Source organism: Sutcliffiella horikoshii (assembly GCF_020524325.1).
GTDB lineage: Bacteria > Bacillota > Bacilli > Bacillales > Bacillaceae_I > Sutcliffiella_A > Sutcliffiella_A horikoshii_D.
This window is the reverse complement of record NZ_JAIVKY010000017.1, coordinates 1-57,158: the sequence shown is the minus strand read 5'-3', so window position 1 is coordinate 57,158 and position 57,158 is coordinate 1. Positions and strand designations below refer to the sequence as shown.

Sequence of the window (57,158 nt, the reverse complement as noted above, 5' to 3'; positions counted from 1 at the left end):
TCACACCCGTTCCCATACCGAACACGGAAGTTAAGCTCTTCAGCGCCGATGGTAGTTGGGGGATCTCCCCCTGTGAGAGTAGGACGTTGCCAGGCAAATTTATGGGAAACCAGTGCTTATTTGATTAGGCGCTGGTTTTTTTGTGTTGTTTTGGTGGATGGAGGTGTGCCGTTTTTGTAGGTTTGTGTCGAATGACGGTTATATCGTCCGACTTAGCGGATAAATCGAAAAGTTCTTGGATAAAACAAAAAAGTTGCGGATAAAACAAAAAGTTGGACTATAAAACGCGGCTCCTAAACCAAAAACCTGTCAGCTCAAACAATCCCACCCCAACAAATCCCCCATCTTTTTTTATTCAAAGACAAACACAGACTAGTAGGCTTTACATACACTAGATGTAGGAGATTGGTAGGCTGGGATTTTACTAAAGTAGTATACAATTTTTAGATCTGGTTAGAATAGTGGATGGAGGTGGAGAAAGAGACATGAAGTCAGCCATTCATTCATCATTTGGGGAAACGTGTATTGTTTGTGAAGAACAGAAAGAAAAGGGAATCCATTTGTACACGTCGTTTATCTGTACGGAGTGTGAGGGTACGATGCTTCAGACTGATGTGAAAGATCCGCAATATAAGTTCTATTTGCAACAATTGAGGAAAATCACCATTCCAAAAATTTATTCGTAGTGTCAATTCCTGTTCACCCAAAAAGAGCCTTTAAATTCAATAGTTTACTTAGATGAAAAGTCCTGAAAATTAGGGCTTTTATTTTTTGTAACCGTCGAAAAGTATTTGAATTAAGGTGTAGTTTACACACCGCTGTTGATTTCCGCAAATGGCTTCGCTTTCCTAGGGGCACTGCTGGAGGAGCCTCCTCGGCTATGCCTGTGGGGTCTCCACCTAGCGCTATCTCCCTCAGGAGACTTCGCCTTTTGCTCCAATCAATAGCTAGAAATCATTGGGTAGATATGATATTCGTGTTTCAGTGGCTTGCTTGATTACCGAGTGACTATAAGTCTAAAGTTCTATCCGTTATAATGGAGGAAGTGAAACGATTAATTAGAGGGTGTAAAAATGTTAGATCAGAATAAGACACCTTTGTTTTCAGGATTAAAGAGCCATTGGGAGGCTTCACCATTTTCTGGACATGTTCCTGGTCATAAGTTTGGTGCTGTTTTTCCTGAGGAAGCAAGGGGTTATTTTAAAGATATATTGAAGTTGGATGCGACGGAGATCTCAGGGTTGGATGATCTGCATGATCCAGGAGGCATAATAGATGAGGCTCAGCGCTTGGCGAGTGACTTGTATGGTTCTGATGAGACATTTTTTCTGGTGAATGGTTCGACAGTAGGTAACTTGGCCATGATCTTAGCAACATGCAAAAGAGGAAGCAAGGTGCTGGTTCAGAGAAATTGTCATAAGTCAGTGTTGAATGGATTGGAGCTTGCAGGAGCAGATCCTGTTTTTTTACCGTGTGAAGTGGATGATAATCTGGGGGTTGCTGTCTCTGTCGACTTACCTTATCTATACAAGGCACTAGAAACGATAGAAGGGATAACGGCTGTTGTGCTAACCAACCCGAATTATTATGGGGTAGCAATAGATTTGGAGGATATCGTACAGGCTGTACATAGTTATAATATTCCTGTTTTAGTGGATGAAGCGCATGGGGCCCACTTTCTGTTGGGGGCACCTTTTCCTAAATCAGCGCTGTCTAGTGGAGCGGATGTGGTCATACATTCTGCGCATAAGACTTTGCCAGCTATGACGATGGGTTCGTGGTTGCATGTACAGGGAGAGAAAGTGAGGAAGGAAAGAGTCTCTCATTACCTTAAGATGTTACAGTCGAGCAGCCCATCCTATCCATTAATGGCATCATTGGATATGGCGAGATATTATCTTGCAAGTTTGTCCCAACAGGAAAAACAAGCGATTGTAGATGATATTAAAAGTATCGAGCATGAGCTGAAGAAGGTAAGGGAGATAGAAGTGGTTACGCCTAGTAACAGTCGTTTACTTGTCGACCCTTTAAAGCTTACACTACGCTCTACAAACGGACTGAGCGGGTTCGAACTTTCCACTCTTTTAGAAAAGGAAGGCCTTTTTGTGGAGCTGGCAGACCCTAAGAATATATTAATTGTTTTGCCACTAGCGGTTAATGAGAAAAAACATGATATGATAGAGAGAATAGTCCGGGCTGTATCCAAAGAAACAGAAAGGGGTTTGGAAAAGGAACAGATTACACTTCCACCTTTTCCAGCTGAGATCAGTGAACTTTCCATTCCTTTCAGTGAACAAGGGGACTATCAAAGCATAAAGTGTCCGATAGAGGAAGCAATTGGTGAAATAGCAGCCGAAGCGATTGTGCCGTATCCTCCTGGAATTCCACTTTTATTTAACGGGGAGAAGATTACAAGCTCCACGGTGGAATACATAAAGGCCCTCCAACATATCGGTGCAAGATTTCAAGCTAGCGAAGCGTTTAAAAGTAATTATATTTATATATATAAGAAGATAAAGGAGTAACAGGATTGTGAAGGGATTATTTATTACATTTGAAGGACCTGAGGGTGCAGGAAAGACGTCTGTCATTCAAAAGTTGGCAGCGGAAATGACGGAACGGAACTATCCCATCTTACTAACAAGGGAACCCGGAGGCATTGCCATAGCCGAGCAGATACGTAATGTTATTTTAGATTGTAACAACACAGAAATGGATGCAAGAACAGAAGCATTGCTGTATGCTGCTGCTCGCCGCCAGCACTTAGTGGAGCGGGTCATACCTGCTTTAAAAGAAAATAAGATTGTCCTGTGTGACCGTTTTATCGATAGTTCTCTTGCCTATCAAGGGTATGCAAGGGGAATTGGAGTGGAAGACGTGCTTAGCATCAATGAGTTTGCAACAGAAAAAATGATGCCATCACTCACGATCTATTTTGATATAGAGCCGGAAGCAGGACTTAAGCGAATCACAGCGAATAATAATCGGGAAATAAATCGTTTAGATCAAGAAAAACTAGACTTCCATTATAAAGTAAAAGAAGGATATAACCTTGTAAAAGAAAAGTATGGAGAAAGAATGACGGTAGTGGATGCGTCAATGGACTTCGAATCTGTATGCAACCAGGTGAGAGAAATTCTAATTTCCTATATTTCCAAACACGGATTCTAATTCCAATCATAAAAATAAATTACCAAATACGAAATAATGAAGTGAAAGATAATTAATGGTAAAATAAAGGAGGCGCTTTATATGAAGATGATCATGGCAGTTATTCAAGATAAAGACAGTAATCGTTTAATGAATGCTTTGGTAGAACATAACTTCCGTGCAACAAAACTTGCGAGTACAGGCGGCTTTTTGAAGTCTGGGAATACAACGTTTATGATTGGTACGGAAGACGTTCGAGTACAGAAGGCATTGGATATCATCAAAGACAATTGCCAGCACCGCCAGCAATTGGTTGCACCTGTTTCCCCTATGGGTGGAAATGCAGATTCCTATGTTCCATACCCGGTAGAGGTGGAAGTAGGCGGCGCAACGGTCTTTGTCTTGCCTGTTGAGCATTTTCATCAATTCTAACGTTAAGCGGCTGAAAGGCTGCTTTTTTCAGATAAGTTCCAGGAAACGATAGGGGAAAGGGACAGTGCAATCATGAAAATTTCAACCGATCTTAGAACAAACATAGATAATGCAAGGATGGATATGAGAAGCGGATCTGCTGCCGCCACTGCCTTTGGGGAGGTCTTGCAAAGACACTCCAGCAAGTTGCATAACCAACAGTTGCAGTTACTGATGAACGATATAGAATTAGTAGGTGACCGCTTGGGGAATTCTCGCTCTTTCCAAGACTTGGCCAAGTATAAAACACTTGTAAAACGTTTTATGGAAGAAGCGGTTGAATTTGGAATGGAACTGAACCAATCCCACCATTGGACAAATGATGGACAATCTAGGCATCTGCAAGTGGTAAAGCAGGTGGACGAAGCACTTCTTGGGCTGACAGAAAAGGTCATGAGCCAAGAGGAATCAAGATTAAACATATTAAGCAGTATTGGTGAGATTAAAGGATTGCTCATCAATTTATATATGTAGGTTAGTGAGTGATAAAGAGTGATTAAAAGTTGGTCGGATCTACAAAACCAGCCTACCGTTGCAAGAATCGTTACAAACAGTTTGGAGCGGAATAGGATAGCCCATGCTTATTTGCTTGATGGAATGAAGGGTACTGGAAAAAAAGAAGTCAGCTATCTATTTGCAAAAAGCTTGTTGTGTAAAGACTTACAAGGAGTCAATCCGTGTCAAAGCTGTTCAAATTGTAAGCGGATAGATTCTAGGAACCATCCCGATGTCCATGTCGTGGAACCGGACGGTAACTCTATTAAGAAGCAACAAATTCAATTCTTGCAAGAGGAATTCACGAAAACCGGTTTAGAGTCTAAGAGAAAGATATATATTATTGAGCATGCAGATAAGATGACGACAAATGCTGCCAATAGTTTATTAAAGTTCTTGGAGGAACCGAATCAAGAAACGTTTGCCTTCTTATTGACGGAAAACGTCAATCAAATGTTAAATACCATCATTTCCAGGTGTCAGCCCCTATCATTTCGCGCATTAACTTCAGAAGGACTGGTAGCAAAGCTTATAGCAGAAGATATTTCACTGCCATTAGCAAAGTCAGCGGCGTCCTTAACGAACAGTTTAGAGGAAGCAGTAGAATTATGTCGAGATGATTGGTTTGCGCTGGCTAGAAACTTAGTGATAAAATTGTATGAAGCAATATTTAATCGTCCTCAGGCATCTTTGCTATTTATACAAGAAAAATGGATGCCCCATTTTTCCGATAGAAAGCAACTGGAGATAGGTTTGGATTTAATGCTATTTATTTATAAAGATATGCTGTATGCTCAGTTATCCAAAGAGGAGCAGCTGGTGTTTGTCGACGAGAAAGAGTTGATTCAAAAGTTGGCACTCCAGACGACTCAACAGAGAGTGACCGAGCAATTGACCTATATATTACAAAGTAAGTCTCGGTTGGCATCGAATGTGAATCCGCACCTTCTCATGGAACAATTAGCGTTAAACTTGCAGGAGGGATATTAGTTTGTATGAAGTAGTGGGAGTTCGTTTTAAAAAAGCAGGGAAAATATACTATTTTGACCCAAATGGGCTTGATATAAAGGATAATGAGTTTGTCATTGTGGAAACAGTAAGAGGAGTGGAGTTCGGAAAGGCTGTCATCGGTCAAAAGAAAGTCGACGAAAACGATGTCGTACTGCCATTGAAAAAAGTACTCCGCATTGCTGATCAGAAAGACCGACTTATTGTAGAAGAGAATAAAAAGGCTGCAAACGAAGCGTTTGATGTTTGTTTCGGTAAAGTAAATGATCATGGACTGGACATGAAGCTAGTCGATGTGGAATACACATTTGATCGAAATAAGATTATCTTTTATTTCACCGCTGATGGACGTGTGGATTTCAGAGAACTTGTAAAAGATCTTGCTTCCATATTCCGTACCAGAATTGAACTTAGACAAATTGGTGTTCGTGATGAAGCCAAACTATTGGGTGGGATCGGTCCTTGTGGACGGATGCTTTGTTGTTCCACATTCTTGGGAGACTTTGAACCGGTATCCATCAAAATGGCGAAGGATCAAAACCTGTCGTTGAATCCTTCCAAGATTTCTGGACTATGTGGTCGCCTAATGTGCTGTCTAAAGTATGAAAATGACGAATACGAGTCCGCCAAAGAACAATTACCAGATTTGGATGAAGTAATTAAAACACCAAATGGGGTAGGCCGAGTGGTCGGATTGAATATACTCGAACGCGTGCTTCAAGTGGAGTTGTCCGGGAAGGACCGAGTGGTCGAATTTTCTCTAGACGAGTTACTTCAAGAGGGAGCCGTTTCAACGCAAGCCACAGATTAAGAGGTGGAAAACTTGGACAAGAAGGAAATATTTGATTCTGTCAGCAATATGGAAGAACAGATCGGACATTTATATAAACAGCTTGGAGACTTAAAAGAACACCTTGCCCTGATTATTGAAGAGAATAACAGTGTGCTGGTGGAAAACAGCCACCTCCGCAAACGTCTTGAGCAAATGACGGCTGTGGAGGAACAGGCTCCCATGCCGGAACATAAACGCAAGAAAAAGCAGCAGGAGCAAAAGCAGACGGATGTGGGCGAGGGTTATGATAATTTAGCCAGGCTCTATCAGGAAGGGTTTCATATTTGTAACCTGAATTTCGGCAGTCCACGCAAAGAAGGGGATTGTATGTTTTGCTTGTCTTTTCTTAATAAGAAGTAGAGAGTCGCTTCTCCGTAACGGGGTGGCGGCTTTTTATTTGTTTGTCGTAGTACGTTTGATTTCCGTTCCAGGCGCTTCGCTTGCCTGCGGGCGGTCCGTGAGCCTCCTCACTTCGTTGCGGGGTCTCACCTGTCCCTTCCTCCCGCGGGCGTCTGCGCGCCTTCCACTCCAATCAATAGAAATCACATCTTACTTATGGGAAAGTAAATCTTTATGGCTCTTATGTTTTTGGATCGGATTGCGTTATAATAGGGAAAGATTATGGTACGAGAGGGTTTTGTTTGATGGTAGAGCTTGTAGGAGATGAGCGTCTGGATTATTTGTTGGCGGAGAATTTGCGGATCATACAGAGTCCCTCTGTGTTTTCCTTTTCATTGGATGCGGTTCTGTTGGCACAATTTGTGTATGTTCCTATTCAAAAAGGAAACATCATGGATCTGTGCACAGGGAATGGCATCATACCGCTTTTATTAAGTAAACGGACAAGAGGCAACATTTCAGGAGTAGAAATACAAGAGCGACTTGCCGGCATGGCCGAGAGAAGCTTTTCTTATAATGGATTAGAGGATCGTCTAAAAGTTATTAACAAGGATCTTAAGGAACTTCCGGCAATGTTAGAGAACAAGAAATTTGATGTGGTGACGTGCAATCCTCCATACTTTCCTTTAACAGAGCAAGAAGAAAAGATAAATAGCAATATTCACTATGCTATCGCAAGGCATGAATTAGAATGCACACTTGAAGATGTGGTGAGGGTCAGCAGCCAAATTACGAAACAAGGCGGAAAAGTTGCTTTTGTCCATCGTCCAGGCAGGCTTTTAGATATTATCTCTCTTATGAGAAAATATCGGATAGAACCAAAGCGTCTTCAATTTGTTCATTCCAAACTAGGAAAACCCGCCAATACACTACTAATAGAAGGAATCAAGGATGGAAATCCCGACTTAAAGATTCTTCCACCACTTTTGGTGTACGGTGAAAACGGCGAATACACCCCAGAAGTAAGGAAAATGCTTTTTGGAGAAGAACAAGTTTAATAATAAAAGAGGGATACATTATGGAATTATGGCAACAAAATAGCTTCAACGAATCATACACTCAAGGAAGATTATATCTCATCCCTACACCCATCGGGAACCTAGAAGACATCACCTATCGTTCCCTAAGGATGCTAAAGGAAGTAGACTACATAGCAGCTGAAGACACACGCAACACCAAAAAACTATGTAACTATTTCGAGATCACCACTCCTCTGATCAGTTATCACGAACACAACAAAGAACAAAGCGGCAGAAAAATAGTCGACCTTTTAAAAGATGGCAAGGACATTGGCCTTGTGAGTGATGCAGGCATGCCGTCCATATCAGATCCTGGTTATGAAATAGTGGTAGAAGCACTCGAAGAAAAGCTGTATGTCGTTCCTTTGCCAGGAGCAAACGCAGCATTAACAGCTTTAATTGCATCTGGATTAGTTTCACAGCCATTTTACTTTTATGGCTTCCTTGATCGTCAAAAGAAGGAAAAGAAAAAGGAACTGGAGCGGCTGAAAAAGTTCACAGATACCTTTATTCTTTATGAATCGCCACATCGTTTGAAAGACACGCTCAACTTGATGCGTGACATTCTTGGCAACCGGTCCATCGTTGTGAGCCGCGAACTTACGAAAAAATTTGAAGAGTTCACACGAGGGAGCATCTCTGAGGTATTGGCTCTTTATGAAGAGCAAGGGATTAAGGGTGAGTGTTGCATTATAATAGAAGGAAGTAGTGAAGAAGTTCAGGATGACACAGAATCCTGGTGGCAGGACCTTTCGGTTTTAGAGCATGTCCAACAGGTGATGGAGGCAGAAGGCTTTTCCTCCAAAGAAGCAATCAAACAAGTCTCCAAAGAGCGTAACTTACCAAAAAGAGAAGTATACCAAGCATTTCATGTTGAGTAGTAATAAGATTTAAAGCCAGTACTTAAGTTATGAGGTGCTGGCTTTTTTGTGGGTAGGTGTTATGAAGACGTTGAGGCATGGATTTTTTCTTTGAAACTGTCTTCATCACGTGTATGAAAACAGTTTGAAGGGGTTTTTTTTATCAGGAGTGTCTTCATCGGCCTTATGAAGACAATTTAGGATCTAATATCTCATCAAAAGTGTCTTCATGGACTTTTGCATAATAAAAAGAGGGTGCCACGGCACCCTCTTTTCTGTGTTATAACATTATTTTGCTTGTAAGTTGTTTTGGATCTCTTGAATAATTTTTTCTGCACCTTCACGGCTTAAGATGATTTTTCCATCTGCAAGCGTAAGGTTGTTGTCAGAAACTTCACCAGTAACTTGGCAAGTCATGTTAGGCTTATATTTTTTCAAGATGATTTTTTCGTCATCCACATAGATCTCCAAAGCGTCTTTTTCTGCAATTCCTAAAGTTCTGCGAAGCTCGATAGGAATAACCACGCGGCCTAACTCGTCAACTTTACGTACAATACCAGTAGATTTCATAAGAAAAATACCCCTCTCCAAATTATAAGTATTATTTAGTATTATTAATCTATCATTTTCGTCATTATTCGACAAATCTAACGTGTTTCCATCATAACAATATTTACAAAATACGTCAAGAATTATGTTTGAAAATATTTGTATTTCTTTTAAAAAATGTATTCCAAAAGCGGAAAAAGAGCTTCGTAATAAGGGTTTACTGGAATCTGTCTGAGGTTGACATTTACAATTACTTACTAATTTTCAATAGAATACTAACTTAATTATAAACATCATTCGACAAATTTCAACTAGTTTATTCGACAAACTTTTCGACAAATGTCGAAATGATAGGAAACACTCAATCAAGTGCAGTGGAAATAAAAGAGGAGATAAAAAGTTTTTGTTCAATCCTTAACAATACTCACCTAAACCATGTATAATAGGTATAAAAATAAGGTTATGATGTTGATATATATAGGAAGTTGAAAACGATCATCGCTCTCGTCCATCGGGCGGGAGTTTTCTACTTTTATATGTTTCGATTATAGGGAGGTAATTTTTGATGGTAGCCGAGAAAAAAACTTTTTACATTACAACACCTATCTATTATCCGAGTGGTAATTTACATATTGGTCATGCATATACGACAGTGGCGGGAGATGCCATGGCCCGTTATAAGCGTCTAAAGGGCTTTGATGTAATGTACTTAACAGGTACAGACGAGCACGGACAAAAGATTCAGCGAAAAGCGGAAGAAAAAGGTGTTACTTCTCAACAATACGTAGACGATATTGTGTCCGGAATTAAAGAGCTTTGGGAAAAGCTTGATATATCTTATGATGATTTCATTCGTACAACGGAGAGCCGCCATAAAGAGGTAGTAGAGAAAATCTTTAAACAGTTACTAGATCAAGGCGATATTTATCTGGATGAATATGAAGGTTGGTACTCTGTTCCGGATGAAACGTATTACAGAGAACATCAACTTGTCGATCCTATTCATGAGAATGGGAAAGTGGTAGGAGGAAAAAGTCCGGACAGTGGCCACCCGGTAGAATTGGTGAGAGAGCAGTCTTACTTCTTCCGCATGGGTAAATATGTGGACCGCCTGCTGCAATATTACGATGAAAACCCAGAGTTCATCCAACCAGAATCCAGAAAAAATGAAATGGTGAACAACTTTATCAAACCTGGCTTGGAGGATTTGGCTGTTTCTAGAACTTCCTTTGACTGGGGAGTAAAAGTTCCTGGAGATTCAAAGCATGTTATCTATGTTTGGATTGATGCATTGTCCAACTATATTACAGCACTAGGTTATGGGACGGATAATGATGAGAAGTATATGAAATATTGGCCTGCAGATGTTCATCTTGTAGGAAAAGAAATCGTTCGCTTTCATACCATTTACTGGCCGATCATGTTGATGGCATTGGACTTGCCACTTCCAAAGAAGGTCTTTGCACATGGATGGCTTCTAATGAAAGATGGAAAGATGTCCAAGTCAAAAGGGAATGTAGTGGACCCTGTTACCTTGATTGACCGTTACGGCCTTGATGCATTGAGATATTATTTGTTAAGAGAAGTTCCATTTGGAGCGGACGGTGTCTTCACACCGGAAGGGTTCGTGGAAAGAGTAAACTTTGACCTAGCCAATGACCTTGGAAACTTATTAAACAGAACGGTTGCCATGATTGATAAGTATTTTGACGGTGAAGTTCCTGTTTATAACGGTAATGTAACAGAATTTGACCAGACGTTAAGTGAGCTTGCAGTGAACACGGTTCAGCAGTATGAAAATGCGATGGAAAACATGGAATTCTCTGTGGCGTTATCTTCTATCTGGCAGCTTGTAAGCAGAACGAACAAATATATAGATGAAACACAACCATGGGTGCTGGCAAAAAATGATGAGACAAAAGAACAACTGGCATCTGCTATGGCACACCTTGCAGAATCATTGCGCTTCATCGGGATCCTTTTAAAACCGTTCTTGACTAGAACACCAGGGAAGATTTTCGCGCAACTTGGAGTAAATGAGTCTCTAACTACCTGGGAAAGTTTATCCGCATTCGGTCAGATTCCTGCAGGAACGAAGACAGTGAAAGCAGACCCTATCTTCCCTCGCCTTGATGTAAAAGAAGAGGTAGAGCACATTAAACAAGTGATGCAACCTTCTGCACCGGCCGAAAAGGTGGAGGGAAAAGTGACAGAAGAAGCGCCGCCAGCATCCGAAGAAATCACGTTTGATGATTTTATGAAAATTGATTTGCGTGTAGCGGAAGTGACTCATTGTGAGCCAGTGAAAAAGGCTGACAAGTTATTAAAGCTTCAGTTAGATCTTGGATATGAAAAGAGACAAGTAGTTTCCGGTATCGCAAAGTTTTATAAGCCGGAGGAGTTAGTTGGAAAGCGAGTTATTTGCGTAACGAACTTGAAGCCTGTTAAACTACGCGGAGAGTTATCAGAAGGAATGATCCTAGCAGGCGAAAAGGATGGCGTTTTGTCCTTAGCTTCTGTAGACGCGTCCTTACCTTTAGGAGCTAAAGTAAAGTAATTAGTTTTTGGATAAAATAATTTTAGAACGAAAGAGGTGTTTCACGTGTAACAACGGGTTGCACCTCTTTATTTCTTTTTTTGAATACTATTTGTTTATATTATTTCAGGAAAAGGATTTAATTCTCAAATCAACCAATATATTACGGGAGTGTTTTTCATGTTATTTGATACACATGTGCATTTAAATGCAGATCAATATGAGGAAGATTTACAAGAAGTGATTGACCGTGCCCAAGCTGAAAAGGTAACGAACATGGTGGTGGTGGGGTTTGACCGGAAAACGATCACCAGGGCAATGGAGCTAGTGGAAAAATACGATTTTCTTTATGCAGCGGTTGGTTGGCATCCGGTTGATGCGATCGATATGACAGAAGAAGACCTGGCTTGGATAGAAGATCTTGCTTCCCATGAAAAAGTAGTGGCTATTGGAGAGATGGGGCTTGACTATCATTGGGATAAATCGCCGAAAGAGGTACAAAAAGAGGTGTTTCGTAAACAAATCCAGCTTGCGAAAAAAGTGAAACTTCCTATTGTCATCCATAACAGGGATGCAACAGCGGATGTGGTGCAAATTTTAAAAGAGGAAGATGCCAAAGAAGTGGGAGGAATCATGCATTGCTTTACGGGCAGCTTGGAAGTGGCGAAAGAATGCATGGAGATGAATTTTTATATTTCCTTTGGCGGGCCTGTCACGTTTAAAAATGCAAAAAAACCAAAAGAAGTGGTAAAAGAGATACCGATGGAAAAACTTCTGATTGAAACAGATTGCCCTTATCTGACGCCCCATCCATATCGTGGAAAAAGAAATGAGCCGGGGTATGTGAGACTCGTTGCAGAACAAATAGCAGAATTGAAAGAATTAACGATAGAGGAAGTAGCAGAAAAAACAACAGCAAATGCTAAGAAATTATTCGGCATAAACTGACAAAGAAACTTGTCAAAAATGGCGGATACTTGTCCAATTCGGGGAAAAACAAATAAGTTCTACCTAACTTCTTCTCTTCATAGGATAATCGTGTCGATAGTTTTCACTTCCCTTTTGTGAGAATTTTCTGCATAATAGACATTACGGTCGAGCCGATGGAAAGGGTTGACAAGTTACATAACTGTCTATATAATCCATTCGAGGAGAAGGAGGCGTTTTTTTACATGTTAAATAGCATGAAAAAACTGTTTTCTGGTAAGTTGAGTAGGACGAAACTGGCCATTACTTTAACTAGTTTCATAGTCTTCTCAACCATACTTGGCTTTGGTGTCTTTCATGGCACAAAGGCTGCTGTAACAGTGAATGTGGACGGTGAAGAAGTCACGGTGCGCACGCACGCAAAAACTGTAGCGGATATTCTAAAAGAGTTGGACATAGAAGTCCATCCAGAGGACAAATTGGAGCCTTCTAAGGATACCGTTGTCAGCGATTCCATGCAGATCGTTTGGGATCCTGCGAAAGAAGTGACACTTGTCATCGATGATAAGGAACACGCAATGTATACGACAGCAGAGACAGTACAAGATTTCTTAGCAGAAAGAGATATAGATATAAAAGAGCACGATAAAGTTAGTCAAGATTTAAATACCCCACTTAAAGACAATCTAGTCATCGCCATTGAAAAGGCATTTGAAGTGACTTTAGATGTCGGTGGAGAAAAACAACAAGTATGGTCTACTTCGACTACGGTCGCTGACTTTTTAGAACAGCACGATATCACAGTAAATGATCTTGACCGAGTGGAGCCTAGTCTAGAAGAATTGGTAGCAAAAGATACTGTAGTTAATATTACTAGAGTTGAAAAAGTCACCGATGTAGTGGAAGAGCCTATTGAATTTGGTGTTGTAACACAAAATGATAGTTCCCTTGATAAGGGGAAAGAGCAAGTGGTTCAGCAAGGTGAGAATGGAACCGTTGCAAATCATTATGAAGTCATATTAGAGAACGGCAAGGAAGTTTCCCGTGAATTGGTGAAAACAGAAACGGTGAAAGAATCTTTAGATCGCATCGTTGCTGTCGGAACAAAAGCTCCGCCACCTCCACAACCGAAACCTCAGCAGGTTGTGTCACGTAGTACAGAAACAAGCTCTAAAGAGTTTTATGTTTCTTCTACAGCCTACACAGCATTTTGTAATGGGTGTAGCGGTGTGACAAGTACGGGCATTAACTTACGAACAAATCCGGGAGCGAAAGTAATTGCAGTAGACCCAAGTGTCATTCCTTTAGGGACAAAAGTCTATGTGGAAGGCTATGGCTATGCTGTTGCTGGAGATACTGGCGGCGCTATCAAAGGCCACAAAATCGATGTTTTCTTCTCTGATAAAGATGCTGCTTATCGTTGGGGAAGGAAAAAAGTGAAAATCAAGATACTTGATTAATGATAGGTGATAGTTAGTTCAAGCAGGGGTTTCTTCATGCCTCTGCTTTTTTCTGTTAAAATAAATATTAGTAATAAAAGACAAAATAAAGTAGAATACATACTATTGTTTGTTTTTACTTTTCATAACATTAGACGTTTATCATAGAAGAAAAGTTTCACTCTTTTGGAGGAAAAAATGAAAATAAAAGAAATTATTGTGGTGGAAGGAAAAGATGATACGGTCGCCATTAAGCGGGCTGTTGATGCTGATACCATTGAAACAGGTGGTTCGGCAATAAATGAGGAGATACTAAATCGTATCAAGCATGCTCAGGACACAAGAGGTGTCATTGTATTCACAGATCCTGACTATCCTGGTGATAAAATACGCCATGCCATCAGACAGGCTGTTCCCGGCTGTAAACATGCATTTTTGCCTAAAGATAAGGCCAGGGGCAAAAACGGCAAAGGGATAGGGGTAGAGCATGCCACAGTGCGTGACATTCAAGAAGCGCTGGAAGGCTTGCATCAAGAGTACGAACAAGAAACAGAAGAGATACCATTTGAAGCCCTTGTCTATTACGGACTTGCTGCAGGTCCACAAGCTAAAAGTAGAAGAGAGCGCCTCGGTGTAGAACTGAACATCGGCTATACAAACGGCAAGCAATTGCAAAAGCGTCTGCAGATGTTCCATATCTCATTAGAAAGATTAAAACAAGCAGTAACGAAAATAGACCAGGAGGAGCAATAAATGCATAAAGATATTGCCACACCGAAAAGAACAAAGGAAATATTAGATAAGTATGGCTTCTCTTTTAAAAAGAGTTTGGGACAAAACTTCCTAATCGACACAAATATCTTAAGGAATATTGTGGAGTATGGAGAAGTGTCAGAAAAGACAGCTGCCATTGAAATTGGTCCGGGAATTGGTGCCCTAACAGAACAAATCGCGAAAAGAGCCGGAAAAGTTTTCGCTTTTGAAATCGACCAAAGACTGTTGCCGATCTTAGAAGACACCCTCTCTCCTTATGAAAATGTTACTGTTATTCATAAAGATATTCTAAAGGCAGATGTAACAGAACTGATTGGTGAAGAGTTAAAGATGTATGAAGAAGTAAGAGTGATCGCCAACCTTCCATACTATGTCACCACCCCTATCATCATGAAGCTGTTACAAGAAGGGTTACCGCTTAAAAGCATTACTGTCATGCTGCAAAAAGAAGTGGCAGAGCGCATGGCTGCAAAACCTGGTACGAAGGAATATGGGTCCCTTTCCATTGCAGTGCAGTATTTTACGCAAGCGGAAACGGTCATGATTGTTCCAAAAACAGTTTTTGTGCCACAACCTAATGTGGACTCCGCGGTCATCCGTCTCGTCGTCCGTGAGGAGCCGCCTGTTCGTGTGAAGGATGAGGAGTTCTTCTTTGAAGTAGTGCGCGCAAGTTTTGGGCAACGAAGAAAAACAATCTTAAATAATTTGCAAAGCAACCTGCCAGATGGGAAGGCAAAGAAACAAGGGATTGAAGCGGCCCTTGCCAACACTTCCATCGATCCAAAAAGGCGCGGGGAGACTCTTTCCATTGAAGAGTTCGGTGTTTTGAGTGATGAATTGTTCCCACTGTTTAAAACGGAAACGGCCTGAATAGGGTCGTTTTTTTATGAAATCCAGTTGCTTTCCGTTCCAGGCGCTTCGCTTGCCTGCGGGCGGTCCGTGAGCCTCCTCGCTTCGCCTGAGGTTCCCACCTGGCCCTTCCTCCCGCGGGCAATCTCCAATCAACTTGGGGTTCGCATTCAGTATTGAATATTCATTATTCGAAAATGGATAAATCATTTTTACAATGGATATAACTCTTTTACAATGGATAAATCATTTTTACGATGGATATAAGTGTCTTTACAATGGATAAAATCAATTTACAATGGATAAACGAAAATTCACCCGATAATAAAGTGACAAAGGCAGCTAATATGAATGGTTTTTGTCCCAAATTAATAAAAAATACACAAAAAAACTGCCACAACATCAAGTATTCCCTCAAGATGTGGCAGCTTTTATAATTCCCTGAAAATGAATTCGGGCTAATGCGCTCGTAAGCTCCATCACACCAAGGAAAGTGCTCACACACATAAAGTACCGTGCATACTCTAGGTTAGATAGACCGTTGGGGTAAATGCCTTCTCCCAGTTGGAGGGAAAAAAAGATGCTGAAAATTGGAGACATTGTTGCACGGAAATCTTATAATTATGACCTATTGTTTCGTGTGATGGATATACATGAGAATGAATTAAAACAGCGAGTTGTTTTATTATATGGGGAAGATGTCAGGCTGATGGCAGATGCCCCTTACGAAGATCTGAAAGTGGTAGATGGAAAAGAGCAGATGACCAGGAAGCAACGGGCGGAATCCAAGGTCAATAGATCTTTGCAACTCCTGCAGCAGGACTACCAGCTGATCCGGGAAAAAAATGAATACGAGGCAACGGGTGGCTATAGTACAGAGCAAAACTATTTTCAAGTGCCGGGAAAGGTCTTGCATTTGGATGGCGATCCTCTGTATTTGAAGAAATGCCTGGAGCTTTACGAAAGAATCGGCGTCCCTGTCAACGGGGTGCATGTGAATGAAAAAGAAATGCCTTTGAAAATAACCGAATTGATGGAAAGGTACCGCCCGGACATCTTGGTCATCACCGGTCATGATGCATACTCCAAGAGTAAGGGGAAAGCAAGCGACCTTAAAGCATATCGCCATTCTTGGCACTTTGTGCAAACAGTGAAAGAAGCCCGCAGGATTCAACCGAACCTCGATCAGTTAGTCATTTTTGCAGGGGCGTGCCAGTCCCACTTCGAATCGCTAATACAGGCAGGCTCAAACTTTGCAAGTTCACCTTCTCGAGTGAATATCCATGCGCTTGATCCAGTTTATATTGTGGGTAGAATATGTTTTACTCCTTTTATGGAACGCGTAAATGTATGGGATTTGTTGAAAAATACATTAACAGGGGATAAGGGACTAGGCGGTATTGAAACAAGAGGAGTTTTACGAACGGGGATGCCTTTTAGACCTTATAAAGAAGATGAAGATGATGACTCTTAACGATTTGAAGTTAAGGGTTTTTTGTCGTAATTTCGCCTGATGAATTTTAACCAGAAACCTCTTCTAATTAAGGATATAAAGGTAATTTAAGATTTTATACATAATTCTTGCCTTATATGCGCATAGTAAATGTAGACATATGAAGATAATTGTAGACAGAAATATATTGACAGGTTGCTTTTACGGTTGTTATAATTTTAAGTTTTATTTGATTTTTTGTTAAAATTATGTTACACTAACTATAGTATAGTGAGGTGGAGTAAAATGGGAAAAACGTTAGTAGATATCAAAAGAACGTTAGATTCTAATTTAGGTAAAAAGTTAACTCTTCGTGCTAACGGTGGTCGTAGAAAGACAATTGAGCGCATAGGGATATTAGCAGAAACTTATCCATCAGTGTTTGTAATAGAACTAGATCAAGACGAAAATGCTTTTGAACGTGTATCCTACAGCTATGCAGATGTCCTCACAGAGACGGTACAACTTACATTTTTTGAAGAAGGCAATATGGCCATAAGTGGGCAGTAGACAAATTTGTTTGCTGCTTTTTATTTTGCCCAAAAACACCTTAGCTGGTGATTGGAGCGAAAGGCTGAGACTCCAGCGGGGGAGTAACGATTGGTTGAGACCCCGCAGGCTTTCCGAGGATCCTTAAGCATCTTCCCGCGGAAAGTGAAGCCTGGCGCAGAAATCAACAGCGGTCGTTAATGCACTTCTCTCTAAAATACATATATAACCGCTTATAAAAAAACAAAAGCCCTCCAATACTAATATTGTCGCGTTCAACGATCAATGAGGAGGGCTTTTATCATGAGCAGAAGACGAAGCATAATGTCTCATCAGCTTAAAGAAGAACTGGCAAAAGAACTTGGTTTCTATAATGTCGTACAAAGCGAAGGCTGGGGCGGAATCAAAGCCAAGGATGCCGGGAACATGGTAAAACGTGCAATAGAATTGGCAGAGCGACAACTTGTCCAAAATAAACAAAAATAGATAAATGAAGAACCGAAGTGAAAGCCACTTCGGTTTTTTGGCAACGCGGAAAAAGCAGATCACTTTTGAAAACATAATATTTCCCAATCATGGAGATATTTCTGACAAGGAATATGGTACAATACATAGATAATTGGAGACGAATAAAGAAGGTGAAGAAAGTGAGACTGTTAGAAAAAGCACCAGCGAAAATAAACTTGTCGCTAGATGTGCTACATAAGCGTCCAGACGGATTCCATGAAGTGAAAATGATTATGACCACGATCGACCTAGCTGACCGTATTGAACTGTCAGAGCGAAAAGATGGTCAAATCACCATTCTATCTCATAATCGGTATGTCCCGGACGACAATCGAAATTTGGCCTACCAAGCAGCAGCCCTGTTAAAAGAACGTTTCAACGTAAAGCAAGGGGTTTCCATCGGAATAACAAAGGTGATTCCTGTTGCTGCAGGATTAGCTGGCGGGAGCAGTGACGCAGCTGCAACACTAAGGGGATTGAACAGGCTTTGGAAACTGGGACTTTCCTTAGATGAATTGGCTGAGATTGGAGCAGAAATCGGTTCTGATGTGTCATTTTGTGTATATGGCGGAACTGCTCTTGCAACAGGAAGAGGAGAAATTGTTCAACATATTCCTGCTCCTCCTCACAGTTGGATTGTACTTGCGAAGCCGACAATTGGCGTATCAACTGCAGAAGTGTACAACAACCTTGATCTTAGTAAGGTCGAGCATCCAGATGTAGAAGGAATGCTTGCTGCCATTCATGAAAATGATTATGAAAAAATGATCGGGCTTGTTGGAAATGTATTGGAAAGTGTTACTTTAAAGCTTTATCCAGAAGTAGCCCATATCAAAGAGCAGATGAAGAAATTCGGAGCGGATGCTGTTTTGATGAGCGGAAGTGGTCCAACTGTCTTCGGAATTGTGCAATATGATTCAAGAATGCATCGCATATGCAATGGACTGAGAGGGTTCTGTGATCAAGTGTTTGCCGTCAGAATCCTTGGCGAGCGGAACAGTCTTGATTAAATCCGGATATTAATGTTATATTTACATTAGAATATTCGGATTTTAGGAGGAAAAAGCATGAAATTACGTCGAAGTGGTCGTCTTGTGGACATGACACATTATTTGCTGCAGCATCCACAAGGGTTGGTTCCGCTTTCCTTCTTTGCTGACCGGTACGGGTCTGCAAAGTCTTCCATCAGTGAAGATCTTGGAATCATCAAACAAACATTCGAACAGCAGGGAATTGGAACGCTTGTAACGGTTCCTGGTGCTGCTGGCGGTGTGAGGTATATACCATATGTAAGTCAAGAAGAGGCATCTGCTTATCTAGAAGAATTGTGTGAAATGATCGCAAAGCCGGAAAGATTACTGCCGGGCGGTTATTTATATATGACTGATATACTTGGAAATCCGAAAGTGTTAAATAAAGTCGGAAAAATGTTCGCAACAGCATTCAGTCATAAAAAAGTGGATGTTGTGATGACGATGGCGACGAAAGGGATTCCACTTGCACATGCAGTGGCAAGCTTTTTGAATGTGCCAGTTGTTATTGTAAGGCGAGACAGTAGGGTGACAGAAGGTTCTACTGTGAGCATTAATTATGTTTCAGGTTCATCCAAACGAATCCAGACGATGGTGCTGGCAAAAAGAAGCTTAGAAACGGGTTCAAATGTCTTGATTATCGATGACTTCATGAAGGCTGGCGGGACGGTCAGCGGAATGGTGAACTTACTGGCTGAGTTTCAAGCTAACGTAGCGGGGATAGGGATCTTAGTAGAGTCTGAAAACATTGAAGAACGCCTGGTCGATGACTATGTATCCTTGGCGAAGTTGGAAAAGGTAAGTGAAAGAGACCGACAGATAGAAGTGCAGCAAGGCAATTATCTTCGGCATGTGAAAGAAAATATTACAATAAACTAAAGGGTGTGTAAGATCATGAAAGTTGTTCATACAGATGCCGCTCCAAAAGCGATAGGTCCATATTCCCAGGGGATCATCGTCAACAATCTTTTTTACAGTTCAGGTCAAATACCGTTATTGCCTAGTGGAGAATTACTTGAAGGGGATGTGAAAGAACAAACTCACCAAGTATTTAAAAACTTGCAAGCAGTTTTAGAAGAAGCTGGTGCTTCCTTAGAAACGGTAGTGAAAGCCACTGTTTTCATTAAAGATATGAATCAATTTGGAGAAATTAACGAAGTGTATGGAGAGTATTTCTCTACACATAAACCTGCAAGATCTTGTGTGGAGGTTGCCCGTTTACCGAAAGATGTACTTGTGGAAATAGAAGTTATCGCTCTAGTAAAATAGAATCTGTTCTTTTTACACCAATTTGCCCAAAATTTTCAAAAAAAATTTGAAAATAAGAAGGAATTCTAGAAAATTTAGAGAATTTATAATACTAAGTTTTTTATTGGGACAAAAGGTGGTGAACAGAATGGAAGTAACTGACGTAAGATTACGCCGCGTAAATACCGATGGTCGCATGAGAGCTATCGCATCTATTACATTAGATCATGAATTCGTTGTTCATGACATCCGTGTAATTGATGGAAACAACGGCTTGTTCGTTGCGATGCCAAGTAAACGTACGCCGGATGGAGAATTCCGCGATATCGCGCACCCGATTAATTCCGGGACGCGTGGGAAAATCCAGGAAGCGGTACTAGCAGAGTACCACCGCTTAGGCGAATTAGAAGTAGAATACGAAGAAGCAGGCGCTTCTTAATCGATAGAAGGTGAAACAGGCTGTTATGCGGCCTGTTTTTTCTTTTGGCCTTTTTTTGACAAATAAATGTACTTTCATGTACTTCCTTGAAATGGTCCCCGTTTTAGGATATATTCGTAATGGATAATTAGGTGAAAATGGAGGCCGTTATGATAAATCGATATGCCGTAATATTAGCAGCTGGACAAGGTACACGGATGAAATCCAAATTATATAAAGTGTTACACCCTGTTTGTGGCAAACCAATGGTTCAACATGTCGTTGATCATGTTTCTGCACTCAACTTCGAGAAAATTGTAACAGTGGTTGGACATGGAGCGGAGACAGTCAAGAGCCATCTTGGATCAAGAAGCGAGTATGCCCTTCAGGCAGAACAGTTGGGAACTGCGCACGCAGTCATGCAAGCCGCACCAATGTTGCAAGATAAAAAAGGCGTAACACTGGTCATTTGTGGAGATACTCCACTTATTACACCGGAAACGATGCAGGAACTGCTTGATCTGCACGAAAACACCGGAGCGAAGGCGACCATTCTGACAGCTTATGCAGAAGATCCTACTGGTTATGGACGCATTATCCGTAACAGCGAAGGACATGTTGGAAAAATTGTGGAGCACAAGGACGCCAGCGAAGATGAGCGTAAAGTGACAGAAATCAATACAGGTACTTACTGCTTCGACAATGAAGCTCTTTTTACAGCGCTTAAAAATGTTTCTAATGACAATGTGCAAGGAGAATATTACCTTCCAGATGTCATTGAAATTCTAAAAGAACAAGGCGATATCGTTTCTGCCTACCAAACATTAGACTTTGATGAAACACTTGGAGTCAATGATAGAGTGGCACTATCTCAGGCTGAAAAAACCATGAAAAAAAGAATTAATAAAAAACATATGATCAATGGAGTAAGCATCATTGATCCAGATAATACGTATATCTCAGCAGATGCAGTGATTGGCAGAGATACTGTTATCAACCCTGGCACCGTCATCTTAGGAGAGACGAAAATTGGGGAAGATTGCATCATCGGACCGAACTCCGAGATTAAAGACTGTCAAATTGGGGACCGTACAACTATCCGCCAATCTGTGGCACATGACAGCGAAATTGGAAACGATGTAAATATCGGACCGTATGCTCACGTGAGACCTGATTCTAAGATTGGAAACGAAGTAAAGCTCGGTAACTTTGTGGAAGTGAAAAAAGCAACATTCGGAAACGGAAGCAAAGCTTCTCATCTTAGCTATATTGGAGATGCGGAAGTTGGAGCGGACGTCAACCTTGGATGCGGCTCTATCACTGTCAACTATGATGGTAAAAAGAAATACTTAACCAAAATTGAAGATGGTGTGTTTGTTGGTTGCAACTCCAACTTGGTGGCACCTGTGACGATCGGCAAAAATGCCTATGTTGCAGCAGGCTCCACCATCACAGAAGATGTGCCAGGAGAAGCACTATCCATCGCACGCGCTCGTCAAGTAAACAAAGAAAACTACGTAGAAAAACTTAACAATAAATAATAAACCTAGCGGAGGGTTCAAGTTATCATGCCAAAGTATGCAGATTCTAATCTAAAGATTTTTACGTTAAATTCCAACACAGCCTTAGCGGAAGAAATTGCTCAACATGTAGGTGTTCCAATCGGAAGATGTTCAGTTGCCCGTTTCAGTGATGGTGAGGTACAAATAAACATTGAGGAAAGCATCCGTGGTTGTGACGTGTATGTGATCCAATCTACAAGTGCTCCTGTAAACGAACATATAATGGAGACGCTTATCATGATTGACGCACTTAAACGTGCTTCTGCAAAAACAATAAACATTGTAATGCCATACTACGGTTATGGAAGACAAGACCGTAAAGCGCGTGCTCGTGAGCCAATCACAGCTAAACTAGTGGCAAACCTTTTAGAAACTGCTGGAGCAGACCGCGTCATTACGCTTGATTTGCATGCACCGCAAATTCAAGGATTCTTTGATATCCTGATTGACCACTTAATGGGTGTTCCTATTTTGGCGGAATACTTCGATAGCAAACAACTAGAAGACCTTGTAATCGTATCTCCTGACCATGGTGGGGTAACAAGAGCAAGAAAGCTAGCAGATCGCCTGAAAGCGCCGATTGCGATCATCGACAAACGCAGACCTCGTCCAAATGTTGCAGAGGTTATGAACATTGTTGGTCATATCGAAGGAAGAACGGCAATCTTAATCGATGACATGATTGATACTGCGGGAACCATAACATTAGCGGCAAATGCCCTGATTGAAAATGGAGCAAAAGAAGTATATGCATGCTGTACACACCCAGTACTATCTGGCCCTGCGATTGAGCGTATTCAAAACTCTAAAATTAAAGAGTTGGTAATCACAAACACCATCTCTTTACCAGAAGAGAAGAAAATAGAAAAAATTACACAACTATCGGTTGCACAGCTTATTGCTGAAGCGATTATTCGTGTGCATGAAGAGAAATCCGTTAGTACTTTGTTTGATTAATCGTAAGAATCATGTTTAACCTTCCGTAAATTGGGGAAATTGAATGAGAGACAAGTATTTTATTTTCCCAGGAAGGTGATAAGAATGTCAGTATTACATGCAAATGAACGTACAGAATTCAAAGGATCTTCAAAAACCAAAATCCGTGAGGAAGGACTAATTCCAGCGGTTGTTTACGGGAATGATACAGAAAATAAATCTATTACTGTCGATAGTAAAGAATTTATTAAAACGATTCGTGAAACAGGACGAAACGGCATCATTTCGCTTGAAATCGGATCAGATAAGCGCAAAGTAATGCTTTACGATTATCAAATTAACCCGTTGAAAAGCTTGGAATTCGTCCACTTGGATTTCCATGTAGTAGATTTTAAATCAGAGATTGACGTAGATGTTACAGTTCACGTTACAGGCGATGCAAAAGGAGTGAAAGATGGAGGAGTCTTACAACAAGTTCTCCATGAAGTATCCATCAAAGCACTTCCAAACGATGTCCCGGAATCTATTGATGTGGATGTCACGGAACTTGACGTGAACGAAAATATCACAATTGGCGATTTAAAATCAGGTAAATATAGCTTCAATCATGAAGATGATGAAGTGGTTGCTTCCATCTTACCTCCACGACAAGAAGAGGAAATCGATCCTGGCGAAGAACAAGAACCAGGCGAGCCTGAGCTTGTAGAAGGTAGAGAAAACAATGAAAGCACAGAGGAGGAGGCGTAACCTTTAAGGTTACGTCTTTTCTCTTGTTACAAATTATATTTGCCCGAAGGCACAAGGAAAAGCGGTAAACTGTCGTATAGCGCCCGTTAACAACCCAGTGGCTTCTTAATTCCAGTAATATAAAGTTGTTTTAATCGACAAGACCCCTTCTCATTTCCTTTTCACCACATGTTCAAGTAAAATGAAAGATAGCGAATAGGTTTGTGGGAGGTATCCATGAAGAAATTTTTGCAATCCTTATTTGGTAAAGAGCAAGACGTTTCAGGAGGAAAAATAATGAAAGTATTTGTGGGGCTTGGAAATCCAGGCCGTCAATATGAAGAAACAAGGCACAATATCGGATTTATGGTAATAGATGAATTAGCAGACAAATGGAACATCCCTTTGACACAATCTAAATTTAAAGGGATCTTTGGCCAAGGCACGATAAACGGCGAAAAAGTACTATTAGTGAAGCCTCTTACATATATGAATTTATCGGGGGAATGTGTTCGCCCGTTATTGGACTTCTATAAGCTGGATGTAGAGGATTTGGTGGTAATCTATGATGACTTGGACTTGCCTGCTGGAAAACTGCGTCTCCGCCAAAAAGGAAGTGCTGGAGGGCATAATGGTATTAAGTCCTTAATACAGCACCTGGGAACCCAAAACTTTAACCGTATCCGAATGGGAATTGATCGCCCGAAAAATGGACCGTCCATCTCGGATTATGTACTTGGGAAGTTCCACACAGAAGAGCGTCCGGCTATTGATGACAGCGTGAAGAAAGCGGCAGAAGCTTGTGAAGAAAACCTGTCAAAAGAATTTCTTCAAGTAATGAACACTTTTAATCAGTAATAGAATGTTAAGGTAGCTTTCCTTAGAGACTCTTGAACCCAACACGCCTTGTATAACAATGTTACCCACTGTTCATACTATTGGTAAAAGGGGCCATTTTTAGGTCTTGTAGAAAAGTGGAGGGAAAAGGATGGCTATCCATTATCATTGCAGGCATTGCGGCTATAAGGTCGGCACCATCGATTCCAAATCGGTATTTTCAGAAGAACTGGGGTTTCATCAACTGTCAGATACAGAACGACATGAAATGATAGCATATCAACAAAATGGTGATGTACATGTTAAAACGATTTGTGAGGATTGCCAGGAAGCGCTTGACCGGAACCCTGACTGGCATGAACAAGAACGGTTCATACAATAGAGCAGATAAATTAGCTTTGGTGAGACACCAAAGCCTTTTTGCGTCTGAGATACTAACTGATAAAAAAGAAGACTATAAAACATTAATCAAAGAGAGGGGAGGGTGTTTGTCATGAAGGGTTTTATTCCATATTTTAGTGAAAATGATGATTTCCAGTCGGTTTTGGTTGGCCTTCAAGAAGGTTTGCAAGAACAGTTGATTTCCGGAATTTCTAATTCGGCGAGGTCGATGTTAATTGCGGCGCTATATGAAGAAAGAAAGGCGCCAATTCTGCTTATCACCCATAATTTATTTCATGCCCAAAAAGTGTATGACGACTTGGCAAGCTTCCTGCCGGAGGATCAACTGTATCTTTACCCTGTAAACGATGTGTTGGCGGCGGAAATCGGAATTGCTAGTCCGGAATTGAAAGCACAGCGCGTAGAGGCCCTTAACCATTGGGCTACTAGAAATAATGGGATTATTATCGCACCCATCGCAGGGTTAAAAAGAATACTCCCATCTAAAGAAAAATGGCAGCAGACATTGTTGACCATTGAAGTAGAAAAAACACTCGAACTCGATAACTTAGCAGAACGTCTAGTCAGGTTCGGATATCAGCGCGTAGGAATGGTGGCAACGCCTGGAGATTTCAGTATCAGAGGAGGAATCATAGACATCTACCCTATCACGGAAGAATATGCTGTCCGCATTGAACTTTTTGATGATGAAGTCGAGTCCATCCGTTATTTTACGGTAGAGGATCAGCGTTCTCAAAAGCATATGGATAGGGTGACGATTGGACCTGCAACGGAGATGCTTCTTACGGATCAAGAGCTTGAAAATGGCAGGGAGGTTCTTGAAAAGGAACTGGCGAAAACGATTAAAAAGGTGAAAAATGATAATGTAAAACAGTTGTTAACAGAAAATATTTCCTATGAACTAGAACAAATACGCAACGGACAAGTGTTTTCAGAGCTATATAAATATCTTTCATTCTTTTACAGTTCACCAGCTAGTTTACTAGATTACATTCCTGAGGGTGGCTTAGTCATCATGGATGAAATCAGCAGAATCCATGAAACGGCGGAAAGCCTTGATAAAGAGGAAGCAGAGTGGCTTGTAGAGCTATTGGCAGAAGGAAAAGCAGTGCATGACCTAAAGTTTTCTCATTCTTTTGCCCAGATTGTACATAGCAAAAAGCAGGCTTTCCTATATTTGTCCCTCTTCTTACGAGCAGTGCCGCATACGCATCCGGAAAACTTAATTAATATGTCTTCTAAGAGTATGCAGCACTTTCACGGGCAGATGCATCTGTTGAAATCGGAAATTGAGCGCTGGAGGAAGGCGAACTATGCCATTGTGGTCCTTGCTTCCAACCAAGAGCGGATGGAGAAGCTAGAGACGGTGTTTGCGGATTATGAGATGGATATAAGAAAGCTTTCCAAAGGATCGGCTTTTGCCCATGGAGAGGTCCAGCTTGTGGAGGGAGATCTGCAGTCAGGTTTTGAATTACCGATGCAAAAGCTTGCGGTCATCACAGAGGAAGAGCTTTTCAAAAAGAAAGCGAAGAAGCCTAAAAACAGACAAAAGCTATCCAACGCGGAACGTATTAAAAATTATACCGAATTAAATGTAGGGGACTATGTTGTCCATATCAATCACGGAATCGGTAAATACTTAGGAATTGAAACACTTGATATTAATGGTCTTCATAAAGATTATATTCATATTAAATATCAAGGCTCTGACAAACTTTATGTGCCTGTTGAGCAAATAGATCAGGTCCAAAAATATGTAGGTTCTGAAGGGAAAGAACCGAAAGTTTATAAGCTTGGTGGGACCGATTGGAAGAAGGTCAAAAATAAAGTGGAGTCGTCTGTCCAAGACATTGCAGATGACCTGATTAAGCTTTATGCAGAAAGAGAAGCGAGTGTCGGTCATGCCTTCTCACCAGATGGAGAAATGCAAAGAGAGTTTGAAGCAACCTTCCCTTATCAGGAGACAGAAGATCAGTTGCGATCCATCCATGAAATCAAATTGGATATGGAAAAAACCCGCCCGATGGACCGATTGCTGTGTGGAGACGTCGGCTATGGAAAAACGGAAGTTGCCATAAGGGCTGCTTTCAAGGCGATTACAGACGGCAAACAAGTAGCCATTTTGGTGCCAACCACCATTTTGGCACAGCAGCATTATGAAACCATCAGGGAAAGATTCCAAGACTACCCTATCAATATTGGCCTGTTAAGCCGTTTCCGATCTAGAAAGCAACAGACGGAAACGATGAAAGGGCTTGGTAATGGAACGGTGGACATTGTCGTTGGGACACACCGTTTATTATCCAAAGACATTAAATACAAAGACCTTGGTCTGTTGATTATTGATGAAGAACAGCGCTTTGGGGTTACCCATAAAGAAAAAATCAAACAGCTTAAAGCCAATATTGATGTGCTTACGTTAACTGCCACGCCGATTCCGCGGACATTACATATGTCGATGCTTGGGGTGCGTGACTTGTCTGTCATTGAGACTCCACCGGAAAACCGTTTTCCTGTTCAAACATATGTGATGGAATATAACGGGAACTTGGTAAAAGAAGCGATTGAAAGAGAGCTGGCCCGAGGCGGTCAAGTTTATTTCCTATATAACAGAGTGGAAGATATCGAGCGAAAAGCGGATGAGATTTCCATGCTTGTTCCAGAAGCGCGTGTGACCTATGCGCATGGGAAAATGACAGAAAACGAACTAGAGTCTGTGATGATTGAATTTCTTGAAGGTGAGGCGGATGTGCTTGTCAGTACAACCATCATCGAAACTGGAGTGGACATTCCAAATGTTAATACATTAATCGTCTTTGATGCAGATAGAATGGGATTGTCCCAGCTTTATCAGCTTAGAGGACGTGTGGGAAGATCTAATCGTGTGGCATATGCCTATTTCACGTATCGAAAAGATAAAGTACTAACAGAAGTAGCGGAAAAACGTCTGCAATCTATTAAAGAATTCACAGAGCTTGGTTCAGGATTTAAGATTGCCATGCGTGACCTTTCCATTCGTGGAGCCGGAAATCTGCTAGGTGCCCAACAGCACGGATTTATCGATTCTGTCGGTTTTGATATGTATTCCCAGATGCTTAAAGAGGCAATCGAGCAGCGCCAAGGTCCAAAAGATGCGAAAAAAGCGCATGAAATCTCCATTGACGTGGAGCTTGATGCGTACATTCCTGAGTCCTACATCCCGGACAGTAAGCAAAAGATTGATATGTACAAGCGTTTCCGCGGCTTAGAGTCAAAAGAGGACCTTGTAGAGCTACAAGATGAAATGAAGGACCGTTTCGGAAACTATCCAAAAGAGGTCGACTATTTATTCCAAGTATCAGAAATGAGAGTCTATGGTCTAAAAGAAAAAGTGGATTCCATTAAACAAACAAAACAAGAGTTGGTCATTCTTCTTTCTGAGGAAGCCAGCGCCATTATCGATGGACAAAAGCTATTCCAATTAGGAAATGAGTTCGGCAGAATGGTGAGCCTTGGAATGGAAGGAAAGCACCTGAAGATTGTCATCCAGACGAAGCGATCTGCAACAGAGGAATGGATACAAGTGGCCATTTCCATGATAAAAGGACTAGAAAAAGTGAAAAAAGAAAGCGTGAATGCTTCCTCATAGGTTTGAGTTTGTGAAGAAACGTCTATATAAATACTGGGGGAATTTACTATCAGAAAAAAACTTTTCCAACATGTATATAACTCCCTGAGTGTAGGATACTAACTTCAACGAATGGTGAATTCTTCAAAAGCAGGACATATTGATCAATTCCACCAATTTAACTCATCTCTTTTTATCATCGGATGAAGGAGGCAACCTAAGAAATGAAAGCAACTGGTATTGTACGTCGTATTGATGACCTCGGTCGCGTTGTAATTCCTAAAGAAATAAGAAGAACCCTGCGTATTCGCGAGGGTGACCCGCTTGAGATTTTCGTCGATCGGGACGGAGAGGTTATCTTAAAGAAATACTCTCCAATTAGTGAGCTTAGCGATTTCGCTAAAGAATATGCCGAAGCTCTCTATGATAGCCTAGGACACCCGGTGTTAATCTGTGATCGCGATACGTTTATTGCTGTCGCTGGGAGTTCTAAAAAGGAATACCTGAACAAAAGCATCAGCGAAGTCGTGGAGAAATCCATGGAGGATCGCAATTCCGTATTAAAAACGGATGAACAGCAGCTGGCAATTGTTGATGGACACGTAGAAGCACTTTCTTCTTATACCATTGGACCTATCGTGGCAAACGGTGATCCAATTGGGGCAGTGGTGATCATGTCCAAAGATAAGTCGCTTGGAGAAGTGGAACAAAAAGCTGTTGAAACAGCTGCGGGCTTCCTTGCGAGACAGATGGAGCAATAATCCTTAGTGGGAGCAACAGACACGTTTGTCTGTTGCTTCTTTTCTTTTGTCTACCTTTTGTAGAAATGAAGGGTTCAGGTACAAGAGCGGGAGTAGTTGGTTGTCGAAATATGAGGATGTTTGTCGTTTGGCATGTATTTACGTGAGTTTGGACAGTAAATGGGGCAGTTTAGATCGTATTTTAAGAATTTGGACAGTATTCTTGTCTAAATGGACAGTAATTCGCTCTTTTTGGATAGTAAGTTATCGGTTTGTTCTTAATTCTCTATTAGAGCGCATCATCATGGACGTAATGCTTTCATCTTTTCTGTTCAACATATGCTATAATTATACAATTGTACGAATACCTTTAAGGCGGGCTTTTTTATGAATGATTTATCACCACACTCCTATCAAAAGGTCTGGAAAGGCGCCATGATCCTTACTATTGCAGGAATAATCATCAAAATCCTCAGTGCAGCATATCGCGTCCCTTTCCAAAATATCGTAGGAGATGTTGGCTTTTATATTTATCAGCAGGTATATCCCTTTTACGGGGTGGCTATCATTTTATCTACATATGGCTTTCCGGTTGTCATTTCTAAAATTATTGCAGAACATCCTGAAAGCACAAGGGAACAGGCGGCAAGCAAAATACGCTGGGTGTCCTTTTGTTTCTTGACGCTTTTGGGTGTGAGTTTTTTCCTGTTGCTGTACCTCGGTGCGCCCCACATAGCAACTTTTATGGGGGATCTGGAACTCTCTGTATTAATTAAAATTGTCGCTTTCTCCTTTTTGCTGTTGCCTTTGGTTTCTGTTTGGAGAGGAAGCTTTCAGGGACTTGGGGAGATGACGCCCACAGCCGTTTCGCAAGTCAGTGAACAGGTAATCAGAGTAGGAACCATCCTTGTGCTGTCTTACTTACTCGTGAACGCTGGGTTTTCCCTTTATGAAGTAGGGGCAGGTGCCATATTCGGTTCTGTCATTGGTGGATTTGCTGCAGTCCTGGTTCTGTTGGCCTTTTACCAAAAAAGGAAAAGAGAACAGAAACATACGGTTGCACCTTCAAACATGGTTCCAACTTCGAAGTCTATTGTAAAGGTTCTGATGCTTCAAGGCTTTACCATTTGTATCAGCTCGCTGTTGCTGATCCTTTTTCAGATGGTGGACGCGTTTACCATTTATGCCGGGCTGTTGGAAGCGGGTGTCGATCAGCAAAGTGCTAAAGAGCTTAAAGGGGTTTATGACAGGGGACAGCCGCTTATCCAGCTTGGAACGGTGGTAGCGACCGCATTTTCACTATCTCTTGTCCCATATATTATTCTCTCCAAGGAGAAGGAAGAAGCAGTGAAAGAAAAAATAAGTCTCTCCATCCGTGTCAGCATTGGAGTGGGAGCAGGGGCCGCTGTAGGTCTTGCTTGGCTTATCAAACCAGTGAATATAATGCTGTTTTCTAATGAAAATGGATACCAAGTTCTATTGGTACTTGGTTTATCGATTCTCTTTTGCAGTCTGGCCTTGACGGCAGCAGCTATCTTGCAGGGCCTTGGCAACCCTTATCTTCCCGCCCTTTTTGTAGGGATCGGGATAGGCTTTAAATATTTGTTAAATATGTTATTGATACCCGCCCATTCCACATTGGGAGCGGCGATCAGTACATTGGTGGCGTTCAGTTTGGTCGCCGTCATGATGGTCCTAGTGCTAAAAAAGAAAACAGGCACCTCTATTTTTGAGAGAATGCCAACCGCTCCTTTGCTTGTTAGTATTGCCTTGATGTCTGCTGTTTTGGCAGTCTATCTGCTTCTAACAGATTCACTGATAGGCGATAGCCGAGTGCTAGCCACTATCCAGAGCATTGTGGGAGTAGTGATTGGCGGACTCACCTACCTATTAATTTTAATAAAGAATCACTTTTTTACAAAAGAAGAACTTATGCTTCTTCCGCTAGGAAAAAAGCTGGTGAAGCTTTTAAAATAATAATAAAGTTGGTGTTCATACATGAATATGATAAAGGTTTTAGGTCTTGGTGCAGGGGACCTCGAACAGCTTCCGATGGGAGTGTATAAGCAATTAATGAAGGCGGACCACCTTTTCCTTCGAACAAAAGAGCATCCTGTCATTGAGGAGCTTGAACGGGAAGGGCTGACCTACGAGTCGTTTGATGCCATCTATGAACAAGAAGGCACATTCGGTACGGTGTATGAAAGAATAGCAGAAAAGCTAATCAATCTTAGTGCAGATAAGGAAATTGTGTATGCTGTTCCTGGCCATCCGCTTGTTGCAGAGAAGACCGTGCAGATTTTGCTCGAAAAAGAACAAGAAGGCAGTATTACACTTGATATAAAAGGGGGACAAAGCTTCCTTGATCCGATGTTTACAGCAGTCGGACTTGATCCAATCGAAGGTTTTCAGTTTCACGATGCAACCTCCATTGTAAAAGAGGCGATTGAACCGACCCAGGCGATGATTTTCTGCCAGGTATATGATGCCTTCATTGCATCAGAAGTGAAGCTCACCTTGATGGAGATGTTGCCTGATGACTATCCCGTGACCATTGTAACGGCAGCTGGATCTTCCATGGAAAAGATTACAGAGGTGCCATTGTACGAACTCGACAGGGTGGCAGAAATCAATAACCTGACAAGTGTCTATGTTCCAGCAGTCAAAGAGGAGGAGCTTCTTTACAAACAATTCTCTTCTTTTAGAAAAACCATTGCGACTTTAAGAGGTCCTGGTGGCTGCCCGTGGGATCAGAAACAGACGCATGAATCCCTGAAAAAATATTTAATTGAAGAAGCATATGAATTGCTAGATGCCATTGATGAGGAAGACACAGATGGAATCATTGAGGAGCTTGGGGATGTTCTTTTACAAGTGATGCTACATGCTCAGATCGGTGAGGATGAAGGGTACTTTAGCATAGAAGATGTGATAGAAGGGATCAACGAGAAGATGATTCGCAGGCATCCACATGTATTTGCCGACACCTCTGTGGAAGATGCAGACGATGTGATCACCAATTGGGAAGCAATTAAAGCCGAGGAAAAAGGAGAAAGGGCCGAGCAGTCCATTCTAGATTCCGTTGCAAAAGGGCTGCCTAATCTTACAAAAGCATTCCAATATCAGAAAAAAGCCGGAAAAGTAGGGTTTGATTGGGATGATGTTGCCCCAATGTGGGATAAAGTAAATGAGGAAATCGAGGAGTTGCAGGAAGAACTAGCAAAGGATTCAAGTTCTGACCTTGTGGCCGCAGAATTCGGAGACGTGCTTTTTGCCCTCGTCAACATTGCAAGATACTATAAAATAGACCCAGAAGAAGCGGTGGCCCTAACCAACCGCAAATTTTACCGCAGGTTTACTTTTATTGAAAAGAAGGTAAAGGAATTAGGGCACTCCTTCGAGAATCTATCATTAGAACAATTAGATGCTATTTGGGAAGAAGCGAAAAAGAACGGGTTATAAATTGATGAAGGTTTTCTGTTTTTATTCAGATATCCCAGCTGGTGGTTGAAGCACATGGCGAAGACTCCGCAGGCTTGCCGAGGAGGCTCCGCAAGTGCCCCGTGGAAAGCGAAGCCAAGTGCGGAAATCACCAGCGGTGTTTAACAGACAGATATTATAGGGGGAGTAACATTATGCGTTTGGATAAATTTTTGAAAGTATCAAGAATCATCAAGCGTCGTACACTTGCTAAAGAAGTAGCAGAGCAGGGGCGTATCTATATCAACGATGTACAAGCGAAAGCCAGCAGCAACGTAAAAGCAGGAGATGAATTGAAAATTCACTTTGGGCAAAAGATCGTCACTGCTTCCATTGATAACATACAAGAGAATGCCAAAAAAGAAGACGCAGCCATGATGTATACGATTGTAAAAGAAGAAAGAGTGGAACAAACAGAAGAGTAACGGACAGGCTTGTTCTAAAAATATATCCCTCTCATATACATGTACTATCTTCAAGTACTAGATAGGTGAGGGATGAATATGAACCAATACTATGATCCGAATCAAGGAAACAAGCAGACTGTCCAAGAGCAAGACATCGTGATGAGAAGCCGCAGAATGTTGGATATCACAGGTGTAAAGCAAGTGGAAAGTTTTGATAACGAAGAGTTTCTTCTCGAAACCGTCATGGGATTTCTCTCTGTCAGGGGTCAAAACCTTCAAATGAAAAACCTTGATGTAGAAAGCGGCGTCGTCTCTATCAAAGGTAAGATCATGGAAATCATTTATTTAGATGATCAACAGGCGGAGAAAGCTAAAGGGTTCTTTAGTAAGTTGTTCAAATGACACTTACCACCCAGCTTTATACAATGCTTGCCATGATAGGGATGGGGGCATGGCTTGGAGCGGCCATTGATACGTATGGACGTTTTCTGAAACGGGAAAAAAGAGCCAAGTGGGTCGTGTTTATTCACGACATCCTCTTTTGGCTCTTGCAAGCCCTTATCGGTTTTTATGTATTATTAAGGGTCAATGAGGGGGAAATTAGATTTTATATCCTCATTGCGCTCGTGTGTGGTTTTGCAGCCTATCAAAGCTTATTCCGGTATTTTTATTTGAGCCTACTAGAATCCATCATACAACTTGTCATCAACTTGTATCGATTCTTGGAAAAAATGGTAAGAATGCTGATAGTGAAGCCCATTCAACTATTAGTACAAGCACTTATCGTATTATTATTAGGTATCTGGAAGTTTCTTTACTCGACAGTGCGCTTTCTGCTTTTGATTATATGGCGGATTGTTAAAATTTGTTCATTACCATTCAAGTGGATTCTTATGCTAGTATGGAAGTTGGTCCCGAATGTTGTAAAAAAATATTTACACATTGTTTTTAAAAAACTTGAAGGGTTTTTCACACTAGTAAAGAATAGGAAACATAGTATAATAAATAGAGTAAAGAACTTTTGGAAAAAGCGCTAGGAGAGGAATGATAAGATGAGCGCGGCAAAAGATGAAAAGGTAGCAAAAATCCATTCCGATTATTCCAAACAAAAACAGGACCAGCAGTTGAAACAACAGAAAAGACGCCGTGGACTTTATCGCCGTTTATCATTATTCTTTTGTTTAGCATTAGTCTTTGGAATACTAATGGGGAAAACACTCTTAGATCAACGAGCTATTCTTCAAGAAAAAGAAGATAGAAAAGAAGTTGTTCAACAAGAGCTGGCAAAACTGAAAAAAGAACAACAGCGTTTAGAAGAGGAAATTGTAAAACTGAACGATGATGATTATATTGCGAAGATCGCACGTAGAGATTATTTCATGTCAGAAGAGGATGAAATCATCTTCAATATGCCTGATGATTCGTCGTCAGATTAGTCGTCATATTGACACCTCAATTTTGCTCTAGGTATAATGGTAGGTAAAGTGATTTATTTTTTATGATTTTAAGGAGGAGCATTTTTTTTATGTCAATCGAAGTAGGCAGCAAGTTACAGGGAAAGGTAACAGGTATAACTAATTTTGGTGCGTTTGTTGAATTGCCAGGAGGAACAACTGGTCTTGTCCACATCAGTGAGGTTGCAGACAACTATGTAAAGGATATCAACGACCATCTTAAAGTTGGTGACGAAGTACAAGTAAAGGTAATCAACGTGGAGAAGGATGGCAAAATTGGCCTATCCATCAAGAAGGCGAGCGACACTTACCGTGAGCCACAACCGCGTTCTGCGGCACCGTCCCAACGTCCGAACAACAATCAACAACGCTCAAATCAACGCCCACCACGAGGAAGAAGAGAAGAATTCAAACCAAAGGAAAACTTCGAACAGAAGATGGCAAGATTCTTGAAAGATAGTGAAGATCGTTTATCTTCCCTGAAGCGCAACACGGAATCAAAACGTGGAGGTCGTGGAGCAAGTAGAAAGTAACTTGCTGCTGAAAATCTCATATATAAAAACGTAACGTTTGAACACGTCCCGGATTTTGTGGGGCGTGTTTTTTTGTTTTGCAGGGGGAAAATTGTAGAACAGTTGATTTCCGTTCCAGGCGCTTCGCTTGCCTGCGGGCGGTCCGGGAGCCTCCTCGGCTTCGCCTGTGGGGTCTCCCCTGTCCCTTCCTCCCGCGGGCGTCTTCGCGCCTTCCACTGCAATCAACTTAGGTTATGCATTTAGCAAGGGGTTTCTTTAAGTTGTTATAATGGATATATCTTTTTTATGATGGATATTTCGGTTTTACAATGGATATAACTTATTTGCAATGGATATATCGGCTTTACAATGGATATATTCCATTTACGATGGATAAACGAAAAATCACTCTAAATTTAGTTAGTTGGAACAGCTATTATGAATGGATCCACCCAAAAATCAAAACAAAGTTACCCAAAACCATTTTTTAAAAGTACGCAAACACAAAAAAGCTGCCACAATTTCAGGTATTCCCTGAAGCTGTGGCAGCTTTTATACTATGACCCATACGGGATTCGAACCCGTGTTACCGCCGTGAAAGGGCGGTGTCTTAACCGCTTGACCAATGGGCCTTATAAAGTTGGTAGCGGCGGAGGGAGTCGAACCCACGACCTCACGGGTATGAACCGTACGCTCTAGCCAGCTGAGCTACACCGCCAAAATTATAAGGATTGAGTGAGATTCAAAAAGTAAATCTCTCACAAGACACAAGAATTATCATACTAACTTATCATGCATATGTCAATACGTTTTAAAAATGTAAGAATTATTAGAACATTATCCTAGCAATTACCTAGAGAATTTACAAAAACTGATGAGGGGCATTAGCAAATGCGATGATTTCATGACAGCTTTTCCCTCTTTTCCTTGTAATCCGTCGAACACTTCTTTGGTTCCTGACGGTTCTTTTGACAAATCTTTTCCTTTTGAGCTTGTATAATGACCCCAATAGATAAAATATGGGAGTGGATATCATGCAGGGACTAGAAAGAGATTTGGGGGAACCGGTTTCCAATCTTCAGTTTGGTAAAATCCGAAAATCATTTATGAAGTCGATCCATACGACGAAAACGAAACTTTCGACCATTCTATTTCACCAAGGATTTCTTTTAGTCTTTATCGGGTTCTTACTCGGACGAGCCCTGATCCTTAATGAAATCACACCGTTTGCGTTACCATTTTTCGCAGCAGTGTATTTTTTGAAAAAGAAACGGGCTGGGCTCACATTGATTGCCTTAATGGTTGGGTCGGCTACCATCTCAGCAATGACCGCCGTGTATGTGCTTGGGGGGATGATATTATTTGTTCTCCTTTTTAAAGGGGCACAAGCATTAAAGATGGAGCCTCTAAAGGCAATGCCGTTCCTGGTCTTCATCTCGGCCTTTTTCTCGAAGACAACGATGATTTATTTTACAACAGGAATTGTGACGTATGATTGGCTGATGATCGGAGTGGAGGCAGGACTTGGATTTATCCTCACACTCATCTTCTTCCAGAGCCTGCCGCTCATCACCATGAGGAAAAAGAGACAGGCGTTTAAAACAGAGGAAATTATATGTCTCATTATTTTGTTCGCTTCGGTTTTGACAGGGACCATTGGTTGGACAGCCTATGATCTATCTGTTGAGCATATATTATCGCGTTATCTTGTATTAATCTTTGCTTTTGTTGCCGGGGCCACTATTGGATCGACGGTAGGGGTGGTGACGGGTCTCATTTTAAGTCTCGCAACTGTATCGAACCTATATCAGATGAGTCTGCTGGCTTTTGCCGGTTTGTTAGGAGGGCTGTTACGGGAAGGAAACAAGCTTGGTGTATCGGTGGGACTGCTTCTAGGCACATTACTAATTGGCATTTATGGGGAGGGGATGACGCTGCTTGTTCCTACCATCATGGAGTCTATGGTTGCTGTTGCGCTCTTTCTGCTCACCCCGCAAAGAGCTATTGCGAACCTAGCTAAATCCATTCCTGGCACAGCCGAACATACAGCAGAGCAACAGCAGTACATGCGTAAGATCCGTGATGTAACTGCGAATAGGGTGGAACAATTTTCACACGTTTTCCAAGCGCTATCCAACAGTTTTTCAAAATTTCAATTTGAACATCCTGATTCTGAAAAAGAAGTGGATCTCTTTTTGAGTAATGTTACAGAGAAGACGTGTCAAAATTGCTTTAAAAAAGAGCAGTGTTGGACACAGAATTTCCAGAAAACCTATGATTATATGACTCACTTAATGGAAGATACAGAAGAAGGAACCATCAGTCTCAATGTCAAACTGCAAAAGGAGTGGGATCGCCATTGCGTCAAAGCAGAGAAAGTAAAAACCGTAATCAAAAACGAGCTGGCCCAGTTCCACGCGAGTGAGAAGCTGAAAAAACAATTAATGGAGAGTAGGAGGTTGGTAGCGGACCAATTGATGGGAGTTTCACAAGTGATGGAGGATTTTGCAAGGGAGATTCAGCGAGAGAGGGAGAATCATTATGTTCAGGAAGATCAGATATTAGATGCCCTCCAAGCATTCGGGATAGAAATTGAACAAGTCGAAATTTACAGCGTCGAGCAGGGGAATGTGGATATTGAAATGACCGTTCCATACTGCGAAGGGCGGGGTGAGTGTGAAAAACTCATCGCTCCGATGCTTTCAGATATATTGCGAGAGAATATTATCGTTAAAAAAGAAGAGTGTAATGCGGATAACAATGGATACTGTCATGTATCATTCGGCTCTGCAAAAGCGTTTGTAGTCGACACAGGCGTGGCGCATGCCGCAAAAGGAGGAGGACTGATATCAGGGGATAGCTATTCCACGATAGAGTTAGGACATGGAAAATACGCCATTGCCATTAGTGACGGGATGGGAAATGGCGAGCGCGCGCACTATGAAAGCAAAGAAACATTAAAGTTGCTTCAAGAGATTCTACAGTCTGGAATCAAAGAAAAAGTAGCAATCAAATCGGTAAACTCGGTCCTATCATTAAGGACGACTGATGAGATTTTTACTACGCTCGATCTAGCAATGATTGACCTTCAAGATGCTTCTGCTAAGTTTTTGAAAGTTGGTTCGACTCCAAGTTTTGTGAAGAGGGGAGATAAAGTAATCAAAATTGAAGCAAGTAATCTACCAATGGGGATTATTCAAGAATTCGATGTGGACGTCGTGAGTTCCCAGTTGAAAGCTGGTGATCTGCTCATTATGATGAGCGACGGAATTTTTGAAGGCCCGAAACATGTAGAAAACTATGATTTATGGATGAAGCGAAAAGTATCCGAAATCAGAACGGACGACCCGCAAGAAATGGCAGATATCATTATGGAGGAGGTCATTCGGACAAGATCTGGTCAGATCCAGGACGATATGACGGTTGTGGTAGCAAAAATAGAAAGGAATATTCCGAAATGGGCAGCCATTCCTGCCTATAACTATTTATCCAAAAACCAAGGAATGAAGGAGGCGCTTTAAATGTTGAAAACTTTATCTAAAATGGTAACGGGTCTTGTGAGAGAAATGGGTGGCCGTCGTGAGATCGTGGAGGTAATGGAGAGTAAAAATGTTGAAGTGGTGTCCGGCAGTCCTAAGAATATGCTGGGGAGACAAGTTCTGAAACTTGTAAGTAGTGCGGAGATCATGCTGGGTAGAACGGCCAACGAGTTAGGTAATGCCGGAACTGTGATGAAAAGAACAATGAACACGCCGGCGGTGATCGCCCGACATGTGAAGGATCAAGAGATTAGTCTTTTATCCAGAATGAAAGCAACAAACGAGGATGGAAAAGAAAAGATTACAGCTACTATGCCGAATAAAGCATCGTCCGGGAAGGAACGAATAGGGCAACTCTCTAAACTGCCAATCTATCTACTAGCAGAGTTCAAGTTTGCCCTATCATTACTGAGTAAAAAGGAAGTGCTTGGGGTGAATACATCTTAGAAGGTAAATTGCGTACAAAAGGTATAAATTAAGTCCGTTTCGTCCATGATGGCTAATGTAAATTATACGCATTAGGAGGGGACGAAACGTGTATAAAGGAACGTTAAAACAAATTTTATTGATTACAGATGGATGCTCAAATTCAGGGGACGACCCAATTGCCATGGCAGCCCTTGCGAAGGAGCAGGGTATTACAGTAAATGTTATTGGGGTGATGGATGAGGATACGATAGATGAAAGAGGAATGCAAGAGATAGAGGGGATCGCAATGTCTGGTGGCGGCGTCAGTCAAATTGTGTATGCCAAGAACTTATCTCAGACAGTCCAGATGGTGACCAGAAAAGCGATGACCCAAACTTTACAGGGGGTTATTAATAAGGAACTTCAACAAATATTGGGTTCAGAAACTTCCATGGAGGACCTTCCGCCTGAGAAACGGGGGGAAGTGATGGAAGTCGTAGATGAACTGGGTGAAACGGTTTCCCTGCAGGTGCTGATTCTTGTTGATACTAGTGCTAGCATGAAATCCAAGCTTCCAACCGTCAAGGAAGCACTGTTGGATTTGGCACTTAGCTTGAATGCAAGAATTGGTGATAACCAGTTTTCAGCCTTTGTTTTCCCGGGAAAACGCCAAGAAGTGGAGAAGATCTTAGATTGGACACCGAAGTTGGAATCGCTGTCCAGTATTTTTCCAAAACTATCGACAGGCGGGATCACGCCAACAGGTCCTGCCATTCAAGAAGCCATTCCTTATTTTAAAGAAACACGTAACCTGAGGAGCTTGATTTCCGATGATGAACAATACTATGAAGAATCCGGTAGGTAACCTGCCTCAAGGGACGACCATTATCGGAAAATGGCATAAAGAGAGATACACCATTGTCAGAACACTCGGGTACGGTGCGACGGGGTATGTATATCTAACTAGGAGTTCAAAGGGATTAGCTGCATTAAAAATAAGTGAAAACAGCATGTCCATCACTTCTGAGGTTAACGTCCTGCGTCATTTTTCGAAGGTCCGAGGGTTCTCCCTGGGGCCTTCTTTGTTAGATGTAGATGATTGGGAGAGACCAAACCTAGGCGGGAAACAGTCTTTTTCTTTTTATGTAATGGAATACCTAGAAGGTGAACCTCTTTTATCATTTGTCCAAAAAAGGGGCATGGAGTGGGCTGGTATATTAACCTTGCAATTGCTCACAGATCTTGAAACCCTTCATCAAGAAGGTTGGGTGTTTGGAGATCTCAAACCAGATAATCTCATTGTAACGGCAACCCCTCCGAAAGTACGTCTTATCGATGTAGGTGGCACAACTCAGCATGGCCGGGCCATTAAAGAGTTCACGGAGTTTTTTGATCGGGGTTATTGGGGACTGGGTTCTAGAAAGGCAGAAGCTACTTACGACCTTTTTGCTGTGGCGATGATCATGATTCATATCTGTTTCCCGAAACAGTTCCAAAAGAACGGAGAGGGAGGGCGCAAGCAACTTGAAGAGCAGATTGATAAAGATGCTTGGCTGAAAAGGTATAAAGTGGTCCTGTTGAGAGCGTTAGCCGGTGAATATTCCTCTGCACACGAAATGAAAACAGGGATGCTCGCGGTCATGAGTAAGCGAAACCCAACCCCTACTCCAAAGGGGACGGCGCAACGACCGGTAAGCAACAAGGCCAAGCAAGGGCCTGCTGCTAGTACGAGTCGAGCGGCTAGAAATACTGGCAGCTCACAAAGTCAGCCTGTTCCAAAGAAAGCAACAAGTAAAGGATGGATGGAAACTGCCGTGCTTTTATCAGTCATACTGTTTGCATATTTCTTCTATTTATATGGTCAGGTAATGTAGGTATAAGCGTTTCGAGGATGGGTTTGGGGGTATAAAGCAGTATGGATGTTTTTGGATAAGCATCTATTTTTGCAGGAGAAGAAGTCAAATGGTAGGATAAAATAGAAATTATACGCGTAGATTAAAGGAATGGGTACACTATTATGTGGGAAACTGTCTCGACATTCATAGGTAAATATGACCTGCTGCCAGCCAACTCGACTGTGGTGGTTGGTGTAAGCGGCGGAGCAGATTCTATGGGTTTGCTTCATTATTTGGATTCTATTAAAGAAACAAAACGCTTGAAGTTAGTAGTGGCCCATGTCGATCATATGTTCCGAGGGGCGGAATCCGAAGAGGATATGAAGTTTGTAAAGCAGCAATGTAAGGAAAGACGTCTTCTCTTTGAAGCAGAACAAATAGATGTGTCTGCCTATCAAAACGAGAAAAAACTCACCGTGCAAGTTGCAGCAAGAGAATGCCGTTATGGTTTTTATGAAAAAGTGATGAAGAAATACGGCGCGGACGTTCTGGCGCTCGGTCATCATGCTGACGATCAGGTGGAAACCATTCTGATGAGACTTGGAAGAGGGTCATCGATGACTGGATATGCGGGCATTCTTCCTAAACGGACTTTTGGTGATGGAGTAATTGTACGGCCATTCCTCACTGTCTCCAAATCTGAGATTATGGAATATTTAACATCGCATGAAGTTCCATTCAGGCATGATCCAAGCAATGACAAGGACGCTTACAGAAGAAACAGACTTCGGCATCATATCTTGCCAATCTTGAAAGAGGAATTTCCCGGACTTCATCAGAGGTTCCAAGCTTTCAGCGAGCAGGTACAAGAAAGTGAACAATACATAGGGGCATTAATGGAAAAGGAATGGATTGACGTTATTAAGCGTAAAGAGAACGATAGGGTGGTATTGGACAGAAAACCTTTGCTTTTCATGGCTAAACCTTTACAAAGGCGTGGGATTCAACTAATATTAAACTATCTCTATAATAATGAAATTCCTCCATCTCTTTCCTCTATACATATTGATAATTTATTATCCTTATTGGAAAGTGAACACCCTTCTGGAAGGCTGCATTTCCCAAATGGCTTACAGGTTATCAAATCCTATAATGAATGCACATTGACATTTAATAAGGATGAATGTGATAAAGCCTACAAGCGTATGCTTGAAGTCCCTGGTAATGTAAAGCTGCCAACCGATTTTATGATCACCAGCGAGATTTGGACACAAGATAAACCACGGGATGTCAAAAAAAATCAAGCGGTGATTGATTTATCGAAGGTCGTCCTTCCACTATATGCGAGAACCCGTAATGACGGGGATCGAATCAAGCTGAAGGGGACAAACGGCTCCAAAAAAATCAAAAGCATTTTTATTGAAGGTAAAATACCTCTGCACAATCGAGATACATGGCCTTTAATCGTCGATGCCAACAATGAGATTTTGTGGATGCCCATGCTTAAACGTTCCACTTTTGAAGCGACAGAGGAAACGATGGGTCCTGTTTTAGTATTAACTTGCAAGACGAGTCAAAAAGTTTGGGAGGCAACAAAGAAATGAACAAAGATATCGAAAAAGTACTCTTTAGTGAAGAAGAACTTCAAGTAAAGGTTAGAGAATTAGGTGCACAATTAACAGAGGACTACAGTGATCGTTTTCCTTTGGCAATCGGCGTGTTAAAAGGCGCAATGCCTTTCATGGGTGACCTTATCAAACGTATGGATACATATTTAGAAATGGATTTCATGGACGTTTCAAGCTACGGAAACTCCACTGTTTCCTCTGGTGAAGTGAAAATCCTAAAAGACTTGGATACTTCAGTAGAAGGAAGAGACATCCTTATTATTGAAGACATCATCGACAGTGGCTTGACGCTAAGCTACCTAGTGGAACTATTCCGCTACCGTAAAGCGAAATCCATCAAGATTGTTACACTTCTTGATAAACCAAGTGGAAGAAAAGCTGATATTACAGCTGACTATGTAGGGTTCATCGTACCAGATGAGTTTGTAGTAGGATATGGCCTAGATTTTGCTGAAAAATATCGTAACCTTCCTTATATCGGAGTATTGAAACCTGAAATTTATTCTAACGTAGAAGAATAAGCTATCCCAATACAGATTCCTTGAATTGGATTAATTTACTATGTTACTATTGGTTTAGTTTGGCTATCGTGGGAGGAGGTAAGGGATGAACAGAATATTTCGTAATACCATCTTTTATTTATTAATATTTTTAGTGGTCATTGGTGTTGTGAGCTTTTTCAATAGCCCTAACACGAGCGAAAAACCGATCACCTATAATACATTCATCCAGAATCTTGAAGAAAATAAGGTGAAGGAATTCACCATCCAACCAACGCGTTCGGTGTATGAAGCACGCGGTAAGTTGGAAGGCGCTAAAGAAGGAGAGACTTTTGTATCAGTATTTCCTAATAGCGCAAGTGCCTTGGAACGTGTAGAATCCATCGCGCAAGAGCAGAAGATTGAAATGACAGTTGACCCTGCGGAAGAAACGAGTGGTTGGGTAACCTTCTTTACTTCAATTATTCCTTTTGTCATTATCTTTATCTTATTCTTCTTCTTACTTAATCAAGCGCAGGGCGGCGGAAGTCGTGTCATGAACTTTGGTAAAAGTAAGGCGAAGCTATATAGCGAAGAGAAGAAAAAGGTTAAATTCAAAGATGTTGCCGGTGCAGATGAGGAAAAACAAGAGCTTGTCGAGGTTGTGGAATTCTTAAAGGATCCACGTAAATTCTCTGAGCTTGGTGCACGTATCCCTAAAGGGGTTCTGCTAGTTGGACCTCCTGGTACAGGTAAAACATTACTTGCAAGAGCAGTTGCTGGAGAAGCTGGTGTTCCGTTCTTCTCTATCAGTGGTTCTGATTTTGTGGAAATGTTCGTTGGGGTCGGTGCATCCCGTGTACGTGACCTTTTTGAAAATGCAAAAAAGAACGCTCCATGTATCATTTTCATCGATGAGATTGATGCAGTAGGTCGCCAACGTGGCGCAGGCCTAGGTGGAGGTCATGATGAGCGTGAACAGACATTAAACCAATTACTTGTTGAAATGGATGGTTTCGGAGCGAACGAAGGTATCATCATCGTTGCAGCAACGAACAGACCGGATATTCTTGACCCTGCATTATTGAGACCTGGTCGTTTTGACCGTCAAATCACGGTAGATCGCCCCGACTTGAAAGGTCGTGAAGCGGTACTGAAAGTCCATGCAAGAAATAAACCTATCGATGACAGCATCAATATGAAGACAATCGCGATGCGTACCCCTGGGTTCTCTGGGGCAGACCTTGAAAACTTGTTGAATGAAGCTGCACTTGTGGCTGCGAGACAAGACAAGAAGCATATTGATATGTTGGATATTGATGAGGCAATCGACAGGGTAATCGCGGGACCTGCCAAAAAGAGCAGGGTAATTTCCCAAAAAGAGCGCAATATCGTTGCATACCATGAAGCAGGCCATACCATTATTGGTGTGGTATTGGATGAAGCTGATACGGTACATAAAGTTACGATCGTACCTCGCGGGCAGGCTGGCGGTTATGCAGTTATGCTTCCAAAAGAAGACCGTTACTTTATGACAAAACCAGAGCTATTGGATAAGATCACAGGTCTATTGGGTGGTCGTGTTGCAGAGGAAATCACATTTGGCGAAGCAAGTACTGGTGCCCATAATGACTTCCAACGTGCAACAGGAATAGCGCGTAAAATGGTTACTGAATACGGAATGAGTGAAAAACTTGGGCCATTGCAATTTGGTCAGGCTTCAGGAGGGCAAGTCTTCCTTGGTCGTGATATCCAAAATGAGCAAAACTACAGTGATGCCATTGCACACCAAATTGACATGGAGATTCAACGTTTCATCAAAGAGTGTTATGAAAGAGCCAAGCAGATTCTTACGGAAAACCGTGATAAGCTAGAGCTTGTAGCACAAACTCTATTAGAAGTTGAAACACTTGATGCAGATCAAATCAGACACCTATATGACAAAGGGAAGCTTCCAGAACTTCCTGTAAAAGCTGACGGTGGCGATGATGTGAAAGTGAACATCAACTCTAAGAAAGATGACATCAAAACTGAATCTACCGACCAAAACAAACCCGAATAAATAAAAGGTGCCTGGAGTAAAATTCAGGCACCTTTTTTATGTGATGTTAAGCGTAAATAGGAATATCCCCTGTTGACTGAAGTGCAGGGATGAGACTGTAGTTTCTAGCTGTTGATTGGAGCAAAAGGCGAAGACTCCTGAGGGGGAGAAGCGACATTGTTGAGACCCCGCAACGAAGTGAGGAGGCTCAAGGTCGCCCCGCGGAAAGCGAAGCCATTTGCGGAAATCAACAGCGGCGTTCAAAGAGGTTCAAGAAGTGAGCAAGCGCACTCACTTTGGATAAGCGAACCCCGGAACGAAAGGAAACAGGAGTTAAGTTTTTTTACCAGAATCTTGTCGAATCATGATTTCCCAAGGAATAATTATTTCTATTGAGTCAGTTAGGTTACCATATAGTATAATGAAACTAATTTTAAAGCATGGTGGGGATATAAATGTTATTTGTATTAGATGTCGGAAATACCAACACCGTAATCGGTGTATATGACGGAGAAGAACTAAAACATCACTGGCGTGTCGAAACAAGCCGCAACAAAACAGAAGATGAATTCGGGATGATCTTCAAATCCCTTCTTGAACATGTAGGCTTAAGCTTTAAAGACTTTGAAGGAATCATCATTTCTTCCGTAGTTCCGCCAATCATGTTCTCCCTTGAAAGAATGTGCCAAAAATACTTTCATCTAAAACCACTGATCGTCGGACCAGGAATCAAAACAGGATTAAACATAAAATATGAAAACCCAAGAGAAGTAGGAGCCGACAGAATCGTCAATGCGGTGGCTGGGATACATCTTTACGGAAGCCCATTAGTAATTGTTGACTTCGGGACTGCAACTACCTATTGCTACATAAACGAGGACAAGCAATATATGGGTGGCGCAATTGCACCTGGAATAAGCATTTCGACAGAAGCGCTTTACTCACGTGCATCCAAGCTTCCAAGAATTGAAATTGCCAGACCAGATGGAGTAATTGGCAAAAACACTGTAAGTGCGATGCAAGCGGGCATTCTTTTTGGCTATGTTGGGCAGGTTGAGGGTATCGTAAATCGTATGAAGAGGCAAAGTGATGTCACACCGAAAGTCATTGCAACTGGTGGTCTTGCTTCCCTTATCGGCAATGAGTCAGATGTCATTGATATTGTGGATCCATTTTTAACGTTAAAAGGATTGCATTTAATTTATATGAAAAATACTAAAGAAGATTGAAACACGAAAGGAGCTAACTAACATGTCAGACTATCTTGTAAAAGCCTTGGCTTTTGAAGGCCAAGTACGTGCATATGGAATTAGAACAACCGAAACAGTAGGAGAGGCTCAACAACGCCATCATACATGGCCAACAGCATCTGCTGCCCTTGGTCGTGCAATGACTGCATCCGTCATGATGGGTGCGATGTTAAAGGGTGAAAATAAACTTACCGTAAAAATAGATGGCGGAGGTCCAATTGGGGTAATCTTAGTCGACAGCAATGCAAAGGGACAAGTTCGAGGCTATGTTACCAACCCTCAAACCCACTTTGATTTGAATCAGCATGGTAAACTTGATGTAGCGCGTGCGGTCGGAACAAACGGAACACTTTCTGTAGTAAAGGACCTTGGGCTAAGAGAGCATTTTTCCGGTCAAACAGAATTGATCTCAGGAGAACTTGGGGAGGACTTCACTTATTATCTTGTTTCTTCCGAGCAGGTGCCTTCTGCAGTCGGGGTGGGTGTACTTGTTAACCCTGATAACACAATTCTTGCAGCAGGAGGTTTCATCATTCAACTCTTACCAGGTACGTCAGAAGAGACGGTCACATTGATTGAAGAGAAAATCAATAATATGACACCTGTTTCTAAGTTGATTGAAAGAGGCTTAACGCCAGAGGAACTTTTGACAGAAATCCTTGGAGAAGGCAATGTTAAGGTTCTCGAAACTATGCCGATAGAGTTCAAATGTACATGTTCAAAAGAGCGCTTTGAACAAGCGATCATTTCTTTGGGGGAAAAAGATATCACAGAAATTATCGAAGAAGACGGTCAAGCAGAAACGCACTGTCACTTCTGTAATGCCAAATATCTTTTCAGTAAAGAGGAATTAGAGGCAATGAGGGAGCAAGTAAAAGGCTAGGGGGCACATATGAACGAAAAGCGGAGATTAAAACAAAAGTGGGTATGGAATATCATCTTTGGCCTCGTGATTATCAATTGCCTCACTCTAGCTTTAGTGGTAAAGCAGGCTTTCTCTTTAAGAGAGGCATCTGATGCAAGTGCATTTGTTAACGGTCAGGCAAATATCGTCGCAACGGTAGGGGATACGGTCATTACGAGAAAAGATATGCTAGAGGAACTAGAAGGTATGTATGGGCAGGAAATGCTCACGAAAATGGTTAATAATGAAGTGGTCAAACAAATAGCCAAGAAATATAAGGTAATGGTTTCGGAACAGTCTGTCGACAGAGAATGGAAAATGATCAAAACGATGTACAGCCGTTCTCCTTTGCATACGAATACCTCTGAAGAGCTGGTGAAGGAACAAATACGTTCTAGTTTATTGCTTGAAGAACTGCTTGTAAAGGATGTCAACATACCAGAAGCTGAATTGCAAAGTTATTATGAAGAAAACAAGCAGCTCTATACGATTGAGGACTCTTTTCATCTCTCGCATATTATCGTCGAGACGAAAGATGAGGCAGATGCTGTTGTAAAAGAATTAGAGGATGGCTCCAATTTCACATCGCTTGCGATGGAAGTTTCAACGGATGAGTTAACGGCAAACCAAGGAGGCGATCTTGGATTCTTAACACATGAATCGCAAGTTTACCCGAATGTCTATTTGACAGAAGCTGCAAACTTAAAAGAGAAAACGTGGAGCGAACCCATTTCTATTGATGAAAAGTATGCCATTATTTACCTGCACGAAAAAATGGATGGCGTCACGTATTCGTTTGAAGAAGTAAAAGACCAGATTCGTCGACACCTTGCGATGGAACATATGGATGGATCAGTAGACGCGTCCATCTTCTGGGATGAGGTTGGTGTGGAGTGGAACCTTCCCTCTGCACAATAGGTCGAACCAAATAAATTGACAATTCAGATTTAATGGTGTTAAATGGGATTAATCCGACCAAAACACTAAGTTTTAAAGACAGGGGGAAAAATAATGGTACGAGTAGCAAATTCTATTGATGAGTTAGTCGGGAAGACTCCCGTCGTAAAGCTGAATCGAATTGTAGAAGAAGACATGGCTGATGTGTATTTGAAGCTTGAATTTATGAATCCGGGCAGCAGTGTCAAAGATCGTATTGCCCTAGCAATGCTGAATGCTGCGATAGAAGAAGGTAAATTAAAAGAAGGCGACACGATCATTGAGCCTACTAGTGGGAATACCGGGATAGGGCTTGCAATGATTGCGGCAGCTAAAGGGCTGAAGGCTATTCTCGTTATGCCTGAGACGATGAGCTTGGAGAGAAGGAACCTCCTGCGTGCATATGGAGCAGAACTAGTACTTACGCCAGGTCCAGAGGGCATGGGCGGAGCGATTCGTAAAGCGGAAGAATTGGCAAAGGAAAAAGGTTTATTCATGCCTCAGCAGTTCAATAATCCGGCAAACCCTGAGATTCACCGTAATACGACAGGAAAAGAGATCGTCGAGCAATTTAGCGACGGGCTGGATGCCTTTGTATCCGGAATTGGAACAGGCGGTACCATTACAGGTGCTGGCGGTGTCTTAAAGGAAGCATTCCCGGGTATTAAGATTGTGGCGGTGGAGCCGGCAGATTCTCCGGTCCTTTCCGGTGGTAAACCAGGACCTCACAAAATTCAGGGAATCGGTGCAGGATTTGTTCCTTCTATCTTGGATACAAACATCTACGACCAAGTTATTACCGTGAAAAACGAAGAAGCGTTTGAATATGCACGACTTGCTGCTAAACGAGAAGGGTTGCTTGGAGGTATCTCTTCCGGAGCTGCTATTTCAGCGGCCTTACAAGTAGCCAAAGAGCTTGGAAAAGGCAAAAAGGTGCTAGCCATTATCCCAAGTAACGGGGAACGCTATTTAAGCACACCATTATATCAATTTGAAGAATAGGTTATCTTAAGGGGAACAGTATGTTGAGCTGTTTCCCTTTTTCTTTTATCGTGCATCAGAGTGTAATTTTCATGTAATATAAAGGTAGTATGCAATTTAGGAGCGTGACAGCAAGAATGCAAAAGGTGCCTGTAGGAATTAAGCTAACGTTAAATGAGAATCAATGGTTTGCAACATATAAAACACTTGCGAAGGACAAGCCGTATCACGTCCTATTAGAGAGTGGACGTGGGGGGAGATATCATATTATCGGGCTCGATCCAATCGCCTCCATTCAAGGGAAAGGACAGGAGCTGCACATCGATTATCTCAACGGGAAAAAAGAAAAGAGGACTGGAAATCCATTATCTCTGTTACAAGAGGTCATTTCTGAGCGTTCTATTCAAAAACTACAAGGTTTTCCTGACTTTACAGGCGGAGCGATCGGCTATCTGACATATGATTGCGTCAGGTACATTGAGCGTTTGCCTCAAATCGCGGAGGATGATTTGGCCTTGCCTGACCTATATTTCTTGTTATTTGATGATGTGTTTGTCTATGACAAGCAAGAGAGTGTGCTCTATTTGATCAGCCATGCTCCACAAGGACAAGAAGAGGCCGCTAAAACAAGACTGGAATTATATAAAAAGCAATGGGAACAGCCGATGGAAGAAGAAGCGATCTATCCTTACACGCCAAAGAGACAACCGGTCGATAAAAGGGAGGTCTCTTTTACAGAAGAGGATTTCATAAAAGCGGTGAAAAAGGTTCAAGCATATATTGCACAAGGCGATGTCTTTCAAGTGAATCTCTCTGTCAGGCAGGGAGAACCACTTATGACCCATCCAATGGAAGTTTATTCGTCCTTGAGAAAGATCAACCCTTCTCCATATATGGGGTATTTGCAATTTCCTGATTTCCAGCTGGTCAGCGGTTCTCCTGAACTTTTGGTCAAGAAAAAAGGTAATGTGGTAAGTACGAGGCCGATAGCGGGTACAAGATCCAGGGGGATGACGGATGAAGAGGACCAAAGGCTTGCACAAGAGCTAATTGATAATGAGAAAGAGCGTGCCGAACATGTCATGCTGGTGGATCTTGAGCGGAACGACCTGGGCCGGGTCTGCGAATACGGTACGGTAGAAGTGAATGAATTCATGGCGATTGAAAAGTATTCCCATGTCATGCATATCGTGTCCAATGTTCAAGGCGTTTTAAAAGAGGAAAAGAATATTTCTGATATTATCGAGGCGACCTTTCCAGGCGGTACGATAACTGGTGCGCCAAAGGTGAGGACGATGGAGATTATAGAAGAACTTGAGCCGGTTAGACGTTCTGTATATACTGGTTCCATAGGGTGGATTGGCTATGATGGGGAAATGGAACTTAATATCTCCATCCGGACGATGATTGCCAAAGACGGCATGGCCTATGTACAGGCTGGCGCTGGAGTGGTCATTGATTCTGTGCCGAAGCGGGAATATAAGGAGTCCTTAAAGAAAGCCGCGGCCCTGTGGAAAGCAAAAGAGCTGAGTGAAGAAGAGGTAAAAAAACGAGCAGAGGTGAGAGTATGATCTTAATGATCGATAATTATGATTCATTTACGTACAATTTGGTGCAATACTTAGGAGAGCTTGGAGAGGAGTTAGTGGTAAAGCGAAATGACGAAATTACCATTGAGGAAATCGAAGCGCTCGACCCTGAATTTTTAATGATATCTCCTGGTCCTTGTTCACCGAATGAGGCAGGAATTAGCTTAGAAGTAATCAAGCATTTTGCCGGCAAAAAGCCTATTTTTGGTGTGTGCCTTGGACATCAATCCATTGCCCAAGTTTTTGGCGGAGACGTGATACAGGCTGAAAGATTGATGCATGGAAAGACGTCTGAAATGCATCATGATGGAAAAACGATTTTCCGAACACTAGCAAACCCTTTTGTTGCGACAAGATACCATTCTTTGATTGTAAAAAAAGAAACACTTCCCGAATGCTTTGAGATAACCGCATGGACAGATCAAGATGAAATCATGGCCATTCGTCATAAGGAGCTGCCAATCGAAGGAGTTCAATTTCACCCGGAATCCATCATGACTTCAGTAGGAAAAGAACTATTGCGCAACTTCATTGCCACCTACTCATCCAAAAAGGTATAACATGATTGTTTATAAGGATGGAAGCTGGCAGGCGATTGAAGAGACAAATGTATCTGTCATGGATCATGGTTTTCTGTACGGAGTGGGGCTTTTTGAAACATTCCGTACGTATAATGGTGTCCCGTACTTGTTTCACGATCACCTGAAGCGTTTAAAGGACGGATTAGAGTCCGTTTATATAGAGTGGAACCATAGAGATGAGCAACTACGGGAATTAGTATCGGAAGCATTGGAGAAAAACGGTTTAAGGGACGGTGTAATCCGGCTGAATGTTACGGCTGGCATCAGTAACTGGGGGCTTCCGACTGAAATGTACCGGGCCCCGTCCTTGTTGTTGTTCACAAGACCCGCACCTGAACACAATCCATCGAGTAAGAATGCGGTAATGTTGAACAGAAGACGCAATACTCCTGAAGGTGATACGAGGTTAAAGTCTCACCATTACTTAAATAATCTCCTAGGTAAAAGGGAATTAGGAGACCGGCCGGATGTAGAGGGAATCTTTCTTACAGAGGAAGGGTTTGTGGCAGAGGGCCTTGTCTCTAATATCTTTTGGATAAAAGGGGACACAATCTATACCCCGAGCATTTCGACGGGGATCTTAAATGGCGTGACGCGAAAGTTCATCCTTCATTTATGCTCCCTAATCAACCTGGAAGTAAAGGAAGGGAAGTTTCTGCAAAAGGAACTTTTTAAAGCCGATGAGGTGTTCATCACTAATTCCACCCAGGAAATAATACAGATTGCTAAACTGGATGACACAGTATTTTCTACGGTGAATTCATCGTGGCTCACTTGTCTGAAGGATTTGTATAAACAGAGTACCGAACAACAATTGATGTCCTATCAACAGGTAAAGAAGGTAGATTGGAAAAATGGGAAATACGAACTTATATCAAACGAAGCTGACATGTGGACGATATAACCTGCCGCTGGGTGAAAAAACCTTAATCATGGGGATCTTAAATGCCACTCCCGATTCTTTTTCCGATGGCGGGAAATACAATGAAGTGGAAAGGGCAGTTCTGCGCGCAAAGGAACTGGTGGAACAAGGTGCGGACATCCTTGATATTGGCGGGGAATCGACCAGGCCCGGCGCCGAGAAAGTGAGCCTTGAGCAGGAACTGGAGCGGGTCATTCCGGTTATACAGGCTATTTCGAAGGAAGTGCAAGTGCCTATTTCCATTGACACCTATAAGGCGGAAGTTGCAAAGCAGGCAGTACAGGCAGGTGCCCACATTATCAATGACGTATGGGGGGCAAAGGGAGACCCTGACATGCCCGCTGTTGCAGCCGAGCTTCAAGTACCGATCATCCTTATGCAAAACAGGAAAGAGCGGGACTACCACCAATTGATTCCGGATATGATCAGTGATTTGTTTGAGAGCATTACATTGGTCAAACGTGCCGGGGTGAAAGATAAAAACATTATCTTGGACCCAGGTATAGGATTTGCCAAAACTTTTGAAGACAATATAGAAGTGATGCAAAAGCTCGACCATTTCCATACACTTGGTTACCCGCTGTTGCTTGGTACATCAAGAAAAAGATTTATCGGCCATGTGTTAGATCTTCCGGCCGAGGAGAGAATGGAAGGGACCGGGGCCACTGTGTGCCTTGGCATACAGAAGGGCTGTCACATTGTCCGTGTCCATGATGTCAAAGAGATTGCACGTATGGCAAAGATGATGGATGCTATGCTTTTAGAGGGAGGGCTTACCAATCGATAAAATTTATGTGAATCAGATGAAATTCTATGGCTATCATGGCGTATTTCCGGAAGAGACGAAACTTGGCCAACGGTTTATGATTGATCTGACGGTAGAGCTTGATTTATCCAAAGCAGGTAAAACAGATGACCTTACCCAGTCGGTGAACTATGCAGATCTATATAATACATGTAAAAAAGTAGTCGAGGGTGAAACGCACAAATTGGTGGAAACTGTTGCGGAAAGAATAGCAGAGGAAATTCTGTCGTCCTTTGAACTGGTTAAAAGTTGTACTATTAAAGCAATCAAGCCGGACCCGCCGATTCCCGGACACTATGAATCTGTCGCTGTAGAAATTACGAGGGGCCGCTCATAATGAATACAGCCTATATTGCCCTGGGGTCCAATCAAGGAAATCGTGCCGGGTACCTTCAAGATGCAGTGGACAAAATCCATCAACATGACAAGATACTATTAGAGAAGGAATCATCCATCTACGAAACAGATCCTGTCGGCTATACAGAACAGGACAAGTTTTTAAATATGGTAATTAAAGTAAAAACCGAGTTGACTCCTATTGATTTATTAAAGGTATTACAGGGATTCGAGCATTTTTTTGGCAGGAAAAGAGAGGTCCGCTGGGGTCCGCGTACTTTAGACCTTGACATTTTATTGTATAACCAAGAAAATATTGAAACAGAAGAGCTTATTATCCCTCATCCGAGAATGTGGGAAAGAGCTTTTGTTTTTGTTCCTTTAATGGAGATTGCGGAAAATAATGATCTGCCAATAGAGATAGATAGAAAAGAACTTCTTGCACAACAAGATAGAGAAGGGGTACATGTATGGAAGCCGAAAAGTGGGGAAGACGTATCCGGGCTTACCGAAAGCTGAAAGGATATACCCAGGAATCATTTGCAAAAAATCTTCATATATCAGTCTCTGTACTAGGAGAGGTTGAACGGGGAAACCGCGTTCCTTCAGAGGAGCTTGTTCAGTCGATTGCCAAGGAACTGAATATCACGGTGAAGGAACTTGAACCACCAGAACTAACCAGGGAGGAGGTCAAAAACTGATGTTGAAAATCGGCGATATCACCATGAAAAACCAAGTGGTCTTAGCGCCAATGGCAGGAGTATGTAATGCCGCGTTCCGCTTGACGGTTAAGGAATTTGGAGCGGGCCTTGTCTGTGCCGAAATGGTGAGTGATAAAGCGATTCTCTATAAAAATGCCAAAACAATGGGCATGCTTTATATTGATGAGCGTGAGAAACCACTAAGCTTGCAAATCTTCGGAGGCGAGAAAGATACGCTTGTGGAAGCGGCGAAATTCGTGGACAAAAACACGACAGCAGACATTATTGATATCAATATGGGATGCCCGGTACCAAAGATCGTCAAGTGTGACGCAGGTGCCAAATGGCTGCTTGATCCAAACAAAATTTATGAGATGGTGGCAGCTGTTGTAGATGCAGTCGACAAGCCGGTCACGGTTAAAATGCGCACAGGATGGGATGAAGATCACATCTTTGCGATTGAAAATGCCCGTGCCGTTGAACGCGCAGGCGGGCAAGCGGTAGCAGTCCATGGCCGTACTAGAGTCCAAATGTATGAGGGACACGCAGACTGGGACATCATTAAGCAGGTAAAAGAATCTGTTAACATTCCTGTCATTGGAAACGGAGACGTTCAAACTCCTCAAGATGCAAAAAGAATGCTTGAGGAAACGGGAGTGGACGGTGTCATGATTGGTCGCGCGGCACTCGGAAACCCATGGATGATTTACAGTACGGTACAATACTTGGAAACAGGAAAGCTTGTCGGGGAACCATCTGTTCGTGAAAAAATGGACGTGTGTAAGCTGCACCTTGACCGTCTTATTGACCTTAAAGGGGAAAATACAGCAGTGCGCGAAATGCGCAAACATGCCGCGTGGTACTTAAAAGGCATCCGTGGCAACGCATTAGTTCGTAACTCTATTAATGAATGCAACACAAGAATGGATCTTGCAAGTCTGCTTGATAACCTTGTAGAAGAGTCTGAGGAAAAAGAAGCACTGGCTTCCCAAGTGATCTAAACGACGCCAGGCCACTGTACCCCAAAAACACGATGGAACTGCCAGTAAGTTGCTACTGGCAGTTTTAGCTTTATTTATAGTTGGAAAGTCTATATGATAGATAAAAGAAAAGCTGCTACATAATGGAGTAGATAAATTACTAGTTGGAGTTGAATAAAATGAGTGAAGAATTAAACTTGAATGACCAGTTAATGGTTAGGAGAGAAAAATTACAAAAACACCGAGATAAAGGATTAGATCCGTTCGGAGCTAGATTTGAGCGCACAAATGATTCCAAAGAACTGATTAACCAATACGGAGAAATCGAAAAAGAACAATTGGACGAGCAGGAAATTGCTGTAACGCTAGCTGGTCGCATCATGACAAAGCGCGGCAAAGGAAAAGCGGGCTTTGCGCATATCCAGGACCTTACCGGCCAAATCCAACTATACATCCGTAAAGATGCAGTAGGAGATGAAGCATACGAAATCTTCAACTCTGCAGATATCGGCGACATTGTCGGAGTAACAGGTTTTGTTTTTAAAACAAAAGTAGGCGAGCTTTCTATTAAAGCGACTTCGTTTGAACTGCTTACAAAAGCATTGCGCCCACTGCCTGAGAAGTATCACGGACTTAAAGATGTGGAACAGCGTTACCGTCAACGCTATCTTGATCTAATAACAAACCCAGAGAGCAGAGAAACGTTCATCGCTCGCTCTAAGATCATCCAAGCGATGCGCCGTTACCTAGACGACCATGGTTACTTAGAAGTTGAAACGCCAATGATGCACTCTATCGCTGGTGGAGCATCAGCACGTCCGTTCATTACCCATCACAACACATTAGATATGACGTTATACATGCGTATTGCGATTGAGCTTCATCTAAAACGCCTGATTGTCGGCGGCTTAGAGAAAGTTTATGAAATCGGCCGTGTATTCCGTAACGAAGGTGTATCTACTCGCCATAACCCTGAATTCACCATGATTGAACTATATGAAGCGTACGCGGACTATAAGGATATCATGAGCCTGACAGAGAACCTTGTTGCGCACATTGCCAAGGAAGTGTTAGGCAGCACGAAGGTTCAGTATGCCGACAGCGAAATTGATCTGACACCTGAGTGGAAGCGACTGCACATGGTAGATGCAGTTAAAGAAGCGACAGGGGTAGACTTCTGGCAACAGATGACAGACGAAGAAGCACGTGCTCATGCAAAAGAACACGGCATTCAAATTACCGAACATATGCAGTTCGGCCATATCTTGAACGAATTCTTCGAGCAAAAAGTAGAAGAGACGCTTATTCAACCTACATTCATTTATGGACACCCAGTGGAAATTTCTCCACTAGCCAAGAAGAATGCAGAAGACCCACGCTTTACAGATCGTTTTGAATTGTTCATTGTAGGCCGTGAGCATGCAAATGCCTTCACAGAGCTTAACGATCCAATCGATCAAAAAGAGCGTTTCGAAGCGCAGCTTAAAGAAAAAGAACAAGGTAATGACGAAGCGCATGAAATGGATCACGACTTCATCGAGGCATTAGAATACGGTATGCCGCCAACAGGTGGACTTGGTATCGGTATCGACCGCCTTGTAATGTTACTGACAAACTCTCCTTCTATTAGAGATGTATTGTTATTCCCGCAAATGAGACACCGCTAATTCCATATAGTAACGCCGCGCTGATTATTGACAGCGTGGCGTTTTTGTTAAGTGTTGGTGATTAGGGGATGCTGTTGAATAGAGCGTGAAACAAGCACTGAATAATGAGACTATTACAACATTATCATTTAACGAAAATAATCGAAAAAACCTATTGCCTTTGTATGCTAGCGATGGTATATTAATATTCGTTGTCACAAACGACATCGTTTCTACCGAAAAAAAGAAATGAAAAAAGTTGTTGACACAAACCAATTGATTTGGTAAGATAATAAAGTCGCCTTGAGAGAGACGACGGAGTAAATGATCTTTGAAAACTAAACAAAACAACAGCGTCATAACGTCGGTTCTTCGGAACACGACAAAATGATTTAAGTAAGACAAGCTAGCAAATTTTGAGCAAAAGCTCAGACTCTTTAT

57 protein-coding genes, 2 tRNA genes and 1 rRNA gene are annotated in these 57,158 nt (G+C 42.0%); 57 read left to right on the top strand and 3 right to left on the bottom strand.

Annotated elements, in window-relative coordinates:
- From rrf to rsmI, 11 genes are all read left to right on the top strand, one after another.
- Nucleotides 1-95 (top strand): 5S ribosomal RNA (rrf, locus tag LC091_RS19745); the annotation flags it as partial.
- Between the two features lie 390 nt (nt 96-485).
- Nucleotides 486-686 (top strand): sigma factor G inhibitor Gin, encoded by a 201-nt coding sequence (locus LC091_RS19740; RefSeq protein ID WP_226683738.1) that lies wholly within the window; start codon nt 486-488, stop codon nt 684-686.
- 387 nt (nt 687-1,073) lie between these two features.
- Entirely contained in the window at nt 1,074-2,525 is a 1,452-nt protein-coding gene (locus LC091_RS19735; protein WP_226683737.1) for an aminotransferase class I/II-fold pyridoxal phosphate-dependent enzyme, read from the top strand.
- 7 nt (nt 2,526-2,532) lie between these two features.
- Nucleotides 2,533-3,171 carry a dTMP kinase gene (gene tmk, locus LC091_RS19730; RefSeq protein ID WP_226683736.1) on the top strand — a complete coding sequence of 213 codons (639 nt, stop codon included), beginning with the start codon at nt 2,533-2,535 and terminating at the stop codon, nt 3,169-3,171.
- 81 nt (nt 3,172-3,252) lie between these two features.
- Complete coding sequence (locus tag LC091_RS19725; RefSeq protein WP_047972434.1) at nt 3,253-3,582, top strand: cyclic-di-AMP receptor; 330 nt, start codon at nt 3,253-3,255, stop codon at nt 3,580-3,582.
- A 72-nt stretch (nt 3,583-3,654) separates the two neighbouring features.
- Nucleotides 3,655-4,095, top strand: a complete 441-nt coding sequence (locus LC091_RS19720) for a YaaR family protein (RefSeq protein WP_226683735.1) — start codon at nt 3,655-3,657, stop codon at nt 4,093-4,095.
- A gap of 18 nt (nt 4,096-4,113) precedes the next feature.
- Nucleotides 4,114-5,106 (top strand): DNA polymerase III subunit delta', encoded by a 993-nt coding sequence (holB, locus tag LC091_RS19715; RefSeq protein ID WP_226683734.1) that lies wholly within the window; start codon nt 4,114-4,116, stop codon nt 5,104-5,106.
- Nucleotide 5,107: 1 nt separating this feature from the next.
- Nucleotides 5,108-5,935: a PSP1 domain-containing protein gene (locus LC091_RS19710; RefSeq protein ID WP_060666692.1), complete on the top strand. Its 828-nt coding sequence runs from the start codon at nt 5,108-5,110 to the stop codon at nt 5,933-5,935.
- Nucleotides 5,936-5,947: 12 nt separating this feature from the next.
- On the top strand, nt 5,948-6,316 hold the full coding sequence (gene yabA, locus LC091_RS19705) for a DNA replication initiation control protein YabA (RefSeq protein WP_226683733.1): 369 nt from the start codon (nt 5,948-5,950) through the stop codon (nt 6,314-6,316).
- Nucleotides 6,317-6,600: 284 nt separating this feature from the next.
- Entirely contained in the window at nt 6,601-7,353 is a 753-nt protein-coding gene (locus tag LC091_RS19700) for a tRNA1(Val) (adenine(37)-N6)-methyltransferase (RefSeq protein ID WP_226683746.1), read from the top strand.
- A gap of 20 nt (nt 7,354-7,373) precedes the next feature.
- A complete protein-coding gene (rsmI, locus tag LC091_RS19695) occupies nt 7,374-8,255 on the top strand; it encodes a 16S rRNA (cytidine(1402)-2'-O)-methyltransferase (protein ID WP_226683732.1) in 882 nt (293 codons plus the stop codon).
- A 267-nt stretch (nt 8,256-8,522) separates the two neighbouring features.
- Here the strand turns inward: rsmI and LC091_RS19690 are convergent, their stop codons facing one another.
- Nucleotides 8,523-8,804, bottom strand: a complete 282-nt coding sequence (locus tag LC091_RS19690; RefSeq protein WP_010191364.1) for an AbrB/MazE/SpoVT family DNA-binding domain-containing protein — start codon at nt 8,802-8,804, stop codon at nt 8,523-8,525.
- A gap of 544 nt (nt 8,805-9,348) precedes the next feature.
- Here LC091_RS19690 and metG point away from each other — a divergent pair.
- The 26 genes from metG to LC091_RS19560 all read left to right on the top strand — a co-directional run bounded on the left by metG (nt 9,349) and on the right by LC091_RS19560 (nt 35,177).
- Nucleotides 9,349-11,340, top strand: coding sequence for a methionine--tRNA ligase (gene metG, locus LC091_RS19685; protein WP_226683731.1), 1,992 nt, complete (start codon nt 9,349-9,351; stop codon nt 11,338-11,340).
- A gap of 159 nt (nt 11,341-11,499) precedes the next feature.
- Nucleotides 11,500-12,267 (top strand): TatD family hydrolase, encoded by a 768-nt coding sequence (locus tag LC091_RS19680; RefSeq protein ID WP_226683730.1) that lies wholly within the window; start codon nt 11,500-11,502, stop codon nt 12,265-12,267.
- A 224-nt stretch (nt 12,268-12,491) separates the two neighbouring features.
- Nucleotides 12,492-13,706 carry a G5 and 3D domain-containing protein gene (locus tag LC091_RS19675; RefSeq protein WP_226683729.1) on the top strand — a complete coding sequence of 405 codons (1,215 nt, stop codon included), beginning with the start codon at nt 12,492-12,494 and terminating at the stop codon, nt 13,704-13,706.
- Between the two features lie 177 nt (nt 13,707-13,883).
- Entirely contained in the window at nt 13,884-14,438 is a 555-nt protein-coding gene (gene rnmV / locus LC091_RS19670; RefSeq protein WP_226683728.1) for a ribonuclease M5, read from the top strand.
- Entirely contained in the window at nt 14,439-15,329 is an 891-nt protein-coding gene (rsmA, locus tag LC091_RS19665; protein ID WP_226683727.1) for a 16S rRNA (adenine(1518)-N(6)/adenine(1519)-N(6))-dimethyltransferase RsmA, read from the top strand.
- Nucleotides 15,330-15,888: 559 nt separating this feature from the next.
- Nucleotides 15,889-16,782, top strand: coding sequence for a sporulation peptidase YabG (yabG, locus tag LC091_RS19660; protein ID WP_226683726.1), 894 nt, complete (start codon nt 15,889-15,891; stop codon nt 16,780-16,782).
- Nucleotides 16,783-17,046: 264 nt separating this feature from the next.
- Nucleotides 17,047-17,310, top strand: coding sequence for a biofilm formation stimulator Veg (gene veg, locus LC091_RS19655; RefSeq protein ID WP_010191377.1), 264 nt, complete (start codon nt 17,047-17,049; stop codon nt 17,308-17,310).
- A 282-nt stretch (nt 17,311-17,592) separates the two neighbouring features.
- Nucleotides 17,593-17,775: a small, acid-soluble spore protein, alpha/beta type gene (locus tag LC091_RS19650; RefSeq protein WP_226683725.1), complete on the top strand. Its 183-nt coding sequence runs from the start codon at nt 17,593-17,595 to the stop codon at nt 17,773-17,775.
- Nucleotides 17,776-17,936: 161 nt separating this feature from the next.
- On the top strand, nt 17,937-18,806 hold the full coding sequence (gene ispE / locus LC091_RS19645) for a 4-(cytidine 5'-diphospho)-2-C-methyl-D-erythritol kinase (RefSeq protein WP_226683745.1): 870 nt from the start codon (nt 17,937-17,939) through the stop codon (nt 18,804-18,806).
- A 57-nt stretch (nt 18,807-18,863) separates the two neighbouring features.
- Nucleotides 18,864-19,706 carry a pur operon repressor gene (gene purR / locus LC091_RS19640; protein ID WP_226683724.1) on the top strand — a complete coding sequence of 281 codons (843 nt, stop codon included), beginning with the start codon at nt 18,864-18,866 and terminating at the stop codon, nt 19,704-19,706.
- A gap of 12 nt (nt 19,707-19,718) precedes the next feature.
- Nucleotides 19,719-20,096, top strand: a complete 378-nt coding sequence (gene ridA, locus LC091_RS19635) for a 2-iminobutanoate/2-iminopropanoate deaminase (RefSeq protein ID WP_226683744.1) — start codon at nt 19,719-19,721, stop codon at nt 20,094-20,096.
- Nucleotides 20,097-20,223: 127 nt separating this feature from the next.
- Nucleotides 20,224-20,514: a septation regulator SpoVG gene (gene spoVG, locus LC091_RS19630; protein WP_010191385.1), complete on the top strand. Its 291-nt coding sequence runs from the start codon at nt 20,224-20,226 to the stop codon at nt 20,512-20,514.
- Nucleotides 20,515-20,663: 149 nt separating this feature from the next.
- Entirely contained in the window at nt 20,664-22,034 is a 1,371-nt protein-coding gene (glmU, locus tag LC091_RS19625; protein ID WP_226683723.1) for a bifunctional UDP-N-acetylglucosamine diphosphorylase/glucosamine-1-phosphate N-acetyltransferase GlmU, read from the top strand.
- Between the two features lie 27 nt (nt 22,035-22,061).
- Nucleotides 22,062-23,012, top strand: coding sequence for a ribose-phosphate diphosphokinase (locus LC091_RS19620; protein ID WP_264179396.1), 951 nt, complete (start codon nt 22,062-22,064; stop codon nt 23,010-23,012).
- A gap of 84 nt (nt 23,013-23,096) precedes the next feature.
- A complete protein-coding gene (locus tag LC091_RS19615) occupies nt 23,097-23,738 on the top strand; it encodes a 50S ribosomal protein L25/general stress protein Ctc (protein ID WP_226683722.1) in 642 nt (213 codons plus the stop codon).
- 276 nt (nt 23,739-24,014) lie between these two features.
- On the top strand, nt 24,015-24,575 hold the full coding sequence (gene pth, locus LC091_RS19610; RefSeq protein ID WP_319003690.1) for an aminoacyl-tRNA hydrolase: 561 nt from the start codon (nt 24,015-24,017) through the stop codon (nt 24,573-24,575).
- Between the two features lie 130 nt (nt 24,576-24,705).
- Nucleotides 24,706-24,936 (top strand): anti-sigma-F factor Fin family protein, encoded by a 231-nt coding sequence (locus LC091_RS19605; RefSeq protein ID WP_010191394.1) that lies wholly within the window; start codon nt 24,706-24,708, stop codon nt 24,934-24,936.
- A gap of 111 nt (nt 24,937-25,047) precedes the next feature.
- Nucleotides 25,048-28,584: a transcription-repair coupling factor gene (gene mfd / locus LC091_RS19600; RefSeq protein ID WP_226683720.1), complete on the top strand. Its 3,537-nt coding sequence runs from the start codon at nt 25,048-25,050 to the stop codon at nt 28,582-28,584.
- Nucleotides 28,585-28,787: 203 nt separating this feature from the next.
- On the top strand, nt 28,788-29,324 hold the full coding sequence (spoVT, locus tag LC091_RS19595; protein WP_226683719.1) for a stage V sporulation protein T: 537 nt from the start codon (nt 28,788-28,790) through the stop codon (nt 29,322-29,324).
- A 366-nt stretch (nt 29,325-29,690) separates the two neighbouring features.
- Entirely contained in the window at nt 29,691-31,280 is a 1,590-nt protein-coding gene (locus LC091_RS19590) for a putative polysaccharide biosynthesis protein (protein ID WP_226683718.1), read from the top strand.
- 21 nt (nt 31,281-31,301) lie between these two features.
- Nucleotides 31,302-32,765 (top strand): bifunctional methyltransferase/pyrophosphohydrolase YabN, encoded by a 1,464-nt coding sequence (gene yabN, locus LC091_RS19585; RefSeq protein ID WP_226683717.1) that lies wholly within the window; start codon nt 31,302-31,304, stop codon nt 32,763-32,765.
- 173 nt (nt 32,766-32,938) lie between these two features.
- The gene (locus tag LC091_RS19580; RefSeq protein WP_226683716.1) at nt 32,939-33,208 is read left to right on the top strand and encodes an RNA-binding S4 domain-containing protein; all 270 of its coding nucleotides are present in this window, start codon (nt 32,939-32,941) and stop codon (nt 33,206-33,208) included.
- 78 nt (nt 33,209-33,286) lie between these two features.
- Nucleotides 33,287-33,592, top strand: a complete 306-nt coding sequence (yabP, locus tag LC091_RS19575) for a sporulation protein YabP (RefSeq protein ID WP_010191403.1) — start codon at nt 33,287-33,289, stop codon at nt 33,590-33,592.
- On the top strand, nt 33,589-34,227 hold the full coding sequence (yabQ, locus tag LC091_RS19570; protein ID WP_226683715.1) for a spore cortex biosynthesis protein YabQ: 639 nt from the start codon (nt 33,589-33,591) through the stop codon (nt 34,225-34,227). Before yabP ends, yabQ begins: the two co-directional genes overlap by 4 nt.
- A gap of 15 nt (nt 34,228-34,242) precedes the next feature.
- Nucleotides 34,243-34,626, top strand: coding sequence for an FtsB family cell division protein (locus LC091_RS19565; protein ID WP_168865995.1), 384 nt, complete (start codon nt 34,243-34,245; stop codon nt 34,624-34,626).
- 89 nt (nt 34,627-34,715) lie between these two features.
- The gene (locus LC091_RS19560; RefSeq protein WP_060666719.1) at nt 34,716-35,177 is read left to right on the top strand and encodes a S1 domain-containing RNA-binding protein; all 462 of its coding nucleotides are present in this window, start codon (nt 34,716-34,718) and stop codon (nt 35,175-35,177) included.
- A gap of 539 nt (nt 35,178-35,716) precedes the next feature.
- On the opposite strand, the gene LC091_RS19555 is transcribed toward LC091_RS19560, so the two are convergent.
- Together LC091_RS19555 and LC091_RS19550 are read right to left on the bottom strand one after the other, a co-directional pair.
- Nucleotides 35,717-35,788, bottom strand: a tRNA-Glu gene (locus LC091_RS19555).
- 9 nt (nt 35,789-35,797) lie between these two features.
- A tRNA-Met gene (locus LC091_RS19550) sits at nt 35,798-35,874 on the bottom strand.
- A gap of 316 nt (nt 35,875-36,190) precedes the next feature.
- On the opposite strand from LC091_RS19550, the gene spoIIE reads away from it, so the two are divergent.
- The 20 genes from spoIIE (at nt 36,191) to lysS (ending at nt 56,738) form a co-directional block, all read left to right on the top strand.
- On the top strand, nt 36,191-38,677 hold the full coding sequence (gene spoIIE / locus LC091_RS19545) for a stage II sporulation protein E (protein WP_226683742.1): 2,487 nt from the start codon (nt 36,191-36,193) through the stop codon (nt 38,675-38,677).
- Complete coding sequence (locus LC091_RS19540) at nt 38,678-39,142, top strand: hypothetical protein (RefSeq protein WP_226683714.1); 465 nt, start codon at nt 38,678-38,680, stop codon at nt 39,140-39,142. It abuts the gene before it with no gap.
- An 88-nt stretch (nt 39,143-39,230) separates the two neighbouring features.
- A complete protein-coding gene (locus tag LC091_RS19535; RefSeq protein WP_168865998.1) occupies nt 39,231-39,968 on the top strand; it encodes a VWA domain-containing protein in 738 nt (245 codons plus the stop codon).
- On the top strand, nt 39,934-40,977 hold the full coding sequence (locus LC091_RS19530; RefSeq protein WP_226683713.1) for a serine/threonine-protein kinase: 1,044 nt from the start codon (nt 39,934-39,936) through the stop codon (nt 40,975-40,977). Before LC091_RS19535 ends, LC091_RS19530 begins: the two co-directional genes overlap by 35 nt.
- 143 nt (nt 40,978-41,120) lie before the next feature.
- Nucleotides 41,121-42,542, top strand: a complete 1,422-nt coding sequence (tilS, locus tag LC091_RS19525) for a tRNA lysidine(34) synthetase TilS (protein WP_226683712.1) — start codon at nt 41,121-41,123, stop codon at nt 42,540-42,542.
- Nucleotides 42,539-43,087 (top strand): hypoxanthine phosphoribosyltransferase, encoded by a 549-nt coding sequence (hpt, locus tag LC091_RS19520; protein ID WP_226683711.1) that lies wholly within the window; start codon nt 42,539-42,541, stop codon nt 43,085-43,087. Before tilS ends, hpt begins: the two co-directional genes overlap by 4 nt.
- Nucleotides 43,088-43,172: 85 nt before the next feature.
- Complete coding sequence (ftsH, locus tag LC091_RS19515; protein WP_226683710.1) at nt 43,173-45,107, top strand: ATP-dependent zinc metalloprotease FtsH; 1,935 nt, start codon at nt 43,173-43,175, stop codon at nt 45,105-45,107.
- 434 nt (nt 45,108-45,541) lie between these two features.
- A complete protein-coding gene (locus LC091_RS19510) occupies nt 45,542-46,315 on the top strand; it encodes a type III pantothenate kinase (RefSeq protein WP_226683709.1) in 774 nt (257 codons plus the stop codon).
- A gap of 22 nt (nt 46,316-46,337) precedes the next feature.
- Nucleotides 46,338-47,219: an Hsp33 family molecular chaperone HslO gene (gene hslO, locus LC091_RS19505; protein ID WP_226683708.1), complete on the top strand. Its 882-nt coding sequence runs from the start codon at nt 46,338-46,340 to the stop codon at nt 47,217-47,219.
- Nucleotides 47,220-47,228: 9 nt separating this feature from the next.
- Nucleotides 47,229-48,158 carry a peptidyl-prolyl cis-trans isomerase gene (locus tag LC091_RS19500; RefSeq protein WP_226683707.1) on the top strand — a complete coding sequence of 310 codons (930 nt, stop codon included), beginning with the start codon at nt 47,229-47,231 and terminating at the stop codon, nt 48,156-48,158.
- Between the two features lie 93 nt (nt 48,159-48,251).
- On the top strand, nt 48,252-49,178 hold the full coding sequence (cysK, locus tag LC091_RS19495) for a cysteine synthase A (protein ID WP_226683706.1): 927 nt from the start codon (nt 48,252-48,254) through the stop codon (nt 49,176-49,178).
- A gap of 116 nt (nt 49,179-49,294) precedes the next feature.
- Complete coding sequence (locus LC091_RS19490; RefSeq protein WP_226683741.1) at nt 49,295-50,728, top strand: anthranilate synthase component I family protein; 1,434 nt, start codon at nt 49,295-49,297, stop codon at nt 50,726-50,728.
- The gene (pabA, locus tag LC091_RS19485; protein WP_226683705.1) at nt 50,725-51,306 is read left to right on the top strand and encodes an aminodeoxychorismate/anthranilate synthase component II; all 582 of its coding nucleotides are present in this window, start codon (nt 50,725-50,727) and stop codon (nt 51,304-51,306) included. The genes LC091_RS19490 and pabA overlap by 4 nt, the downstream gene beginning before the upstream one ends.
- A 1-nt stretch (nt 51,307) precedes the next feature.
- On the top strand, nt 51,308-52,231 hold the full coding sequence (gene pabC / locus LC091_RS19480; protein ID WP_226683704.1) for an aminodeoxychorismate lyase: 924 nt from the start codon (nt 51,308-51,310) through the stop codon (nt 52,229-52,231).
- The gene (gene folP / locus LC091_RS19475) at nt 52,182-53,036 is read left to right on the top strand and encodes a dihydropteroate synthase (RefSeq protein ID WP_226683703.1); all 855 of its coding nucleotides are present in this window, start codon (nt 52,182-52,184) and stop codon (nt 53,034-53,036) included. The genes pabC and folP overlap by 50 nt, the downstream gene beginning before the upstream one ends.
- Nucleotides 53,029-53,391 carry a dihydroneopterin aldolase gene (gene folB / locus LC091_RS19470; protein WP_226683740.1) on the top strand — a complete coding sequence of 121 codons (363 nt, stop codon included), beginning with the start codon at nt 53,029-53,031 and terminating at the stop codon, nt 53,389-53,391. The genes folP and folB overlap by 8 nt, the downstream gene beginning before the upstream one ends.
- Entirely contained in the window at nt 53,388-53,909 is a 522-nt protein-coding gene (gene folK, locus LC091_RS19465) for a 2-amino-4-hydroxy-6-hydroxymethyldihydropteridine diphosphokinase (RefSeq protein WP_226683739.1), read from the top strand. Before folB ends, folK begins: the two co-directional genes overlap by 4 nt.
- Nucleotides 53,861-54,091 (top strand): helix-turn-helix domain-containing protein, encoded by a 231-nt coding sequence (locus tag LC091_RS19460; RefSeq protein ID WP_226683702.1) that lies wholly within the window; start codon nt 53,861-53,863, stop codon nt 54,089-54,091. Before folK ends, LC091_RS19460 begins: the two co-directional genes overlap by 49 nt.
- The gene (gene dusB / locus LC091_RS19455; protein WP_226683701.1) at nt 54,091-55,092 is read left to right on the top strand and encodes a tRNA dihydrouridine synthase DusB; all 1,002 of its coding nucleotides are present in this window, start codon (nt 54,091-54,093) and stop codon (nt 55,090-55,092) included. The genes LC091_RS19460 and dusB overlap by 1 nt, the downstream gene beginning before the upstream one ends.
- Nucleotides 55,093-55,250: 158 nt before the next feature.
- Entirely contained in the window at nt 55,251-56,738 is a 1,488-nt protein-coding gene (lysS, locus tag LC091_RS19450) for a lysine--tRNA ligase (protein ID WP_226683700.1), read from the top strand.
- Nucleotides 56,739-57,158: the final 420 nt, after the last annotated feature.

Bases quoted from the DNA above. Each gene is read 5' to 3' on its own strand.
- LC091_RS19740 (WP_226683738.1), top strand. From the start codon at position 486: ATGAAGTCAGCCATTCATTCATCATTTGGGGAAACGTGTATTGTTTGT.
- LC091_RS19735 (WP_226683737.1), top strand. From the start codon at position 1,074: ATGTTAGATCAGAATAAGACACCTTTGTTTTCAGGATTAAAGAGCCAT.
- LC091_RS19725 (WP_047972434.1), top strand. From the start codon at position 3,253: ATGAAGATGATCATGGCAGTTATTCAAGATAAAGACAGTAATCGTTTA.
- LC091_RS19720 (WP_226683735.1), top strand. From the start codon at position 3,655: ATGAAAATTTCAACCGATCTTAGAACAAACATAGATAATGCAAGGATG.
- LC091_RS19700 (WP_226683746.1), top strand. From the start codon at position 6,601: ATGGTAGAGCTTGTAGGAGATGAGCGTCTGGATTATTTGTTGGCGGAG.
- rsmI (WP_226683732.1), top strand. From the start codon at position 7,374: ATGGAATTATGGCAACAAAATAGCTTCAACGAATCATACACTCAAGGA.
- LC091_RS19690 (WP_010191364.1), bottom strand. From the start codon at position 8,804: ATGAAATCTACTGGTATTGTACGTAAAGTTGACGAGTTAGGCCGCGTG.
- metG (WP_226683731.1), top strand. From the start codon at position 9,349: ATGGTAGCCGAGAAAAAAACTTTTTACATTACAACACCTATCTATTAT.
- LC091_RS19680 (WP_226683730.1), top strand. From the start codon at position 11,500: ATGTTATTTGATACACATGTGCATTTAAATGCAGATCAATATGAGGAA.
- LC091_RS19675 (WP_226683729.1), top strand. From the start codon at position 12,492: ATGTTAAATAGCATGAAAAAACTGTTTTCTGGTAAGTTGAGTAGGACG.
- rnmV (WP_226683728.1), top strand. From the start codon at position 13,884: ATGAAAATAAAAGAAATTATTGTGGTGGAAGGAAAAGATGATACGGTC.
- rsmA (WP_226683727.1), top strand. From the start codon at position 14,439: ATGCATAAAGATATTGCCACACCGAAAAGAACAAAGGAAATATTAGAT.
- yabG (WP_226683726.1), top strand. From the start codon at position 15,889: ATGCTGAAAATTGGAGACATTGTTGCACGGAAATCTTATAATTATGAC.
- veg (WP_010191377.1), top strand. From the start codon at position 17,047: ATGGGAAAAACGTTAGTAGATATCAAAAGAACGTTAGATTCTAATTTA.
- LC091_RS19650 (WP_226683725.1), top strand. From the start codon at position 17,593: ATGAGCAGAAGACGAAGCATAATGTCTCATCAGCTTAAAGAAGAACTG.
- purR (WP_226683724.1), top strand. From the start codon at position 18,864: ATGAAATTACGTCGAAGTGGTCGTCTTGTGGACATGACACATTATTTG.
- spoVG (WP_010191385.1), top strand. From the start codon at position 20,224: ATGGAAGTAACTGACGTAAGATTACGCCGCGTAAATACCGATGGTCGC.
- glmU (WP_226683723.1), top strand. From the start codon at position 20,664: ATGATAAATCGATATGCCGTAATATTAGCAGCTGGACAAGGTACACGG.
- LC091_RS19620 (WP_264179396.1), top strand. From the start codon at position 22,062: ATGCCAAAGTATGCAGATTCTAATCTAAAGATTTTTACGTTAAATTCC.
- LC091_RS19615 (WP_226683722.1), top strand. From the start codon at position 23,097: ATGTCAGTATTACATGCAAATGAACGTACAGAATTCAAAGGATCTTCA.
- pth (WP_319003690.1), top strand. From the start codon at position 24,015: ATGAAAGTATTTGTGGGGCTTGGAAATCCAGGCCGTCAATATGAAGAA.
- LC091_RS19605 (WP_010191394.1), top strand. From the start codon at position 24,706: ATGGCTATCCATTATCATTGCAGGCATTGCGGCTATAAGGTCGGCACC.
- mfd (WP_226683720.1), top strand. From the start codon at position 25,048: ATGAAGGGTTTTATTCCATATTTTAGTGAAAATGATGATTTCCAGTCG.
- spoVT (WP_226683719.1), top strand. From the start codon at position 28,788: ATGAAAGCAACTGGTATTGTACGTCGTATTGATGACCTCGGTCGCGTT.
- LC091_RS19590 (WP_226683718.1), top strand. From the start codon at position 29,691: ATGAATGATTTATCACCACACTCCTATCAAAAGGTCTGGAAAGGCGCC.
- yabN (WP_226683717.1), top strand. From the start codon at position 31,302: ATGAATATGATAAAGGTTTTAGGTCTTGGTGCAGGGGACCTCGAACAG.
- LC091_RS19580 (WP_226683716.1), top strand. From the start codon at position 32,939: ATGCGTTTGGATAAATTTTTGAAAGTATCAAGAATCATCAAGCGTCGT.
- yabP (WP_010191403.1), top strand. From the start codon at position 33,287: ATGAACCAATACTATGATCCGAATCAAGGAAACAAGCAGACTGTCCAA.
- yabQ (WP_226683715.1), top strand. From the start codon at position 33,589: ATGACACTTACCACCCAGCTTTATACAATGCTTGCCATGATAGGGATG.
- LC091_RS19565 (WP_168865995.1), top strand. From the start codon at position 34,243: ATGAGCGCGGCAAAAGATGAAAAGGTAGCAAAAATCCATTCCGATTAT.
- LC091_RS19560 (WP_060666719.1), top strand. From the start codon at position 34,716: ATGTCAATCGAAGTAGGCAGCAAGTTACAGGGAAAGGTAACAGGTATA.
- spoIIE (WP_226683742.1), top strand. From the start codon at position 36,191: ATGCAGGGACTAGAAAGAGATTTGGGGGAACCGGTTTCCAATCTTCAG.
- LC091_RS19540 (WP_226683714.1), top strand. From the start codon at position 38,678: ATGTTGAAAACTTTATCTAAAATGGTAACGGGTCTTGTGAGAGAAATG.
- LC091_RS19530 (WP_226683713.1), top strand. From the start codon at position 39,934: ATGATGAACAATACTATGAAGAATCCGGTAGGTAACCTGCCTCAAGGG.
- tilS (WP_226683712.1), top strand. From the start codon at position 41,121: ATGTGGGAAACTGTCTCGACATTCATAGGTAAATATGACCTGCTGCCA.
- hpt (WP_226683711.1), top strand. From the start codon at position 42,539: ATGAACAAAGATATCGAAAAAGTACTCTTTAGTGAAGAAGAACTTCAA.
- ftsH (WP_226683710.1), top strand. From the start codon at position 43,173: ATGAACAGAATATTTCGTAATACCATCTTTTATTTATTAATATTTTTA.
- LC091_RS19510 (WP_226683709.1), top strand. From the start codon at position 45,542: ATGTTATTTGTATTAGATGTCGGAAATACCAACACCGTAATCGGTGTA.
- hslO (WP_226683708.1), top strand. From the start codon at position 46,338: ATGTCAGACTATCTTGTAAAAGCCTTGGCTTTTGAAGGCCAAGTACGT.
- LC091_RS19500 (WP_226683707.1), top strand. From the start codon at position 47,229: ATGAACGAAAAGCGGAGATTAAAACAAAAGTGGGTATGGAATATCATC.
- cysK (WP_226683706.1), top strand. From the start codon at position 48,252: ATGGTACGAGTAGCAAATTCTATTGATGAGTTAGTCGGGAAGACTCCC.
- LC091_RS19490 (WP_226683741.1), top strand. From the start codon at position 49,295: ATGCAAAAGGTGCCTGTAGGAATTAAGCTAACGTTAAATGAGAATCAA.
- pabA (WP_226683705.1), top strand. From the start codon at position 50,725: ATGATCTTAATGATCGATAATTATGATTCATTTACGTACAATTTGGTG.
- pabC (WP_226683704.1), top strand. From the start codon at position 51,308: ATGATTGTTTATAAGGATGGAAGCTGGCAGGCGATTGAAGAGACAAAT.
- folP (WP_226683703.1), top strand. From the start codon at position 52,182: ATGGGAAATACGAACTTATATCAAACGAAGCTGACATGTGGACGATAT.
- LC091_RS19460 (WP_226683702.1), top strand. From the start codon at position 53,861: ATGGAAGCCGAAAAGTGGGGAAGACGTATCCGGGCTTACCGAAAGCTG.
- dusB (WP_226683701.1), top strand. From the start codon at position 54,091: ATGTTGAAAATCGGCGATATCACCATGAAAAACCAAGTGGTCTTAGCG.
- lysS (WP_226683700.1), top strand. From the start codon at position 55,251: ATGAGTGAAGAATTAAACTTGAATGACCAGTTAATGGTTAGGAGAGAA.